We start from the raw sequence: 56171 nt of genomic DNA, 5'->3' as shown, positions 1-56171 counted from the left end.
AGCAACAAGCACGCGACGCGTTGAGTGAAGCTGAACGGCAGGAAACCCTGTTGGCCGCCGCCAAAACCACCCTGGCCGCACAGGAAGAACTGGCGTCAGAGGCGCAGAAACAACAGGCCCTGCTGAACCAGCAGTTGGCCGCCCTGCGCACCCAACTGTCCAGCCTGCAGGCAATCATTGATGATTACAAAGCCCGCGACGCCGCTGCCAAGGTGCAACTGGAAACGCTGGGCGCGGATCTGAACGCTGCCCTGGCCCGCGCCGCCGCCGAGGAACGCAAGCGCCGCCAGCTGGAAGAGGCTGAGCGCTTGCGTCTGGAGGAAGAGAAACGCCAGCTGGAAGCCGAAAAACAGGATCTGGAAAAATACCGTTCTGACTTCTTTGGCCGTCTGCGTGACCTCCTAGGCAATCAGGAAGGTGTGCGGATCGTCGGTGACCGTTTTGTCTTCTCCTCCGAGGTGCTCTTTGCCTCGGGCAGTGCCGATCTGTCGCTGGAAGGCGCGCAGGAAATTGCAAAAGTCGCCTCAATCCTGCGCGGCGTGATCGGTGACATCCCGGCCGAGATTGACTGGATCATCCGTGTTGATGGCCATACCGACAATCAGCCGCTTGGGGTTGGTGGCGTCTTTGCTGACAACTGGGAACTGAGCCAAGCCCGGGCGCTGTCGGTGGTGCGTTTCCTGGTGGAGCGTTTGGGCATCCCGCCAAACCGCGTCAGCGCAAATGGCTTTGGGGAATTCCAGCCAGTGAACCCGGCCAATACCGCTGAGGCGCGCGCCCAGAACCGTCGGATTGAGCTGAAACTGACTGAGCGTTAACGCAGCTTCACCCAGACCTGCCTTTCGGCCAAAACCGCGCTGTTGCGGATCAGTTTTGCAGTGGCCTGATAGCGCCCTGGTGCCCAACCGGTTGCGGGACGTTTTCGGCCAATGGCGCGGAAAAACAGCGGTTGGGCTTTGTCGAGTAAGATCCGTTTCTCCAGCACACGTGGGCCGGGGGCATCGCCGTCAGACGGGCCAAACAGGCTGAGGTGCAAGATATCGCCGGGTTGACTGCCGTAGGCATAGGCCCAGGTCACCAGCGCCGGCGCACTTTGATCCAGTTGATGGGTGTGTGCGCGGCCTGCCTTGATCTCAGAATACTCGGGCACTTTCAGTGCAAAGCCCAGATCGATCAGCCCGCCGGGCAGATAGGCGGGCACGTCGCGCCACAGCGCTGCGTCCAGACCGGCGTTGCAGCTGGTGGCATAGGGGGCGAAGGGATCCACGACCTGATCTTGTTGGCGCACCGAAATATGCAGATGCGGGAATTGCGTTTTGCCTGACAATCCAACCTGACCCAGCACAGCATTGGCCGCCACGCGCTGCCCGGTTTTCACCTGAAGTGATCCCTTTTTCATGTGGCAATATTGGGTGACCCAGCCGCCCCCGTGGTCAATCGCAACGCCATTGCCGCATTCCCGGCCAGCAATCGCCCCGGCGGTTTCCTTGCTGTAAAGCTGATCCGCCATGCCATCACGCGTGCCCCGCACAACACCCGGCGCGGCCGAGAGGACATCAACCCCTTGCGCCATCTGATCCAATGAGATCAGCGCGAAATCGGTGCCCTTGTGCCCATTGTAGCTGAGGGCGCCGCAGCCAAAATCCTGCACCCCGTCGCTGGCGTCGCGGTCCACGTAATACTGGATGTAACAGTCCTCACCCAAGGTGCAGTCGATTGGTTGCACCATGACCGGATCCGCCAGCATCATTGAGGGCAGGCAGGTCAGAAAGGCAGCGGTCAGACAGGCAGTGGTCAAACAGGCGGCGGTCATGCGGCGGCGCATAAGGGTCTCCGGTGGTGTGGGGCATAAAGTGGCAGCATGGTTTAATGGGGTCCAGTCATTGCGGTCTGCTGGATCACTCAAGTTGCAACTGAACCCGGTCAGACCGGCCCTTGGCGTCAATCACGGTAAGCGTGACAAAGCCCGGCCCGGGTGTGGGCAGTGCCACCTCCCGCAGCCGCGCGCCGGTCAGAACCGGGGTGCCATTGGCAAGGAAGGTGAAAGGCGGCGCGCCATCACGCAGCTTGGTGACCAGCCCAAAATCCCCCGACGCCAACCGGGCCCCATCCGGGGGGAAGGCGATCTTGGGCGCGTCAGCCTCCGCCTGAAAAACCGCTTTGCGGCCGCGGAACCGTTGCAGCGCCTGCGGCAGGTCTGCGGTGGTCAGGATCAGTGTTTCGGGGGGCGGTGGCGGCAGGGGGGTCGCCTTGGGTTTCAGCCGCTGAAACGCCTGAAACAGCACCGGTGCTGCCAGATCGCCGCCAAAGGCCCCGGGCACCGGTGTGCCATCGGGGCGGCCAATCCAAACGCCAATCACATGATCGCCGTCATAGCCGATGGCCCAGGCATCACGGTGGCCGTAGGACGTGCCAGTCTTATAGGCGATCCGCCAGGGCGCGGCGCCTGCGGGCGGCGGCAGATCGGCGAGGATATGGCCCACCTGCCAGGCGGCGGCGCGGCTGGTCAGGGACTGTGGCGCAGCCGGATCATTGAGGGCCTGTTGATGCAGCTGTATCGATTGACCACCATTGGCCAGACCGGCGTAAAGCTGCACCAGATCCCACAGGCTGATGCCAACGCCCCCCAGAGCCAATGCCAGACCGGGCTTGCCGCCGGGTAGTTTCGGCGCGGCGCCTGAGGCCCGCAGCCGCGCCATCAACCGGGTCGGCCCCAGCTCATGAGTGAGCAGAACCACCGGGATGTTCAGCGATTGGCGCAGCGCCTCACGGACCGGGATCTCGCCCCGGAAGGCACCGTCAAAGTTTTGCGGCGCATAGCCGTCAAAGGCCACGGGACGGTCATCGATCAGGGTTTCGGGATGTGCTAGACCTTGATCAAAGGCCATGGCGTAAACAAGCGGTTTCAGCGTGGATCCGGGGGAGCGAAGCGCGCGGGTCATATCCACATAGCCCTGCCCGCGACCGTCCCTGTAGCCCGCCGACCCGACAGAGGCCAGAACGGCACCGCTGTGGTGATCGGCCGCCAACACGGCGATGGACAGGCTGTCTTGCCTACCCCGCAGCGCCTGAGCGGCAAGCCGGGCGATTTCTGCCTGTAGCCCCGCGTCCAGGGTCAGGTCATGGCGTTGCCTGTCAGGTGCAGCGGTGCGTGCCAGATCGGCCGCATGAGGTGCCAGCACCGGGAAGGCATGGCGGATGGTCGGCACCGGATCAAATCGCGCCACCGCCAGATCTTCGTCGCTTAGCTGGTCAAAGGTTTTGCCCCGCTCCAACACCCGGTCACGGGCGGCCTCTGCCCGGATGGGATGGCGGTCAGGCCGGCGGCGTTCCGGCGATTGCGGCAGGGCGACCAGCAGCGCGGCCTCCGCCGGGGTGAGGCGCAGCGGCTCCTTGCCAAAATAGGCCAGCGTTGCGGCGCGGATCCCCTCCAGATTGCCACCATAGGGGGCGAGGTTCAGGTAGAGCGTCAGGATCTCAGCCTTGCTGAGCCGTTGTTCCAGCGCCAGTGCCAGCCGGATCTGCCGGATCTTGCCAGACCAGCGCCCGGTGGGGCCGCCCTCCAGCAGGCGGGCCACCTGCATTGTCAGGGTTGAGGCGCCTGACACCACCCGGCCATGTCTCAGCCCCTGCCACGCCGCCCGCAGCATGGCGCGCGGATCGATGCCCTGATGCTGCCAGAACCGGCGATCCTCATAGGTGGTGAGCAGGGTGACAAAGCTGGGGTCCACATCCGACAGTGTGACGGGCAGACGCCAACGGCCATCAGCAACTGTATAGGCGCGCAGCAAGGCGCCGTTGCGATCACGCACCTCGACTGACTGTTCCAGCGCCAGTGGCGGCACCACAGTTGCTGCGATCCAGTCCGCCCCGATATCGCGTAGAGCCGCGCCCCCCCAGAGGAGCGCGACCAGCACAAAAGGGGCGGTGCGGCGCATCACTGCGCGATGACCAAACGGCCAGAGGCCGTGTTGGCGCGATATTCTGGCCGGTACATATCCTCAACCACTGCTGCTGGATGGTGGAACTCACCCGGTGAGATCGCCCGCACGATATAGGCCAGATCAAAGGGTTGGTCCGACCGCCAGTTCACCGCGGTCAGGAAGCGATCGGCACGGAACTCACTATGTTCGCCCTCCACCGGGTCCAGCCATTCCATGCCGCGAATATCGCCCTGTCGCAGCAGGTTGGGATTGTCGATCTCAAATCCGGCTGGCAAGGGATCATTGACCATCAGCCGTGCCCCGCCTTTTTCGGCCGGGTAGATCGACAGCACCGTGACCAGCCGGTCGCCGGTTTTCACCGATGACAGATCAACCTTTTCACCCTCCACCGTGTAGTAGCTGCGCTTCATCCGGTAGCCATAACCGCGCGCCTCGGTCGCGCCTGCGGGCACGCCCTCGGTCGTGAGGGTGATCTGCGTGGGTTGGCTGCTGGTGTTGGTCACGGTCAGCGGCTGCAGGTCCAGACCATCCTCAACCATGCGCACAAATGGTCCTTCGACCGTGGCGCCGTTCAAAGTCAGCCCGCTGAGGCTGGGCTGCTGCACCAAGGCCTGCGCCGCCATCAGGGACCAGACGGTTTCCTGTGTCGACATTTCGGGCCCGGCAGCACCTAGGCGTTGCATCAGCCGGGGCTGATCCACGGCGGTGCTCCCTGCCTCAACCGCCAGCGACAAAACCGCGGCGCTGTCGCGCAGTCGGGTGCCATAGTCGGCACGCCAGATGTTGCGCTCGGGCCCGGCTTCGGCGCGGATCTGGGCCGCGGCCAAGGCAAACATCGCGTCAGAACGGGTCTGATCGCCATATTGCGCCAGCGCCGCCCCCAGCTGTGCCGCCCCCATTGGGGTGGTGAAGGCCTGACCTTTCACATCTGCATAGTAGCGCAGATCCCCCATCGAGGCAGCGCCTTCGCGGGCCAGGACCATCAGCGCATAGGCCAATGCCTCGCCGCCTTCGTCGAAATCAGCGGCGTAGTTCACTCGGTTGCGCAGATTGTCCATCGCCATGCGGAAGGCCAGATCAGGCACCTGATATCCGGCAGCCCTTGCCCGGCTGAGGAAATCGCTGACATAGGCGTCCAGCCACAGATCACCACTGTCCGGTCGCCACAGGCCAAAGGCGCCATTGCGGCTTTGCCGGGTGAGCACCTTCTCAATCGCTTGATCGATGCGCAGCTGGATCCGGTCCTGACCGCCCAAGCCCAAGGCTTCGTTCACGGAGCTGAGGTAAAGGAGCGGCATCGCCTGACTGGTGACCTGTTCGGTGCAGCCATAGGGGTAGCGATCCAGACGCGCCAGCAGGGCCGGGGCATTCAGTTTGGCCAGCGGGCCGGCGGACAGAACTGCCGCGCCACTGCCGCGCCGCAGATTGGCAAAGACGTTCTGATCCAGCGTGAAGCTTTGCCCGGCGGCCAGATCAAACCGTCGGGTGGTGGCGGTGACCGGATCATTGTTGCGCACGCCAAGGGTCAAGTCCTTGATCAGCTGTTTGCCATCGGGTGTGGTCAGGGCAACCCGCAGGCTGTGATCGCCCACATCTGCCGCGATGACGGGCACCTCAAACACCGCCTTGCCCTGAGCGGCCAGCGACACGGTCTGCGGCACGCCGCTGGTGTCAAGTTGCAGCCCGCTAGCGGATAGATCCAGCCGCATCTCACCTGCAGGGCCGGTGGCATGCACCACTTCCAACAACAGGCGGGACCGATCCCCGGGGGCCAGGAATCGCGGCAGGCTGGCGGTCACCACAACGGGATCACGCACCAGCACATCGGCCTCGGCCTGACCGACACCGGTTTTGGACCAGGCTATTGCCATCAGCCGCACCGTGCCGTTGAAGGCCGGCAGGTCAAACTGCACCTCTGCCCGTCCGTCAGCGCCAACAGTCACCGGACCGGTGAAATAGGCCACCAGCTCCTCGGTCGGGGGTGGGGACTGGAAGGCGTTGCTGCTGCTGGCATCCCCGCCCGAGCGGATCTGCCCCATCGCCCCATCCATGCCGTTGATCAACCGGCCATAAAGATCGCGGATCTCAACCCCCAGACGGCGTTGACCGAAATAGTGGGTGGAGGGATCGGGGCTGTCAAAACCGGTGATGTTCAGAATACCCAGATCCACCGCAGCTACCGTCACATAGGCGGTTTCACCGGGGGGCACGCCAGCCACCTTGATGGCTGCGTTCAATGGTCCACGTGGGCTGGCCTCGGCGGGGGTGTCGATGCTGACGCGCAGCTGTTTGTCGCCGGGATCCACCCGCGCGTAGGACAGGCCAAGGGCGCGGGCCGGGTTGTGCCCGGCGGCCACATCCATCGGGCGGATCACCTGCGCGGTCACATAGGCCCCGGCGCCCCAGTCATCGGTGACAGGCACCGGGATCAGGTTTTCACCGGCCTCAACCTCCACCGCCTGCATGGCGATGACGCGGTTGGACATGACGGTGACCAGGGCCTTGCCCGCATAGCGCGGCACCAGTCGCAACTGCGCTGTATCGCCGGGGCGATAGGCGGGTTTGTCCAGCGACAGCTCCAGCGTATCTGGCGTTTTGGAGGTATCAGCCGGTGCGTACCAACCGGCGTAGAAACTGCTGGAGGCGGAGATCGGATCGCCTTCGGTGCTTTCCACCACCAATTCGTAATTGCCCCAATCAACCGGTACGGTGACCGTCAGGGGCTGTGCCCCCAGCGTTGCGATACCTGATGTCACCGGCTTGCGGGTGGTGATCGGTTCCCATTCCCAGCTGCCCCATTGCTGATACCACTGGTAACGGGTGGTAACGCGGTTGAGCGTCCAGCGCACGGGCATGTTCACCGGCTCCATCTGCGGGCCAAGCGCAATGACCTGCAGGTCGGCGGTTGTGCCCTCTGGAACCACATCTTCAAACATCTGTTTGATGCCGATGATCGGGCCCGCGGGCGCCAGATCACGGCTGAGCCTACGTTCCACGGGGCGGCCAGACCCTTCGGCCAATGTAACGATCACCTCAGCCTGCAGGGGGCGATCGGCATTGCTGGATTCGGGCAGGGCAACGGGCACGGTGGAGCGTCCATCCGCGTCGGTGTCAGCACCGCCAAAAAACTCGGTCCGGGGGGCAAAGCGGACATCCTGACGGCCAAAGCGGTAGCCGGGATAGTCCTGCACCTCACCCGCGTCGCGCAGAATGACCGTGCCTTGCGGCGTCAATCCGGCAGCGGGGGCCCCGAAGAGATAGCGTGCCTCCACCGTCATCAGCGGGCTGTCCCCCGGGCGGATGGTACCCTTGGGCAGGCTCAGGTCGAAATCGATCCGTTCCGGCAGGAAATCCTCCACCAGAACATTGGCGTTGGCCAAGGCAGGGGCGTCGACATCGGCTTTCACCTCCAGCCGCCAACTGCCGCGCGGCACGGTGGGGCTGAGCGGTAGGGCAAAGACATGACCGCCCGCCACTGCACCCTGTGACAGGTGGCGGCTGTGTTCCACGCCGTCCGGACGGGTCAGGATGGCGGTGATCGGCAGATCCTCCAGCGCCTCGGCCAGGTTGCTGCGGGTCAGAACGGTGGCATGGATGGTTTCACCGGCGCGGTAGGCGCCGCGATCCGTGCTGACAAAAACATCAATTGCCGGGCTGGGCGCGCGGCCTTCAACGCCACGGTCCGACAGATCGAAAGCAGCATCTTTCAACGACAGAAAGGTCACATCCGCATCGCCGTTTTCCACCACCAACAGGGCAGGTGCGGCAGATCCCTGGCCCATGGTCAGACCGGGGGAAAACAGCCCATGACCTGCGTCATCCAAGGTCACTTTGCCCAGCACCCGGTTGGAGCGTGAGATCAGCGTCGCCTCCACCCCGGCCAGCGCCTCCGCGGAGCTGAGCGCGCGGGCAAAAACATGCAGGCCATCGGTGCCCGCGAATGTGGTGACGCCCAGATCGGACAGCACGAACCATTGCATCGCGTCCGGTTCATCATAGGGGTCAGCACCGGGCACCTGCGCCTGCAGCACATAGATGCCAGCGGGCAGATCGGCGATCACCTCACCCATCGGCAGGCGGGTGGTCATTTCGCGGTTCAGTTCATTTTGAACCTCCCCTTCGCCTTCCCAGACGGTTTCCGCGATATTGGCGCTGAAATCCTGTGTCTCCCAGTAGGAAAGCGGACGACCGAAATACTGTTCCTGAACAGCCCGCAGCAGGTTGCGGTCGCTGACCCGGCTGAGTTTCAGGTCCAGCCGGTCCAGATTAAGGGTTTCAATCGGCAGGCCAGCATCGGGCGATTTGGGCAGCACATAGGCGCGGCTGGGGAAGCGGGCGCTGGGCGAGCGGTCACGGATATACTGGGCCAATGTCACATCTTTGGCTGTCACCTCGCCATTGTCGGCAGGCAGACCGGCGCGGTAGGTAATCTGCACCCGTTCGCCATGGGTGAATCCCTCCACACACAGGCGTTTGCCGCTGGCACTGACCGCCAGATCCTCACTGGGCAGTTTCAGATAGGGGGTGTAGTCAAAGCCTGCGGTTTTCAGCTTCTCCGAAAACTCGGCGCAGACCCGGGGCGAGGCATTGTCACTTTCAGCGTCGTGTTCCGTGATGCGGAAGCCATATTTGCCGATCGCATCGTCCAGACGTTCGTCAATCTCTTGCCAGCCGGGTTCCAGATCCTTGGCCAACCGCAGTGCTGGCACCATATCGCGGCCGCGATCGCGGATTTGGAAGGCATCGGCCAGAACCATCAGCGCATCCGCGGCGGTGGCGGTGTTGGTTGCGCGCAGGTAGCCGTTCATCGCCGCCCAGAGGCCCCGGCGTTCATAGCGGCTGCGGGTGTCATTGCTGACATTCGCAGCGCGCAAGGACAGGCGGGCGTATTCCACCCATTGATCGGCAGCATCCGTGTGCGACAGCGCGGCGCCGGCCCAACGCATTGCGTTGACCCAATCGCCCGCCTGGCGGCGCGAGGCGGCGCTGCTCAGCAGTGTTTCAACCGGGTAATGCCCGCCGGGATGGGTCCAGCCCAGTTTCTGAGCCTGCGCGCGGGCCTGGCTGATATCATTGGGGCCAAGGAAGGCGGTTGCGGCGGCCGCACGCGCTGCGGCGATGGCTTTCAGTGCGGGTAGGGTGGCCAGAAATTCCCCGGACCAGGCACCTTCATAGGGTTGGCGATCGGTGATCTGGGATTTTGGGAAACAGGCATTGGATTTCTGGTTGAAGGTAAAGGCCTTGCAGCTGGGATCGTTCAGGCACAGCCGTTCACAAGCGCCATATTCCGTATCAAACAGCGCCTGCAGGTCTGAGCCATAGAAATCCGTATCACGCGACAGCAGCAGGCGGCGTTCTGGCAGTTCCCCCTCGGCAAGGGTCGGGCTGGGAATGGATAAGGTGAGTGAAAGCGCACTCAAAAGTGCCGCAATGACCGGTTTCATGAAGATCCTCCTCAAATCCAATGCCCTGAATATGAAGAGAATGCTGCCAGCCACAGGCCGAATCAGCAAGGTGGGGTTTCCACCGGTCGATGCCGGGGCGCGGAATCCGGCTCAGACCCCCGCTGATATTTTCGATTAATCTGTCCGGGGATCAGGCGGCTTTGGCCTGAGCGGCCTCATCCCGCAGGAAGACCCAGTTGTTGCCCTCGGTCAGATCCGGCTGGAACTGGTAACCGCCAAGGTCAAAATCCTTGATCGCCTGCGGATCGACCAGACGGTTCTGGATGATGAACCGCGCCATCGACCCACGCGCCCGTTTGGCGTAGAAGCTGACGATTTTCGGCACGCCGGCCTTCTCTTCCATGAACACAGGCGTGATCACCTGCGGTTTCAGCGCTTTCAGATCCACTGCGCCAAAGTATTCCTGGCTGGCACAGTTGATCAGCGTGTCGGTGTCAATCACCTCAGCCTGCGCGTTCAGCGCCTCGGCGATATCGCTGCCCCAATATTCATAGAGGTTCTTGCCGCGCGGGTTCTCCAGGCGGCTGCCCATTTCCAGACGGTAGGGCTCAATCGCGTCCAGCGGGCGCAGCAGACCGTAAAGACCGGACAGAATGCAGAAATGGTCCTGTGCCCAAGCCAGTTCTTCGGCCTCAAGCGAGGAGGCTTCAAGTCCCTGATAGGTGTCGCCGGCAAAAGCCAGTGCCGCTGCCTTCGTTTCCTGCGCGCCATAGTTGGCAAAGCGTTCGGCGTTCAGCTTGCCCAGAGCTTCAGAAATTTTCATCAGCTTCATCAGGTCCGCGACGGATAGATCGCGCGCCACTTCTGCCAGCTCTGCCGCCCGTTCAGGAAACCGCATTTTGGTGGTCTTGATGCCCTCAACCGGGGTCATGTCCATCTTTTTGGCGGGCGAAACGGTGATCAGCATGGCAGCGTTGGATCCTTGCGGTTTGGTCTGGTCTGTCTCTAACTTAGAATCGTTCTAACCGGCTTCAAGCACAACGTCCAGAAAAGCCGCAGCAAATCTTTCGGCGCGTTTGTCCCCCAGCAATCGTTCCATCGCAGAAGGGTCCTGCGGTTTCATCTGCGCGACCTTCGCCAGCAGCGACGCGGAACAGCTGAGCGGCTTATCCAGCCCTTCCGGTCCGCGGCTCAGATCGGCCTGCACTTCCAGCAGACGATCATAAAGCGACCCGGCCTCACGGCCCGCCAGTTTGCGCCGTTGCGGGTGCACGTCCTCAACCGTGCCGGTGATGATGGCCAGGAAATCGGCGCCATAGCGTTCCAGCTTCTTGGCGCCCACCCCGTTGATCCGTGCCATGCCGTCCAGATTGGTCGGACGCGTCTCGGCCATTTCGATCAGGGTGCGGTCGTTGAAGATCACATAGGGTGGCACGTTGCCGGCCTCGGCCAGCGCCCGACGTTTGGCCTTCAGCGCCGAGAGCAGCGGCGCGTCTTCTTCGCTGACCAGCGCCTTCACGGCGGGACGGCGTTTGGCTGAGGTGATGCTGTCCTTGCGCAGGGTGATCTTTTCCTGATCGCGCAGGATCGGCAGCGCGGTGTCTGTCATGCGCAGGGCACCGTGGCGTTCGGGATCAGGGCGGATCAGGTCATGCCCCATCATCTGCCTGAAAATCGCCTGCCATTGCGGTCGGGTATAGGCCTTGCCCACCCCAAAGGTCGGCAGGTCGTCATGCCCACGGGCGCGGATGCGGTCGTTGGTGTTGCCCAGCAGGATCTCAATCAGGTGACCGGAACCATACCATTCCTCCGTGCGCAGGATCGCTGACAGCGCCATACGCACCGGTTGGGTGCCGTCAAACAGCTCCGGCGGAGTATCACAGAGGTCGCATTTACCGCAGGTCACTTCGGTCTCACCAAAATACCCCAGCAGATTATTGCGCCGACATTCCAAGGCCTCGGCCAGACCCAGCAATGCGTTCAGCCGTGCGTGATCGGCCATGCGGCGTTCGGGTGGAGCAAGGCCTTCGTCAATCTGGTTGCGGCGCAGGCGGATGTCATCGGGGCCGAACAGCGTCAGTGTTTCCGCTGGTCCACCATCGCGGCCTGCGCGACCGATTTCCTGATAATAGGCTTCGATGGATTTCGGCAGATCCGCGTGGGCGACCCAGCGGATATCGGGCTTATCCACCCCCATACCAAAGGCCACGGTGGCCACCACGATCAGCCCATCCTCTTTCTGGAACCGCGCTTCGGTGATGCGGCGATCCTCGGCCTCCATCCCGCCGTGATAATGCGCGGCGGCATGGCCGTTTTCGCGCAGGGCGGCGGCCAGCTTTTCGGTTTTCGAACGGGTGCCACAATAAACAATGCCGGACTGGCCTTTGCGGGCGGCGGCAAAGTTCAAAATCTGGGTGCGCGGGTTGTTCTTGGCAGCAAAGGCCAGATGGATGTTGGGCCGGTCAAAGCCGCGTAGGAAGGTGGCGGGCTGTTCGCCATCAAACAGGCGATTGACGATCTCAGCCTGGGTTTCGGCATCTGCGGTGGCGGTGAAGGCCGCCAGAGGCACGCCAAGCGTACGGCGCAATTCGCCAATGCGCAGATAGTCGGGGCGGAAATCATGCCCCCATTGGCTGACACAATGTGCCTCATCCACGGCGATTAGATTGACGTTGATCCGCCGCAGCATTCCCAGGGCCGACCCGGCGCTCAGCCGTTCCGGCGCGATATAGAGCAGCTTCAACCGCTCTTCTTCCAGCGCCTGCCAGACCTGATCGGTTTCTTCCTGCGTGTTGCCAGAGGTCAGCGCGCCAGCTTCAATCCCGGCTTCGCGCAGGCCCCGCACCTGATCGCGCATCAAAGCAATCAGCGGGGAGATCACAACAGTGACGCCGTCGCGCATCAGGGCAGGCAATTGGAAACACAGGGATTTGCCCCCACCCGTGGGCATAATGGCCAGGGTGTTCTGGCCATTGGCAACAGCTTCAACAACCTCTTCCTGCCCGGGGCGGAAGGCGTCAAAGCCAAAATAATCGCTCAGAAGCGTGGCAGCGCTTGGCATGGTTTCCTGCAAGATTGTCTATATCTGCTCTTGCAGCAGTTTTCCCATACCAAGGCTAGGGGGACAAGCCCGGAAGACCGGACCTGTCAAATTCATCCGTCACGTGTTGGCGCAGATGCCCGTCGCGCGTCGGCTTAATAGAAGGCCGAGATGTTGTTCATCAGGATGATGCGGATGGCGTAGATGCCGACCAGAACCACCAGCGGCGCCAGATCGATGCCGCTCATCGGGGGCAGAATGCGGCGCACGGGGGTGTAGATGGGTTCCAGAATGCGGTTCAACATGTACCAGATCTGGCCCACCAGCTGCTGCCGGACGTTGAGAACCTGAAAGTTGATCAGCCAGGACATGATCACATGGGCGATCAGGAAGAACCAAAGAATATCAAGCACCAGCAGAAGGATCTGGATCAGGGACAGCATAGGCAGGACCTCAAATTGAACGTTCCGACAAGAGGTAAGCGCCAGAAGCCTCTGGCGCAAGTCTGCAGCGCATGTTGACGCGGGGTTTTGGTTGACCTTGGTGGGGTAAAATTAAACTGAGCGGTTCAGAAAACCTCCTCTCGTCGTAACAGGACCTGCCGCATGTACCCCTTTCTGCGCCTGCTCAAAGAATTCGTGAAATTCCGCAACGCCGCCCCGCTGGACTTCAACGATACCCATATCTCGCACCACCGGGTCTGGCCCTGGGACATCGATCAGTTCATGGAGCTGAACAATGGCCGCACCCTGATGCTTTATGATCTGGGTCGTTTCACCATGGGGATGCGCGCGGGTTTGATGAAGTCGCTGCGCCGCAATGGTTGGGGCTTGGCCGTGGCCGGTGTATGTGTGCGCTATCGCCGCCGGTTGCGCCCGTTTGAACGGTTTGAGATGCGCACCAAGGGGCTGGGCTGGGATGATCGGTTTTTCTACATCGATCAGCAGATCTGGAAGGCAAATGGCGAATGCGCCAACCACGCGGTCTTTCGCACGGCGGTTACCGATCGCAATGGCATGATCTCCCCCGAGGTGGTGCGGCTGGATGTCGGATCTGAGGCCGCCAATCAGGAACTGCCGGGTTGGGTCAAACAGTGGCTTGCCGCCGAAGACAACCGCCCCTGGCCGCCGCAATAAGGCTGCTGGCACCGCCCGCCCCCTTCCCCTAAGGGCAGGGCGGTTCAGTCCAAGATAGACTTGCCAGCGTTACATTTCGCCTGCCATAACCCCACTGGGGAAGAGAGAATTTTTGAGGGGCGAGACATGCGCAAGCGCATCTGGGGATGGTTTTTCTTTGACTGGGCGTCACAGCCTTACAACACACTTCTGATTACTTTCATTTTTGCACCATACGTTCAGGAATTGATCGGTGATGGGGCAGAGGCACAGGCGGCCTGGGCCTTTGGCATTGCCGCCGCCGGTTTTGTCATTGCACTGCTGGCACCGATCCTTGGGGCCCTTGCGGATGCGGGGGGCAACCGCCTGCGCTGGATCTGGGGCTTTTCGCTGATGTATGTGATCGGCTCCTTCGGGCTGTGGTTCGCCGCGCCGGACAGTTTTGATCTGACCACAACCCTGTTCCTGTTTGCCATTGGCATGATCGGGATGGAATTCGCGACGATTTTCACCAACTCCATGCTGCCGGATCTGGGCAGCAAAGAAGAGATCGGCAAAATCTCGGGCAACGGCTGGGCCTTTGGCTATCTGGGTGGCTTGGTTGCGCTGGTGGTGATGCTGGTGTTCTTTGCCGAAAGCGCAGCAACTGGCAAAACCTTTGTCGGCCTGTCCCCCGCGCTGGGACTGGACGCCGAAGCGCGTGAAGGCACGCGTTTTGTCGGGCCGCTGACCGCGATCTGGTACATCGTCTTTATGGTCCCCTTCTTCCTTTGGGTGCGCGATCCTAAACCAGCCAAAGCGGCAAAAGGGGCCGTCAAAGGCGCGCTGACCAGCCTGGCCGGAACGCTGAAAGGCCTGCCACAGACGCCATCGCTTTTTGCTTATCTGGGCAGTTCGATGTTCTACCGCGATGCGCTGAACGGCATGTACACCTTCGGCGGCATCTACGCGGCCGGTGTGCTGAAGTGGAGCGTCGTGGACACCGGTATCTTCGGCATTCTGGCGATCATCTCGGGCGCGATTTTTGCCTGGGTTGGGGGGCGTGCTGACGCGCGCTTTGGTCCCAAGCCAGTGATCACGCTCTGTATTCTGGTGCTGAGCTTCGTTGCGATCTCAATCGTTTTTGTGTCTCGCGACAGCGTCTATGGCGTCCCGGTTGCGGAGGGCTCAAAACTGCCTGACATCGCCTTTTATGTTCTGGGCGCGCTGATCGGTGCCGCGGGTGGCGTGATCCAATCGGCCAGCCGGACCATGATGGTGCGTCAGGCCAATCCCGAAAAGATGGCGGAAAGCTTCGGCCTCTATGCTTTGGCGGGCAAAGCGACCTCGTTCCTGGCACCTGCGCTCATTGGTGTGGCAACGGCAGCGACGGGCAGCCAGCAACTTGGCGTTTCTCCGCTTATCGCGCTTTTCCTTTTGGGTCTGATCTTGCTACGCTGGGTGAAACCAGAAGGGGACCAACCCGCATGGCAAGACCAGTCAGAAAACGCGCCGGGCTGATCACGGGGCTGATCGCACTGACCGCAGTGCTCACCGCCTGTATGGGCGGCGAGGACCGCCAGGTGACCCTTGCCAGCCAGCAGGAAATCCCCGCCGAAATGCGAAAAGTGCCCGCCAAACAGCTGTTTGGGGCAAAGGCACAAGGATCGCAGCAGGCGCCAAAGCCCCATGGCAGCTACGCCAATGGCTGTATCGCCGGGGCAGAGGAACTGCCGGAAACTGGGCCCACTTGGCAGGCAATGCGGCTCAGCCGCAACCGCAATTGGGGCCATCCTGACACCATCGATTTTCTGAAAGACCTTTCGGCCAAGGCCGCCACCCTGCCGGGGTGGGAGGGGCTTTATATCGGTGACATCAGCCAACCGCGTGGTGGTCCGATGCTCAGCGGGCATCGCAGTCACCAATTGGGGCTGGATGCTGATATCTGGATGCTGCCGCCCACCCGTCTGGACCTGACAGAGGCGGAGCGGGAAAACATCTCATCCATCTCGCTGCGCCGGGCCAAGGGCGCCTATGTGAACGGTTTCTGGACTGCGCAACATCAAGAGGTGCTGAAAGCCGCGGCCTCTGATCCGCGGGTTGCCCGGATCTTTGTCTTCCCGGGGGCCAAGGTGCAGATGTGCAAAGACGCCAAAGGCGATCGCAGTTGGCTGCGCAAAATCCGGCCCTGGTGGGGACATCACTATCATTTCCACGTGCGCCTCTCCTGCCCGAAGGGTGTGAAAGGCTGTAAAGATCAGGCGCCCATTCCTGCGGGCGACGGCTGTGAAGCGGCAGAAAGCTGGGTGCAGGACATTTTGAACCCGCCGCCACCGCCGCCGGTTGATCCCAACGCGCCGAAACCCAAACCCAGAAAAGAACTCACAATGGCGAGCTTGCCTGCCCAATGCGTAAACGTTTTGCAATCGCGCTAGCGGCGCTGATCGGGCTGGCCTTCACGTTTGCGGGTAGCGCACAGACCTTTTCCAAGCTGCAGTTCGAATCGCGTGTTGTCTGGAAAGAACAGTTTGCTGGTTTCGGCGGGCTGTCCGCGCTGGAACTGGCAGATAACGGTCGTGATTTTCTTGCGCTGACCGATCGGATGATCCTGTTGCAGGGACGTCTGAGCCGCGAAAATGGCCGGATCTCTGGTGTGGAACTGCTGCGCCATGAGCCGTTGAAACTGCCCAAGGGCATGACCCTGAAAGCGCGACATAGGGATTCCGAAGGCCTGGCGCTGCGCCCGGACGGGACGTTATTTGTCAGCACCGAACGATTGAACCAAGTCTGGCGATATGATCGCGCCTTTGGGGCCGCAAAACAGCTGCCGCAGCATCCCGATTTTCGCACGTTTTATGGCAATGCCGGGATGGAGGCACTGGCGATTGATCGGCGCGGTCAGATCTACACCGTGCCTGAATCCAGCCCGAAGAACCGCGATGGCCTGCCGCTTTACCGTTTGACGTCAAAGGGATGGCAGATCCTTTTTTTCATCGCGCCGGTGGATGGCTTCGACCCTGTCGCGGCGGACTTTGGCCCGGATGGCAAGTTTTACCTGCTGGAGCGTAAGTTCAGCGGCATCGGCTTTCGCAGCCAGTTGCGCCGATTTGATCTTGGCGCCTTTGACCCGGTGGGTGAGCGCCTGCTGACCACGGCGGTGGGGCGGCATGACAACCTCGAAGGCCTGTCCGTCTGGCGCGATGACACCGGGCAAATCCGTCTGACGATGGTGGCTGATGATAACTTCAAGTTCTTTCAGACCAGCGAAATCGTCGAATATGTCCTGACGGAACCCAAGGCCCAAAGCGCCGTCAAACCCCTTGCCAAGATGGTTGCGAGCCTTTAAACGCCGCCCGTCCCTTTATGAAAAAGGGGCCAAGTCGCCGCTACCTTGTCAAAACGGAAAACTGACATGAACAAATATCTCCCTGGCATTCTTGCCATGGCGGCCGTTGTTGTCGCCTCAAACATCCTGGTGCAATTCCTGTACGGCCAATGGCTGACCTGGGGCGCCTTTACCTATCCGATCGCATTCCTCGTCACTGACGTGATGAACCGCGTCTATGGCGTGGGCCCGGCCCGTCGCGTTGTTGTCGCCGGTTTCATCGTTGGTGTGATCTGCTCGCTCATCGGCACGCAGATTATGCTGCAGGGCGATGGCTACACCTATCCGGCGGTCACGCTGCGTATCGCTATTGGATCTGGCACCGCCTTCCTGGTGGCGCAACTGACCGACGTTGCGGTCTTCAACCGCCTGCGTGAAGGCGCATGGTGGCGGGCGCCTCTGGCCTCGACCTTGATTGGGTCGTCGCTCGACACCGCGATCTTCTTCACCATTGCATTCTCGGGCGCGCTGACCTTCATCGAGCCGGGCAATGATGTGTCCTGGGCCGGTGAAATGCTGCCGCTGCTGGGCGCAGGTCCGGTTGCACCGCTCTGGGTGTCGCTGGGTTTCGCGGACTGGTTGGTGAAACTGTCGCTGGCTTTGTTGGCACTTGTGCCATTTCGCATCATCGTGGGGTCGCTTACTGCACGCACCACATGATTTTGTTTTGACATTGAGCAAATCTGTGTCACGCTGAGGTTATCCAAAACTTCAGAAAGGAGGTGCTCTAGTGTCTAATGGGATCATGGAGAACGGTATCGGGACAATTCTGGAGGATCGGAGCTGAGGCAACCCTTGGCTCATGAGCCGCTGGAGTTGGTAGGAACCTAACCGGACCACCTCCTTCAACCCTTGGGGTCGGGCCTGTCATCAGGTGCGGCCCTTTTCTTTTGCCTCCCTTTCTTTTTGCGGCTGGATCGACGATTTAGGGCTCATGTTACGTGTCACCGACGAAATCAGCATCGCCGACTGGGAGTTGAGCGAACAGTTCATCCGGGCCTCGGGCCCCGGTGGACAGAACGTCAATAAGGTCTCCACCGCGGTCGAATTGCGCTTTGAGGCTGAGCGGTCGCCCAATCTGCCCGGTCCTGTGAAGGCACGTCTGAAGCGACTGGCCGGGCGGCGCTGGACCAAAGACGGTGCGGTGATCCTGTTTTGTGATGAAACCCGCAGTCAGGCCCGCAATCGCGATCTGGTGCGGGAACGGCTGGTGGAGCTGATCGAAAAAGCCACCCATCGCCCGAAACGCCGCATTCCCACCAAACCCACCAAGGGCAGCCAACGCCGCCGGATTGAGGCCAAGAAACAACGCGGTGAGGTTAAAGCCCTGCGCGGCAAGGTGTCTGGCAGCGATTGATCACGGCTTGGGCCGCAGCCCGTAGGTAAATCTACGGTCTGTTCCTGTTGTCGTCACAGGCGCATAGTGCCGGGATGCAAACATCCGTACTCGACAGTCGTTATTCCTGGGGGCGTTTGGCCCTGTCCCTGCTGATCGGTTTGATTGGCAATGTGGGGATGTGGGTGGTCATCATGGTGATGCCCGACATTCAGGCTGAGTTTGATCTGGAACGCGCCGAAGCATCCTACCCCTATGTCTGGACCATGGTCGGGTTTGCCCTTGGCAATTACCTGATTGGTCTGTTGGTGGATCGATACGGGATCGTACGGGTCCTTTCGGGGATGAGCCTTGTGATGGCCGCGGGCTTTGCCCTTGCCGCCGTGACCCCAACTTTTTTCATCGTCTCGGTGCTGCATTTGTTGATCGGCTTGGGCACGGCGGCCAGCTTTGGCCCGTTGATCGCAGATATCTCACTTTGGTTTGAGCGTCGGCGCGGCATTGCGATCGCGATCATCGCCAGTGCCAACTACCTGTCGGGTGCCTTCTGGCCGGTGGTGCTGTCGGGGCATTTGGCCAGTGACGGCTGGCGTGGTGTCTATATGGTGCTGGCGCTGATCATCGCCGTCTCCGTCCCGCCGCTGACGCTGCTGTTGCGCCGCCGTCTACCCCTGTCAGAAATGTCTGCCGCTGTGGCCCAAGGTGCCGCTGCCGGCGGGATCGGTGGCCTGAGCCCGCGCCAAATCGCGCTGATCCTTGGCGTTGCCGGGATTGCCTGTTGCGTCGCGATGGCGATGCCTCAGGTGCATATCGTGGCGCTTTGTGTGGATCTCGGGTTTGGACCGGCGGTCGGGGCAGAAATGCTGTCTCTGATGTTGCTGGGTGGCGTGGCCTCGCGATTGATTTCGGGCCTGTTGGCGGACCAGCTGGGGGGGATCCCCACCTTGCTGATCGGTTCGGCGCTGCAAATGCTGGCGCTGTTTCTCTACCTGCCGTTTGACGGGTTGGTGTCCCTTTACGTGGTGTCGACGATCTTTGGCCTGGCGCAGGGCGGCATTGTGCCCTCCTACGCCGTGATCGTGCGGGAGTTGATGCCCGCGAAAGAGGCCGGGCGCTGGGTGGGCTTTGTGATGATGTCGACCATCGTTGGTATGGCCTTCGGCGGTTGGCTGTCCGGGGTGATCTATGACATCAGCGGCAGTTACCAACTGGCGTTCTGGAACGGCATTGTCTGGAACCTCGGCAACATCTTCATCATCACCTACATCTTCCTCTCGGCACGCCGGGAACGCCAAACCGCGCAGGCGTGATCTGATCAGACCCGCGCAAAAGAAAACCGGCCCGCGAATGGGCCGGTTTCCAATTGTCTATGATGTGCGGATCAGTCGGCGGTCAGCAGCGGTGGCTTGTCGCCCGCGATCTGCGCCTTTTTCGGCCCTTCGATCCGCAGATCCAGCTCGCCATCTTTGATGCCGACCTTGACGACGCCGCCTTTGGTCAGCTTGCCAAACAGCAGCTCCTCGGCCAGCGGCTTCTTCAGGTGTTCCTGAATGACACGGCCCAGCGGGCGGGCGCCCATTTTATCGTCATACCCTTTGTCCCCCAGCCATTCGGCGGCGGGACGGGTCAGTTCGATCTGCACGTTGCGGTCCATCAGCTGGGCCTCAAGCTGTAGCACAAACTTCTCAACGATCTGCAGGATCACCTCTTTCGGCAGCGCGCCGAAGCTGACAACTGCATCCAGACGGTTGCGGAATTCCGGGGTGAAGGTCCGTTCAATCGCGGCGGTATCCTCACCCTCACGGCGGTCACGACCAAAGCCGATGGCCGCTTTTGACATTTCCGCAGCACCCGCGTTGGAGGTCATGATCAGGATCACATTGCGGAAGTCCACAGTGCGGCCGTTGTGATCGGTCAGCTTGCCGTGGTCCATCACCTGCAACAGGATGTTGTAGACATCCGGGTGGGCTTTTTCGATTTCATCGAGCAGCAGCACACAATGCGGATGCTGGTCCACACCGTCGGTCAGCATGCCGCCCTGATCAAAGCCAACATAGCCCGGAGGGGCACCGATCAGGCGCGATACCGCGTGTTTCTCCATGTACTCGGACATGTCAAAGCGCAGCAGTTCCACACCCAGCTGATCGGCCAGCTGTTTCGCCACCTCGGTTTTACCCACACCGGTCGGACCGGCGAAGAGGTAGTTGCCGATGGGTTTTTCAGGCTCACGCAGACCGGCACGGGCCAGTTTGATGGCGCTCGACAGCGCTTCGATGGCCGGATCCTGACCGAAGACAACGCGTTTCAGCGATTTCTCCAGATCTTTCAGCACCTCAGCATCGTCCTTGGAGACGTTCTTTGGTGGGATACGGGCGATCTTGGCCACAACGCCTTCGATCTCTTTCACGCCGATGGTTTTGCGGCGCTTGCTTTCCGCCACCAGATGCTGGGCGGCGCCCGCTTCGTCAATGACGTCAATCGCCTTATCCGGCAGTTTGCGGTCATTGATATAGCGCGAGGACAGTTCGACAGCGCTTTTGATCGCATCATTGGTGAATTTGATGCCGTGGTGATCCTCAAAGTAAGGCTTTAGGCCCTTCAGGATCTTGATCGAATCCTCGACCGACGGCTCATTCACGTCGATTTTCTGGAAACGACGGCTGAGCGCGCGGTCTTTTTCAAAGTGCTGACGGAACTCTTTATAGGTGGTGGAGCCCATGCAGCGCAGCTTGCCGCCTTGCAGCGCAGGCTTCAGCAGGTTCGAGGCATCCATTGCCCCACCCGAGGTGGCGCCAGCCCCAATCACGGTATGAATTTCGTCAATGAACAGCACGGCGTCGGGATGCTCTTCCAGTTCCGTCATCACGGCCTTCAGGCGTTCCTCAAAGTCACCGCGATAGCGGGTGCCGGCCAACAAGGCGCCCATGTCGAGCGAATAGATGGTGGTGTTTGACAGAACCTCAGGGGTTTCGCCGGCCACAACCTTGCGCGCCAGACCTTCTGCGATGGCGGTTTTGCCAACACCGGGATCGCCCACCAGCAGCGGATTGTTCTTACGGCGGCGGCACAGCACCTGAATGCAGCGTTCCACCTCATGGGTGCGGCCGATCAGCGGATCGATGTCACCCTTCTGCGACTTCTCATTGAGGTTCACACAGTATTTGCCAAGCGCGGATTCTTTCGGATCCACGGTTTCCGCGCTGCCCATATCGCCATGCAGGCTTTCCTCAGTGCTTTCTTCGGCACCGCTGACTGGGCGTGCTTCACCGTAAGAGGGATCTTTGGCAACGCCATGGGCGATGAAGTTCACCGCATCATAGCGTGTCATGTCCTGTTCCTGCAGGAAGTAGGCGGCGTTGGATTCACGTTCGGCAAAGATCGCAACCAGCACATTGGCGCCGGTCACTTCGGTGCGGCCCGAGCTTTGGACGTGGATCGCGGCGCGCTGGATCACCCGCTGGAAGGCGGCGGTCGGCACAGCCTCAGACCCTTCGACGTCGGTGACCAGGTTGCTGAGATCATCGTCAATGAATTCGACCAGCGTGCTGCGCAGGTCTTCGGTGTCTACCGAGCAAGCTTTGAGAACACGCATCGCGTCCGGCTCATCGATCAACGCTAACAGCAGATGCTCCAGCGTTGCGAATTCGTGTTTGCGCGCGTTGGCCAGGGCCAGGGCTGCGTGAATCGCCTGTTCCAGCGTGTTCGAGAATGAAGGCACAGTTAGCGCTCCTTCCTGATTTGGGTCGAAAGACCGTGAAGTGCGGTGTCCTCTACTCTAACGACCATAACTCTATACTGTTAAAGTTTGGTCGATATGGCTGGGGCTTCAAGTCTTTTCTACCGGTAAACCTTAGTTATTCGTCTTTTGCCGATCCGCAGGGCAGGAATTCAGAAGGTGTCTTTACGTTTTCTGATCTCCGCAAATACTGCACTAGGCTCTGCATCGATCATGCCAACCGAAGCCCGAACTGCCGGATCATTGCAGCGCAGGAAAGGGTTTGTTGACAATTCTTCTGACAACAGGCTGGGAACGGTTGGTTCACCCTTCGCACGGGCCTGTTCAACTTGCTCTAAACGAGAGATAAGGGCTGGATTGTCAGGGTCAATGGTTGCCGCGAATTTGCCGTTGGATTGCGTGTACTCATGGCCTGAACAAACCACCGTATCGCCCGGCAGATCGGCCAGCTTTGACAGGCTATCATACATCTGATCCGGCGTGCCCTCAAACAGGCGGCCACATCCCAGCGCCATCAGGCTGTCAGCGGTGAAGACCAGCTTGGAGCCTGCAAAATAAAAGGCCAGATGGCCAATCGTGTGCCCCGAGACATCCATCACCTGCATCTCTTCACCGCACAGCACCATCCGGTCCCCTTCGGCGACGGAGACATCCAGTTTGGGCAGGCGATGGCTGTCAGCTTCGGCGCCGATCACTTTTGCGGGATGATCGCACAACAAGGGCTCCAGCCCGTCGACATGATCCCAGTGGTGATGGGTCAGCAACACATGTGACAGGTGCCAGCCCCGTTCTTTCAGCGCCGCATCGATCGGTCCCGGCTCGGGCACATCCACCAGCGCGGTCTCACCGCTTTCCGCATCATGGATGAGGTAGGCATAGTTGTCGGCAAGGCAGGGGATGGTCACAAGCTCAAGAGGCATGGCGTTTCCTTCGGTGATCGCTATGGTGAGACCAGAGTGGCGGATCAGAGGGCCGGCTGCAATGCATCTTGATGTACAGGATCTGCGCAATTTCTATTACCGCAGCACGCTGGGCCGTGCGGCGCAGAAAGCGGTGCGTGATCAATTGGTCCGTCTTTGGCCTGAAGCCAAAGGGCAGACTGTGGTCGGCTTTGGCTTCGCCGTTCCGCTGCTCAGGCCTTATATCGCTGAGGCGCGCCGGGTCACGGGGTTGATGCCGGGGCCGCAGGGGGTGATGCCCTGGCCAACGGGCATGCCGAATATGGCGGTGCTATGTGAAGAGGTGAACTGGCCGGTGGACACAGGCCATGTTGACAAGCTGGTGGTGATGCACGGGTTGGAAACCAGTGAACAACCCTCCAGTCTGCTCGAAGAATGTTTCCGTGTGCTGGGGCCGGGCGGCAAGGCGATGTTCATCGTCCCGAATCGCGGTGGCATGTGGTCGCGCAGCGATCGCACCCCCTTTGGTTATGGCCGTCCTTACACGCTCAGCCAGCTGGAGGCACAGCTGAAGTATCACCAGTTCAGCATTGAACGGCATGAATTCGGCCTCTACCAGCCGCCGTCACAACGCCGGTTCTGGCGCAAAACCGGCCAGATGCTGGAACAGTTGGGGCATTCGGTCTCCATGATCGCTGCGGGCGGCGTGATCATGGTGGAGGTGTCCAAACGCACACCCGCGCCAATGGGCCCGGGCCTGAAAGAGGCCGTCAGCCGCCCCTTGCGCATCCTGACGCCGAACCCATCTAAAGAGGTAAAGCCGATCTGAGACCAATCGGATTGGCTGGGCCCGCAGCAATTGTTGCACCCGTGCCACGGTTTTATGTCTGTGCCGATTGGGTTTCAGCCTGTCGATTTCCGCTGGGGAATCGAAAAACATGCGGAGAAGTGGTCGCTTTTTGTGACCGATTTGCGCCGCAAAGCGTCGCACCATGGGTAACCGCATGAAAACATGTGGTATTCTTTTGCATGCAGAGTTTTCACAACAGGTTGATAGGATGCGGTTGCTCTGCTACACCCACGCCGATTTCGATACTTAGGCGGGAGTCTAAGGTCTAAACGCCCCCGTGTCGGTTCCGTATGCGCCGGAGCGGGGCCATAAATGTCGGAAGGGTGGACGTGTCCGAACCAGCTTCGATCTCCTCAGGCATCGCCGCGCGCTATGCCACCGCGATCTTTGAGATTGCCAAAGAGAGCAACGCTCTTGGTAATCTCGATTCCAATGTCACCGAACTTGCTGCTGCCCTTGAGGCAAGCGAAGACCTGTCGGCGCTGATCAGTTCGCCGCTGGTGTCGCGTGACGACCAAGAAAAAGCAATCGCCTCCGTCGCACAGAAAATGGGTCTTGAGGCCGCTCTGTCCAACGGTCTGGCTCTGATGGCGCAGAAGCGCCGTCTGTTCGTGCTGCCGCAGCTGCTGGCTCAGCTGGCTGCCCTGATCTCGGAAGAGAAGGGTGAAGTGACCGCAGAGGTGGCTTCGGCGAAAGCACTGACCAAGACCCAGTCTGAGAAACTGTCAAAAACTCTGGCTGCGCGTGTTGGCAAAACCGTGAAAATCAATGCGACCGTTGATGAAGAACTCATCGGCGGTCTTGTCGTTAAAGTGGGCTCGAAGATGATCGACACCTCGATCCGCTCCAAGCTCAACTCCCTCCAGAATGCAATGAAAGAGGTCGGATAAATGGGTATCCAAGCTGCAGAGATTTCTGCGATCCTGAAGGACCAGATCAAAAACTTCGGTCAGGAAGCCGAAGTTGCTGAGGTTGGTCGCGTGCTCTCCGTCGGTGACGGTATTGCCCGCGTCTATGGCCTCGACAACATCCAGGCTGGTGAAATGGTTGAATTCCCCGGTGGTATCCGCGGGATGGCGCTGAACCTGGAAGCCGACAACGTTGGTGTCGTTATCTTCGGTACCGACCGTGACATTAAAGAAGGCGACACCGTTAAGCGCACCAACTCGATCGTTGACGTGCCTGCCGGTGAAGGTCTGCTGGGCCGCGTTGTTGACGGTCTGGGCAACCCGCTGGACGGCAAAGGTCCGATCGAAGCGGTTGAGCGTCGCATCGCCGACCAGAAAGCCCCGGGCATCATCCCGCGTAAATCGGTTCACGAGCCGATGGCAACCGGCCTGAAATCGGTTGACGCGATGATCCCGATTGGCCGTGGCCAGCGTGAGCTGATCATTGGTGACCGTCAGACCGGTAAAACTGCCGTTGCTCTGGACGCGATCCTGAACCAGAAATCCTACAACGACGCCGCCGGCGACGATGAGAGCAAGAAACTGTACTGCGTTTACGTTGCAGTTGGTCAGAAACGCTCGACCGTTGCTCAGCTGGTGAAGAAGCTGGAAGAAACCGGTGCGATTGAATACTCGATCGTTGTTGCTGCAACCGCTTCGGACCCTGCGCCGATGCAGTTCCTGGCACCCTATGCCGCAACCGCGATGGCCGAATACTTCCGTGACAACGGCAAGCACGCGCTGATCATCTATGATGACCTGTCCAAACAGGCTGTGTCCTATCGTCAGATGTCGCTGCTGCTGCGTCGTCCGCCGGGCCGTGAAGCGTACCCGGGTGACGTTTTCTACCTCCACTCGCGTCTGCTGGAGCGTTCGGCAAAGCTGAACGAAGATCACGGCGCAGGCTCACTGACCGCGCTGCCGATCATTGAAACCCAGGGCGGCGACGTTTCGGCGTTTATTCCGACCAACGTGATCTCGATCACAGACGGTCAGATCTTCCTGGAAACCGAACTGTTCTACCAGGGTATCCGTCCTGCAGTGAACACCGGTCTGTCGGTATCGCGTGTGGGCTCCTCGGCTCAGACCAAAGCGATGTCGTCGGTTGCCGGTCCGGTTAAACTGTCGCTGGCTCAGTACCGCGAAATGGCGGCCTTTGCTCAGTTTGGTTCCGACCTGGATGCCTCGACCCAGCAGCTGCTGGCCCGTGGTGCCCGTCTGACCGAGCTGATGAAACAGCCGCAGTACTCGCCGCTGACCAACGCCGAGATTGTTTGCATGATCTTCGCAGGCACCAACGGCTACCTGGACAAAATCGAAGTAAGCGACGTTGCACGCTACGAAGCGGGCCTGCTGGCGCATCTGCGCGGCAAGCACGCCGACCTGCTGGCCGACATCACCGACAACGACCGTAAGGTTAAGGGTGAGCTGGCCGACAAAGTCAAAGCCGCGCTGGACGAATTCGCAGCTGACTTCGCTTAAGGGGAGATAAGGCAATGCCGAGTCTCAAGGACCTAAAAATTCGGATCGAGAGTGTGAAGAACACTCGTAAGATCACCAAGGCCATGCAGATGGTTGCCGCGGCGAAACTTCGCCGCGCGCAGGATGCTGCAGAAGCCGCGCGTCCCTACGCAGAACGGTTCAACGCCGTTCTGGGTGGGCTGGCAGCTTCGGTTGGCACCTCCGGCAGCGCTCCTAAGCTGCTGGCGGGCACCGGTTCCGACCAGGTGCAGCTCTTGGTGGTCATGACAGCAGAGCGTGGTCTCTGCGGTGGCTTCAACAGCTCGATCGCCAAACTGGCACGCGCCAAAGCCGATGAGCTGATCGCTCAGGGCAAGACGGTCAAGATCCTGACCGTTGGTAAAAAAGGCCGTGAGCAGATGAAACGTGACCTGGGCGACTATTTCATCGGCCATGTCGATCTGTCCGAGGTGAAACACATCGGTTACGTCAACGCACAGGATATCGCACGCGATCTGCTGACGCGCTTTGATGCCGGTGAGTTTGACGTGGCGACCATCTTCTACAACCGCTTCCAGTCGGTGATCTCTCAGATCCCGACCGCGCAGCAAGTCATCCCGGCCTCGTTTGAGGATCAGGAAGATGCTGGTGAAGGTAGCCTGTATGACTACGAGCCGGACGAAGAGGCCATCCTGGCTGACCTTCTGCCGCGCGGCGTAGCCACGCAGATCTTCTCGGCGCTGCTTGAAAACGGTGCATCCGAACAGGGCGCGCGGATGTCTGCAATGGACAACGCAACCCGGAACGCGGGTGAGATGATCGACAAGCTGACCATCGAGTATAACCGCTCGCGTCAGGCCGTCATCACCAGCGAACTTATCGAAATTATCTCGGGCGCTGAGGCGCTCTAAGAGAACGGAGACGAAATAATGGCAAACGCAAAAGGCAAAATCACTCAGGTGATCGGCGCCGTTGTGGACGTACAGTTCGAAGACGAACTGCCGCCGATCCTTAACGCACTGAACACCGACAACAACGGTAAGAACCTGGTTCTGGAAGTAGCCCAGCACCTGGGTGAGAACACCGTTCGTACCATCGCTATGGACGCGACCGAAGGTCTGGTTCGTGGTCAGGAAGTTGTCGACACCAACGGCCCGATCTCGGTGCCGGTTGGTAACGCGACCCTGGGCCGCATCCTGAACGTTGTGGGTGAGCCCGTTGACGAGCAGGGCCCGGTAAACGCGGACGAAACCCGCGCCATCCACCAGCCTGCCCCGGAATTCGCAGAACAGTCGACCGAGTCGGAAGTTCTGGTGACCGGTATTAAGGTTATCGACCTGCTGGCCCCCTACGCTAAGGGTGGTAAAATTGGTCTGTTCGGCGGCGCCGGTGTTGGCAAAACCGTTCTGATCATGGAACTGATCAACAACATCGCAAAAGTGCACTCGGGTTTCTCGGTGTTCGCAGGTGTTGGTGAGCGTACCCGTGAAGGGAACGACCTCTACCACGAGATGATCGAATCCAACGTTATTAAGCCTGACAACCTGGAAGAATCGCAGGTTGCGTTGGTGTACGGCCAGATGAACGAACCTCCGGGTGCACGTGCACGTGTTGCTCTGACCGGTCTGACCCTGGCAGAACAGTTCCGTGACCAGTCCGGTACCGACGTTCTGTTCTTCGTGGACAACATCTTCCGCTTTACCCAGGCAGGTTCTGAGGTTTCGGCGCTTCTGGGCCGTATTCCTTCGGCGGTGGGCTACCAGCCGACCCTGGCAACCGACATGGGTGCGATGCAGGAACGCATCACCTCGACCAAGAACGGCTCGATCACCTCGATCCAGGCGGTTTACGTACCTGCGGACGACCTTACCGACCCCGCACCGGCAACCACCTTTGCTCACTTGGACGCAACCACCGTTCTGAACCGTGCAATCTCCGAGCTGGGCATCTACCCGGCGGTTGACCCGCTCGACTCCTCGTCGCGTCTGATGGACCCGGCAGTTGTTGGTGAAGAGCACTACAAGGTGGCCTTCGAGGTTCAGGGTATCCTCCAGCGCTACAAGTCGCTGCAGGACATCATCGCGATCCTCGGCATGGACGAACTGTCGGAAGAAGACAAACTGACCGTTGCCCGTGCCCGTAAGATCCAGCGTTTCCTGTCGCAGCCGTTCGACGTTGCGAAGGTGTTCACCGGCTCGGACGGTGTTCAGGTTTCCCTGGAAGACACCATCGCGTCGTTCAAAGCTGTTGTGGCTGGCGAATACGACCACCTGCCCGAAGCGGCCTTCTACATGGTTGGCGGCATCGACGAAGTGATCGCAAAAGCCGAGAAAATGGCCGCGGAAGCAGCTTAATCGTAACCCGGAAGGAGGCCATTCATGGCTGATACAGTCCAATTCGATCTCGTCTCTCCTGAGCGCAAACTTGCGTCTCTGGTTGCGGAGCAGGTGCAGATCCCGGGTGCAAGTGGTGACCTAACAGCGATGGCCGGCCATGAGCCGACCATCCTTACCCTGCGTCCCGGTCTGGTGACCGCGACTGGCGCATCGGGTGAGGAAGTCTATTTCGTCACCGGCGGTTTCGCAGAGCTGTCGTCGGAGTCGATTTCGGTCCTGGCCGAAATGGCTGTTCCGAAGGCAGAGGTGACACAGGAAATCGTGTCGGATCTTCTGGGCAAGGCTCAGGCGGCGCATGACGCGGCTGAGGTCGATAACCATCACGAAACCCACAAGCTTGTGGCGGACCTGATGCACATCGCCGAAGATCTCGGGTTCCACACCAACCTGTAAACGCGCAGGATGAGACACATTCAAAAGGCCCTGTTCTCCGGAACGGGGCCTTTTTTCGTGTTTTGGTTGACCTGAGGGGAGGGGGCTGCGCTATCAAAGGGGCATGAAAAAGATTAACAGCAACGTCATCGGCATCGATCAGGGGGAGGAAACGCTTTTCTCCGACTTTGAAAATGGCGGTGATATGTGGACCGGGGAAGGCAGCCGCGAACGTCGCGCCACCGTCCGGTTTTCAGAACGGTTTCGCGAACCACCCAATGTGATGGTCTCTGTCTCACTGTGGGACGTGGATTATTCCACCAACATTCGTGCGGATGTTGAGGCCGAAAGCATTTCAAAAGGCCAGTTTGACATTGTTTTCCGCACCTGGGGCAACACCCGCATGGCCCGCGCCCGCGTCAGCTGGATGGCCATAGGTGCTGTGGATGACGACGATCACTGGGACATCCCCTAAGCTACCCTTGTGGCCGCTGCGGAAATGAAAAGGGCGCCTGAGGGGCGCCCTTCGTTGTGTCAAACTGTTCACCCGATCAGTCTGGGAACTGACCTTCGTAGATCGGCTCCAGCGTTTCGGTCTCAAACAGCGAGGAGACCGAGGTGCCGCTCCAGATGTTGAGGATCGACTGCGCAAACATCGGCGCGGTCGGCAGGATGCGGATGTTGGGGCAGGCTTTCACAGCTTCGGTCGGCTGGATCGAGTCGGTGATCACCAGCGATTTCATGACCGAGTTGGTCACGCGCTCAACCGCAGGGCCGGACATCACACCGTGTGAGATATAGGCGTGGACTTCGGTTGCGCCGTGCTCCAGCAGAACCTCAGCCGCTTTGCACAGGGTGCCGGCGGTGTCGCACATATCGTCGACGATGATACATTTCTTGCCGGTCACATCACCGATGACTGTCATCTCAGCAACTTCACCGGGTTTCTCGCGGCGTTTGTCGACGATCGACAGCGGCGCGTTGATTCGTTTGGCCAGTTCGCGTGCACGGGCCACGCCACCCACATCGGGGGATACGACCATCACGTCGCTCAGGCTGCCTGCGAACTTCTCTTTGATGTCCAGCGCAAAGATCGGCGAGGCATAGAGGTTGTCCACGGGGATATCGAAGAAGCCCTGGATCTGCGCGGCGTGCAGGTCCAGCGTCAGGATCCGTTCGATGCCAGCTTCGACCAGCATGTTGGCGACCAGCTTGGCCGAGATCGGCGTACGCGCCTTGGTGCGGCGGTCCTGACGGGCATAGCCGAAGTAAGGGATCACAGCGGTGATCCGGCTGGCCGAGGAGCGGCGCAGCGCATCGGCCATGATCAGCAGCTCCATCAGGTTGTCGTTGGCCGGGTTTGACGTTGGCTGGATGATGAACATGTCTTCACCGCGGACATTTTCGAACACTTCGACGAAGATTTCGCCGTCGTTGAAGCGCTCTACCCGGGCGTCTACCAGACCCAAGTTGGTGCCGCGGTGCATTGACATACGGCGTGCGATGGATTTGGCCAGCGGCAGGTTTGCGTTGCCAGAAATCAGTTTCGGTTCGGTGATGGAGGGCATATCGACAGTTCCCCAAGATTTGGTCGAGATGACAGATTCGTAACGTTGACACCGCTTAGCACTTCGATACGCTCAATCAAAGCTATGCCGACGAAAGGGCGCACAGATGCCGCACATTGATTACTATTTCACAACCGTTTCACCGTATGCGTACCTTGTGGGCCCCCGTCTGGAAGAGATCGCGCAGCGCCGCGGCGCCACCGTGACCTATAAACCCGTCGATCTGATCTCCACCTTTGGCCGCACCGGCGGTGTGCCGTTGCCGGAACGCCACCCAGCGCGCGTAGAATACCGCGCGCAGGAGCTGCCCCGGCAGGCGCGTCGATTGAACATGCCTTTCAATCTGAAGCCCGCCCATTGGCCGGTCAACCCTGCGCCGTCGGCCTACGCCATTATCGCCGCACAAAAGGCAGGTGGCGGCAACCTGCCGCTGCTGGTGCACCGCCTGCTGGCCAGCTGCTGGGCTGAGGAAAAGGACGTCTCGCAGGATGATGTGATCAAGGCCTGTCTGGCTGAGGCAGATTTTGATCCGGGTCTTGCGGACAGTGGCCTCTTGACCGGGGCCGAGATCTACGCCGCCAATCTGGAAGAGGCGGTTGCGGCTGGCGTCTTTGGTTCCCCCTTCTTTATCTGCGACAGCGGACAGAAATTCTGGGGCCAGGACCGTCTTGATGATCTGGACGCCCATCTTGGGGGCGACATCTAAGTGACCTCTACAGTTTTGCGGGGCGGGTTCCCCACCTTCGCGCGCCATTTTGGTTTGTCAGAACCGGGCGCGCGTCAGGCGTTGATGATTCATTGTTCGATGGCGCATTCTGGCGCAATGGCCGGTCTGGCGGCCGGGCTGGCGGACATGCTGTCGATGACGGCCTTTGACCTGCCCGGGCATGGGCGCAGCGGAGATTGGGACGGCAGCGTTCCCTTGCAGCGCCAGACGGTCGATATGGCGCTGGATTTCTTGGACGGGCCGACGGATCTGATCGGTCATTCCTTTGGCGGTACTGTGGCCCTGCGACTGGCCTGTGAGCGGCCGGATCTTGTGCGCTCGCTCACCTTGATTGAGCCGGTGTTCTTTGCGGCCGCCTATGCCGATCATCCCGGCCTTCTGGAGCAGCATGGCGCCGAGATGGGCGCGGTGGCCGATGCCATTGAAGCGGGGGATCGCGAAACCGCCGCGCGGTTGTTCCTGCGCGAATGGGGCAACGGTATGCGATGGGCCGATCTGCCTGAACAGATGCGCCAGAAAGCGATGGAGCAGATCCATCTGATCACTGCGGCCCATGATGAGATTGGGCTGGATAGCGCTGGTGTGCTGTCCTCTGGCGCGGTGGACCGGTTGAAGGTGCCAACCCTGATGATCGCCGGCGCAAACTCACCGCATTATGTGGAGAAGATCAACACAGCGCTGGCCCGCCGTATTGACGGGGCGATAAGCGAAGTAATCGATGGGGCTGGCCATATGGTGGCCATTTCCCACGCGCCGCAAGTGGCAGCGGTGATGCGGCCGTTTCTGGCAGCACAGGGCTAGGTGCAGCATTTGGTGGGCCATGCGGCCCACCAGCTTGGCTTAGGCGTTGTATGCGGCTAGCAGGGCATCCACGCCCTCGGCACCGATGGACCAATCGGCCACAAAGCGGGCCAGCAGCATCTCCTCAGGGTCGTCGCCTTCCAGCTCGCCGGACATGATGTAGTAGTAGGCGCCGGCCTCAAACGCCTTCTTGTGCAGGCGGCGCGGCAGTTCGGCGAAGAACAGGTTGGCCTCTGGCGTGGTGGTGAAATTCACGCCGTCAATCGCCCGCATCCCTTCGGCCAGACGGGCGCAGCTGTCATTGGCCTGCCGTGCGGTTTCCAGCCACAGATCGCCCTCCAGATAGCCCAGCATCTGGGCCGACAGATAACGGTGTTTGGAAAACAGATGCGCGCCCCGTTTGCGGCGCAGTTCGAATTCCCAGGCCAGCGACGGGTCAAAGAAGACCACAGCTTCAACACCCATGCAGCCGTTTTTGGTGCCGCCAAAGCTGACGGCATCAATGCCTGCTTTCCAGGTCATTTCAGCGGCCGAGCAGCCCAGCGTGATCATCGCGTTGGTGAAACGGGCCCCGTCCAGATGACTGGACATGCCGTATTCCTTGGCAACTGCGGTCAGCGCCTTGATTTCGTCCAGTGTGTAGACATGGCCCAGTTCTGTCACCTGAGTGATCGACAGGGGGCCGCGCTGCGGGCCATGCACGCCGCGGTTTTCTTCCAGCAGGATGGAGGTGCGCAGCGCCTCAGGCGTCATCTTGTCCCCTTTGCCCACCAGCGTCAGCTTGGCACCGCCGGAATAGAACTCTGGCGCGTTGCATTCATCCTCATGGATATGCGCGCGGGTCGAGCAAAAAATCGTCTCCCAGGGTTTGCACATGGTCGCCAGCGCCAGCGAATTGGCGGCCGTGCCCGTGGACACCAGATAAACGGCGGCCTCAGGCGCTTCAAAGATCTCGCGCACCATGTCGCGCACGCGATCCATCTCAGCGTCAGCACCATAGCCGACGCGGTAGCCTTCGTTCGCAGCTGCCAGGGCCTGCATGATCTGCGGGTGGACCGGTCCCCCGTTATCGGACGCAAAAAACATCAGATTGGTTCCTCAATTATGTGGTCTTCCCACTCGTCATCATCGACCTCGAACTCTGGCACCGTTCGCCCCCGCATGGAAACCCCTGCTTTGTGCACACTCTCAGGGTCACCGGTTTTCAGCGGGTGCCAATCGGGCAACGGCTGGCCGTTCCACATCAGCTTGTAGGCGCAGGTTTCCGGCATCCAGTAGAGGTTCTGCTCCATGTTGTCGGGGCTGAGAACGATGCATTCCGGCACGAAGTTATGGCGGATCGGGTATTGGCTGCACTGGCAGGTCTGATCGTCCAGCAGGCGACAGGCCACATTGGTCAGCGCCACCTGTCCGGTGTCCTCATCCTCCAGTTTGTTCAGGCAGCATTTGCCACAGCCATCACACAGCGCCTCCCACTCGGGGCGGCTCATCTTGGTGAGGGGGACTTTCTCCCAGAAGTTTTTGCGCAGGTTCAGCGGCATCACAGCGCCGCCAGAATGTCGCGTGCTTTGGCGCAGTCCGCGTCCATTTGCGCAATCAGCGCCTCAAGACTATCGAACTTTTCCTCGGGGCGCAGGTAGTCGACCAGACCGACCGAGATCTGCGCGCCGTAAAGGTCGCCGGAGAAATCGAAGATGAAAGTTTCAAGGTTGGGTTTGTTCTCGCCAAACATCGGCCGCACGCCCAGCGACGCGGCACCGTGGTAGCTGCCGGCGTGTGGGCCATCCAACACGTCGATCAGCACGGCATAGACCCCCAGTTTGGGCCGGTGAAGCCCGTCGATCGACATGTTTGCGGTGGGGTAGCCCAGCTCGCGGCCGCGTTGATCGCCGCCGATCACCTCACCGTCCATCCGGTGCCAGTGACCCAGCATGGCCTGCGCATCACGCGGCCGCCCGTCGGTCAGGGCGTCGCGGATCGCAGTGGAGGAGACTTCGCCCTTATGGCCATGCAACAGTTCGGCCACGGTGACGCCAAAGCCCATGTCCGCGCCAAAGCGTTTCAGATCTTCGACGGACCCGGCGCGACCTTTGCCAAAACAGAAATCCGCGCCCACCACCACGTGAGTCAGGCCCAGACCATCCACGATGACCTTGCTGGCAAACTCCTCAGGTGTCAGGGCTGAAAGCGTGGCGTTGAACGGCAGTTCATAGAGGCGCTCCACCCCCAGCTTGTCCAACCGATGGGCGCGCGCTTCGGGGCTCATCAGGCGGAAGGCGGGGGCCTTCGGGGCAAAGAACTGGCGCGGGTGTGGTTCAAAACTCATCACCCCCAGCGGCACACCGCTGTCCGCAGCAATGGCGCGGGTGAGGTCAATCACCGACTGGTGGCCCAGATGGACCCCGTCGAAATTCCCAATGGCCGCAGCAGCGCCGCGGTCCTCTTCGGTGACAAAGCTGTAGTCTCGGATGATACGCATGGGGCATGGGGTATCTGCCCTCTGCGCCGGGATCAAGCGTGATGTTTTGTGCAGGATCGCACTGTCGGGCACCTAGGTGCCCGATGCCTTAATCCAGTTTCTTGGAGGGGGCCAGAACGGTCGCGTGGCCCTTCAGCACCGGCTTGCCACCCACAAGGCAGCGACAGTCCAATTCGACCCGGCGTTTTTTCAGGTCAATTTCGGTGACTTCCACCTCGGCCAGCACCATATCATTGGGGCGCACCGGGGCCATGAACTTCAGCGATTGGCCCATGTAGATGGTGCCATGACCGGGCAGTTGTTCGCCAATCACGGCCGAGATCAGCCCCGCAGTCAGCATGCCATGGGCGATGCGGCCGCCAAAGATGGTGTCTTTGGCATAGGCCTCATCCATATGAACCGGATTATGGTCGGTCGAGACTTGGGCGAACATCTCAATATCTTCATCGGTGACGACCTTGCGCAGTGAACGGCTCATGCCCACTTCCAGATCTTCGATGTAGATGGTGCCGCGTGGCATGTTATCCAACATTTGACCCTCCATAAGAATCGAGTGCGTAATTTTCGGACCTCAGGGTGCGAAAAGTTGCAACTTTATTACTTCGCAGCTGCAGAAAATCAAGCCCTAATGTAACGAAAACTTACCGCAGCTGACCGATGCTGTAGGTCGGCGCCACCGCTTCGCGGGCAATATAGTCTGACAACGCCTGAGGATCAGGTTGGTCGGTGGTCTTGGTTTCTGCACGTGCCAAACCGCCGGTGATGAACAGGGTGTCGATGCCTTCACCCATACCGCCCGAGATATCAGTGTGCGGACCGTCACCAATGGCCAGAATCTGGCTGTCTTCGATGTCCTTGTCGATCGCGTTCAGGCGGCGCCGCGCCAGATCATAGATCGGCGGATGCGGCTTACCGAAGTAGAGGCTTTCGCCGCCCATTTCGGTGTAAAGCTTGGCCAGCGCCCCGGCGCACCATTCGCGCACCTCACCCCGGTCCACCACAATGTCAGGGTTGGCACACAGCAGCTTCAGGCCCTTTTGTTTGGCCAAAAGGAAATCGGCACGGTTCACATCCGGGTCGGCCATGGTGTCAAACGGGCCGCAGCAGACGATGCCCTCGGCCTCCGCCAGGGGCACGCGGGTGATCTCAACCGGGTTGTCCAGCAGCTTCAGCGGTTCAAAGAAGCCGGCGTCCCGCTGCCATTCGCCCATGAAATAGACCTTTTCGCCCACCGCACCACAGAACATAGCGGACCGTGCGCTGTCACCGCTGGTGGCGATGGTGTCATAGGCATCATCTGGCACACCAAATTGCGATAGCTGGTCCGCAACGCCCGCACGTGGTTTGGGGGAATTGGTGACCAGAACCACAATCCCACCCTTGCGGCGGTAGTCCTGCAGGGCGGCCACGGCCTCAGGGTAGGCGGTGACGCCGTTGTGAACACAGCCCCAGAGATCGACGAACAGGGCGTCATATTGGCTGGAAACCTCGGACAGGGCGGTGATGATCTGGGTCATGGGTGCGTCTCTTTGCAAAAAGCGTTGGGGCTTGCATGCCACAGCTGTGGGGAAATGGCTATCCCATGCCAAAGCGCAGGGTGGCAACAGGGCGATTAACGGTAGCTGTCGAGGGTGCCCATGCCGCGTTTGCGCATCAGGCGGCGCAGTGCGGTGGCATCGCCGTAGCCAACCCGATGTGCAATTTCCTCCTGTGGCAGGCGGGTGCTGCGGGCCAGCCGGATCGCTTCGCTGATCCGCAGACTTTGCAGCAGCTCTGTCGGCGTCAGCGCCGCGTGTTTCTGCAGGCGCCGGGCAAAGCTGCGTTGGCCCAGACCTGCAGCCGCTGCCATATCGGCAACGGTGATTGGCTGGGCGAGGTTCTGGCGCAGGTAAAGCTCGGCCTGTTGCAGGGCCGGATCCCCCGCCACCAGCGTTGCGACTGAAACATAAGGCTGCTGGCTGGGCCGACTGTCCGCCATGAGGAATCGCCGGCAATCCTCGGCAATTGCGGCACCGGCATAGCGGGTGATCAGGTGCAGCATCAGATCGATTTGGCCAAAGGCAGCCCCGGCGGTGGTGATCCGCCCGTCCTCAACAATCAGGTCGCCCTGGCGCAGTTTGGCGCGGGGAAACAGATGCGCAAGATGCGGCATCAGCCACCAGGGGCCCGTTGTGTGCTGCCCGTCCAGCAACCCGGCAGCGCCAAGGGCAAATGTGGCGGAACAGGCAGCGGCGATGGGCGTCTCATTTGGGATCTGCCGCAATGCGGTGATCAGTGCCTCAAACCCCGGCTGCACCATGGTGCGCCGTAACTCACCCACGGTGGCCAGCCCAAGCCCTGGCACCAGCACCAGCTGAGTGCCCTGTGGGACCTCGGGCGGGGCCGTGATGGTCAGTTTGAAGCGATCAAATTGCCCATGCATCCGGGCGACACGGTTTGCCGTTTCAACCATCTCAACACAGATCGCAAAGCTGGACGCCTGATGTGGATCAGGGCGCAGGAGGGTCACGTTCAGGGGGGCGGTCATGTCAAAGCCAGGATATTTGTCACATACGGTCAGGATAATGTCATATGTGACGCTATCGTTTTGCCTGCCGCCCGTCCAGCCTGCCGCTGAATCCAAAGACAGGAGGCAGAAATGCAAGGTGGATGTTATTGCGGCGCGCTGCGCTATGAGGTTTCGGGCAAACCGGTTTTTAAGGCACAATGCCATTGCCGGGCCTGTACACATTATGCCGGGGGCGCACCAAACCTGTTCATGGCTGTGCCCGAGGCTGGGTTTCGCTACACAGCTGGCACACCCGCCCAGTTCACCCGCGATGTGGATGCTAAGGCCACGCGGGATTTCTGCGCCACCTGTGGCACCCAGTTGGTCAGCCGCCGCAAGGGGATGGCGCTGGTGATGATCAAGGTGGGCACATTGGACGCGCCTGAGGATTTCAAAGCGCCCCGCGCGGCAATCTTTGTGGGGGAGAAACAACCGTTTCACCAAATCCCCGAAGATCTGCCGCAATTTGAGGGGCTGCCGCCGCTGGGTTGACGGTGGCGCAAAGAAAAAGGGCGCCGATCCGGCGCCCTTGGTGTGTTGCGGTGGCGGTTGTTAGCTGCCCACGGTGTTCAGGTAGTCGACCACCCGTGCCAGTGCTTCCTGATGGCCGGCTTCGCTGTAGTCAAAGCCCAGCATGCCCAGATCGCCGTCAGCGGCATACATCGGGTTGTCAAAGAAATGCGTTGCGCCGGGGTAGACTTCCAGCTGGGCCGGGTGATTTTGCGACTGGCTGTTTTCCACATGGGCGGTACAACTGGAGAGGGAAATCATCTGATCCGCGTCACCGGCCACAATCAGCAGCGGCCATTTGTTGACGCCATCGGGCGGGCAGATCGGGTAAAGCGAGACGGCTGCATAGGGGGTGAAGCTGTCCGGGATGCGCGCCGTGGCCTCATTGGTGACAGACATCACCTGCGCCCCACCGGTGGAGAAGCCAAGCACGGCGATCCGGCTGGCGTCTACATCATCGCGGTTGCTGAGGTAACGGTAGCCGCTGACGGCATCGTCGTTGTAGTCGACGCCTGCGGTGTCCATCGCGTTGAACCCGCCGCGGGACCCAAAGCTATCAACCACCAGCGCCGCGTAGCCCTGTTCGGCCAGATGCGCGGCCCAATTCAGATGCGAGTCCTGCAGCCCGTCACCGCTTACCAAGATCACCACCGCCGGGGATTTTCCACCCGCGGAGGAGGCAAAAAACTGGCCCGACAGTTCGATCCCGGGGGTGGCCTTCAGTTCAATCCCTGTTGCCTTGGCGCGCTTCACTTTGAAGGCAGTGGGCTCAATGGGCGAGGCTTGGAAAGTGACGGTTTCCTGGGTGTGACCGAAGGTGGCGATCGAGGAGATGGCCAATGCGAGGAGGACAGATTTGGGGGTCATAATCATCACCGATGCTGTTGGACGTTCTTTCGTTCGCTAACGGCAGCAGGGCGCAGAACTATAGAAATAAGCTGTGTAAGCGATTACATGTCCGCGCAGTGATGTGATTTATCCAGCTGAAAACAAAAGAAAAAGGCGCCCCGAAGGGCGCCCGTATTTTTACTGTATCTCTGCTGAGGCAGGTGATCAGACCTTGAGGTTCGGGATGATCTGCTTTTTGCGGCTCATGATGCCGGGCAGGACAACCAGATCGCCCTCCACGGTGGCGCCGAAGCTCTTCTCGGCAACACCTTTGACCAGATCGTTCGGCACCAGAAGGGTGGCTTCTTCTTTCAGGATATCGACAACAAACAGAAGAACCTCATCCACGCCATCTTCGGCCTGAACGGTTTTGTAGGTCTCCATCAGGCTGTCTTTGCGGCCCAGCGGGATTTCCGGTGCGGTGGTTTCCAGAACCGAGACGCGGAACTTGGTGCCGTCAACTTCGTATTCTTTCGAGTCCATGCGGATCAGCTCGGCATCCGAGAAGGCCGAAACATCGGACTTAGCGGCGAACATCTCAGCCGCGTAGGCCGGAACGTCCACGCCCAGATCTGCGGCCAGTGCGGCAACAACTTCGCGGTCCCGGTCGGTGGTGGTGGGCGAACGGAATTCCAGCGTGTCCGACAGGATGCATGTCAGGGCTGCGCCTTTGACGGCTTCGGGCATCTTGGCGGCATCTTCGCCCATCAGATCGTACATGATGGTTGCGGTGCAAGCCAGCGGGCGGATGGTGATATCGATCGGGCCTTTGGTTTCCAGACCGCCCACCAGCTTGTGGTGGTCGATGATCGCGGTGATGTCCGCGTCATTGATGCCCTCGGGCAGTTCAGCGGGGTTGTTGGTGTCCACGATGACAACCGGGGCGCCAGCTTCAACACCGTCGATGATTTCCGGTTTGTCGAGGTTCCAGCGGTCCAGCATGAACAGCGCTTCGGTGTTGGGTTCGCCCAGCAGTTTCGGGGCGGCAGCAACGCCTTTGACTTCGTTCAGATACCAGGCCCAAACGATGGGCGAGCCGGTGGAGTCAGTGTCGGGGGATTTGTGGCCAAAAACCTGGGTGGTCATAGGAGGATCCTTGAGAATCTAAATATCAGAGGCTTGGCCGGGCTTATAGGCGCGACCATTAGGTTTGTCACCAATCCAAAATGCCGCTCCATTGGGGCTGTGGCATTAGCGCTGATCCATCGACAGCGCGGTCACCGAGAACCCCTCTTGATGCAACAGGTTCAACAGCCCCTGTTCCCCCGGCAGGTGCAGCGCGCCGACGGCCACGAAGCTGCGGGTCTGGTTGAGCGTTGGCAACAGCTGCTCCATCCATTGCTGATTGCGACCTGATATCAGGTCGTCCAGCATTTCGGATACCAGCGCCGTCAGCCTGTCCTGATCCGCTTGGGCAAGGTCCGCGGTCACGCGCTCAACCTCATAAAGGCTATAGTGCCAAGCCAGCTGCGTTTCCTCGGCGAAATAGAAATTGCTCAGCCCTGCGCTGCCGGGATCCATCGGCAGATCCAGCATCAGGCTCCAACGCAGTTCCTCAACCTGCTGATCCAGCGGATCTTTGGCAAAATAGGCGATCAGCGCCGCCACATCATCAAGGCCGCCCACCGGCCTCCCGATTGCGACCGCTTCAGCCTCAATCGCCTTATCGATGCCAAAACGTCCCGCCTGCAGATCCTCCATCGCGCATTTCGGCAGCATCATGGAAAAGCCCAGGAACCAGGGCTGGAACTTCGCCGCCATAAAGGGCGGGATACCGCGGCCATCCAGCTGTACGGTCAGCTTGTCCCAGGCTTCCGGGCCCAGACGGTCCATCAAACTGTCGCCTTCGGTGATCAGGTAGCGGTTGGGATCGCCGATCAGTTCTTTCTGCAGCTCCGCTTCCCCCGCTTTGGTGATCTCAACCAATACGGTGTCTGAGGCCGCGATCAGCGGTTTCAACCGCGCCATCGAGCCCGCGTGGCGGGGATCATGAAGGTGCATGGTGCCAAAGAGGTATGAGGTGATGCCGTCCTTTTCGACCTGCCACAGGTTGCCCTGATGGAACGGATGCTGCGCCGCTTCTGCGCGCAACCGTTGCAATACATCTGCCGGCAGGGTGGCCTCTTCGTTGCAGAGTGCATGGGCCAGATTGGCAAAGCAGACCAACAGGGTGGAGAGGAAAATGCGGATCACGACACACCTTTAGGTTAACTAATTGTGGTCACGATAGCCGATCCAATCGCGCGTGCAAGCAGGGGTTGGTCACCGCGTCAAACCGATCTAGAAATCCACATGAGCAAAATCTCCGAGACCGACCTGTACCCGCCCGTCAAAGCGTTTTTTGAGGCGTTGGGCTATAAGGTTAAGGCTGAGATTGGCGCGGCGGATGTGGTTGCCCTGCGCGGCGATGAACCCCCAGTGATTGTTGAACTGAAAACAGGGTTTTCGCTGACCTTGCTGCAGCAAGGCGTTGCCCGGCAGCGGGTGACGGATCAGGTCTATCTGGCGGTGCCGCGCTGGAAGGGGCGGCCCGGCTATAAGGCGTTCAAGGGCAATCTGGGGCTTTGCAAACGTCTGGGGCTTGGGGTGATCAGCATCTCACCCGAGGGCGCAGTGCAGGTGCATCACGATCCAGCCCCGTTTCAGCCGCGCAAAGTGAAACGGCGTAAAACTACGCTGATGGCGGAATTTGAGCGCCGCGAAGGGGACCCAAACCAAGGCGGTGCTACCCGAGCTGGCCTTGTGACCTCCTACCGGCAAGAGGCGCTGCGTTGCGCCGCCTATCTGGCCGAACACGGCCCGACCAAAGGCGCGCTGGTTGCCAAAGGCGCCGAGGTGACCCGCGCCACCCGGATCATGGCCGATAATCACTACGGCTGGTTCGAACGGGTGGAAAAAGGCATCTATGCGTTGACAGAGGCGGGGCGGGAAGTTGTGGGGTAGTTCAGGGCAGCTCCGGCCAATCATCACCGGCTAGCCTGCACGTCAGATCAAAGGCATAGCCGCTGTATGGGCTTTCTGCTAGCGGAGCGCCATCTATGGACAGAGCAACCTTTCCCGATTCAATCTGATCTTCCAAAAATACGGCGAGGTCATGTGCCGCAGATTGGCGAGATTGTTCGATCAACGCGGTTAGAATTCGGCGTTGCGCAGGTGTGAGCGATAAAAAGAGATCGCGCAGTGCTGTTTCACCCTCAGAGAGGGGTAAGCCTTCGGGATCTGCATTCCGCACCGGATGGCCATTTCTTTGGATGCGGCGAGATAGAACTGAGTTTCTCGCGACTGCGGCAAGCTCATCGATGAACCATCGGTAGCTGTGGGCTTGGCCCGGAGTGAAGGGGAGGTCGTCTCGCTGAGACAAAGTTCTAACTTTCACCAAAGACAAACTGTCAACGCAAATGCGGCTTGGTTTTAAGTAAACCATTCGCCTCAGCCCTGTCAAAAAAATCGCCTCACAAACTGTTGACTCCCCTTGGACCCATTCCTAACTATGCCTCCGTTAGCACTCGACACTGGTGAGTGCTAACGGTCCTGCTTCATGAGAAGGGGACCGGGACAAACTTTGAGCTGAGGAGCCTCAGAGATGGCATTTAAACCGCTTCATGACCGCGTGCTGGTTCGCCGCGTAGAGAGCGATGAGAAAACCGCAGGTGGGCTGATCATCCCCGACAGCGCCAAGGAAAAGCCGGCGGAAGGCCTGGTTGTTGCAGTTGGCGCAGGCGCCAAGGACGATGCGGGCAACCGCGTTGCCATGGACGTTGCAGAAGGCGACAAAATCCTGTTCGGCAAATGGTCCGGCACCGAAGTCACCGTCGACGGTGAAGAGCTGCTGATCATGAAAGAATCCGACATCATGGGCATCATTGCCTGATTGTCGACGACAGAATTTAAGTAACAGGAGCAAGCACAATGGCTGCTAAGGACGTCAAGTTTGACACCGATGCCCGCAACGCAATGCTGCGCGGCGTAAACATTCTGGCTGACGCCGTGAAAGTGACCCTGGGCCCGAAAGGCCGCAACGTGGTCCTCGACAAATCCTTCGGCGCACCGCGCATCACCAAAGACGGTGTATCGGTTGCTAAGGAAATCGAACTGGAAGACAAGTTCGAGAACATGGGCGCCCAGATGGTGAAGGAAGTTGCTTCCCGCACCAACGACGAAGCAGGCGACGGCACCACCACCGCAACCGTTCTGGCACAGGCAATCGTTCGCGAAGGCCTGAAGCAGGTTGCAGCTGGTCTGAACCCGATGGACCTGAAACGCGGCATCGACCTGGCAACCGCCAAGGTTGTTGAAGGCATCGTTGCCTCGGCCCGTGAAGTTAAAGACTCCGACGAAGTTGCCCAGGTTGGCACCATCTCGGCAAACGGCGAAGCCGAAATCGGCCAGCAGATCGCAGACGCGATGCAGAAAGTTGGCAACGAAGGCGTTATCACCGTTGAAGAAAACAAAGGTCTGGAAACCGAGACCGATGTTGTTGAAGGCATGCAGTTCGACCGCGGTTACCTGTCGCCTTACTTCGTCACCAACCCTGACAAGATGATCGCAGATCTGGAAGACTGCATGATCCTGCTGCACGAGAAGAAACTCTCGTCGCTGCAGCCGATGGTTCCGCTGCTGGAATCGGTGATCCAGTCGCAGAAACCGCTGCTGATCATTGCCGAAGATGTTGAAGGCGAAGCCCTGGCAACTCTGGTTGTGAACAAACTGCGTGGCGGCCTGAAAATTGCTGCTGTTAAGGCTCCGGGCTTCGGCGATCGCCGTAAGGCCATGCTGCAGGACATCGCGATCCTGACCGGTGGTCAGGTCATCTCGGAAGACCTGGGCATGAAGCTTGAGTCGGTCACCATGGACATGCTGGGCACCGCCAAGAAAGTCACCATCACCAAAGACGAAACCACTGTTGTGGACGGCGCTGGTGAGAAGGCTGAGATCGAAGCCCGCGTTGGCCAGATCCGCACCCAGATCGAAGAGACCTCCTCGGACTACGACCGTGAGAAGCTGCAAGAGCGCGTTGCCAAACTGGCCGGCGGTGTGGCTGTGATCAAGGTTGGCGGTATGACCGAAGTGGAAGTGAAAGAGCGTAAAGATCGTGTTGACGATGCTCTGAACGCGACCCGCGCTGCTGTTCAGGAAGGCGTCATCGTTGGTGGTGGTGTTGCACTGGTTCAGGCTGGCAAAGCACTGGAAGGTCTGGAAGGCGACAACGCTGACCAGAACGCAGGCATCAACATCGTTCGCAAAGCCATCGAAGCGCCGCTGCGCCAGATCGCTGAGAACGCCGGTGTTGACGGTGCCGTTGTTGCGGGCAAAGTCCGTGAATCGGACGACACCGCATTTGGCTTCAACGCTCAGACCGAAGAATATGGTGACATGTTCTCCTTCGGCGTGATCGACCCGGCCAAAGTAACCCGTACCGCTCTGGAAGATGCGGCCTCGGTTGCTGGTCTGCTGATCACCACCGAAGCAATGGTTGCTGACAAACCGTCCAAAGACGGTGGCGCAGCTGCCGGCGGCATGCCGGACATGGGCGGCATGGGCGGCATGGGCGGCATGATGTAAGTCACGCCTTCCATCCGGAAGAATTGGGGTCGCCTTTGGGCGGCCCCTTTTCGTTTGGAATGACAGATTGGTGAATTGCCCTCACCGGATGTTCTGTTAATGTTCCGTCATTGTTTGACGGAGAGACAGATGAGCCGATTGATCGAAGGTCCCGATGGGCGCCATCGCTGTGCCTGGGCAGGCACGGTGGAGGCGTTCTTGCCCTACCATGACACCGAATGGGGCTATCCGGTGGGCGATGATATTCGGCTGTTTGAAAAGCTTTGTCTGGAAAGCTTTCAGTCAGGCCTCAGCTGGCGCACCATTTTGGACAAGCGCGAAAACTTCCGCGCGGCGTTTGATGGGTTTGATTTCAACAAGATGGCCCGATATGGCCCGCAGGATGTGGAGCGTCTGTTGGGCAATGCTGGCATCGTACGCCATCGTGGCAAAATCGAAGCGGTGATCAACAACGCGGCCCGGGCGCAGGAGCTGGTGGCCGAGGCCGGATCCATCGCCGCCTTTGTCTGGAGCTTTGAGCCCGCCCCCGAAGAGCTGGGCGAACCGCAGACGCAATCCACTTCACCGGCCTCGGTTGCTTTATCCAAAGCGTTGAAAAAACGCGGTTGGAAATTCGTTGGCCCAACCACGGTTTTTGCCTTCATGCAGGCGATGGGGCTGATCAATGACCATGCCGAAGGCTGCGCGATGCGCGAAAAAGCTGCCGAGGCGCGGCGCAAGTTTGTGAAACCCGTCTGATGCGGCTGTTCCTGCTTGTCGCCCTGACAATGGCAGCCTTTGCGGCCAATTCATTGCTGAACCGGGCAGGCATTGTGCAGGCGGGTGCGGATGCTCTGGGCTTTGCCGTTGTGCGTCTGCTTTCTGGGGCCGGGATGCTTGGCCTGTTGGTGCTGCTGCGGCCGCGTACGGTGCAATGGCTGCAGCCGTCCCGTGCCTTTGGGGTGGCGAGCCTGCTGCTCTACCTTTTTGGGTTTTCACTGGCTTATCAGGCACTGGATGCCGGGGCCGGGGCGCTGGTGTTGTTTGGGATGGTGCAGGTCACGATGTTCCTTGGTGCACTGGTCCTGCGTGAGGTAATCCCGGTCACCCGTTGGCTGGGCGTGGGCGTTGCGATGACCGGGCTCTGTTGGCTGCTGTGGCCGGGGGAGGGGGCGCAACTGTCCAGCGGTGCCGCTGGCATGATGGCCCTCGCGGGGGTTGGCTGGGGGGTGTATTCGCTGATCGGCCGGGGCGCGAAGGATCCTCTGGGTGATACGGCGGCAAACTTCGTGCTGGCGGTGCCCTTTGGCATGGTGGCGCTGATCTGGGCGGATTGGCATATGTCCACGCCCGCGCTTGTCTTGGCGATCACCTCGGGCGCGGTGACATCGGGGCTGGGCTATGCGCTGTGGTATGCGCTACTGCCGCAACTGGGGGCAGGACGCGCGGCCGTGGCACAGTTGAGCGTGCCCGTTTTGGCCATTCTAGGCGGCGCGCTATTGCTGGCGGAGTGGCCGGATTTCGAATTCCTGCTGGCCACCGGCATTGTGCTGCTGGGCGTGGCCCTGGCGGCCAAACGCGGCTAGCGGCCCGATTGGAAAGACCCGGGAGGACCTGCCAATACGGGCCGCCCTTAAGCTGGATTAGAGGTTTGCCGGGTTAAACACCCGATCGCCAGCGGTAACGGTGCCAGCAGGGTTTGTGGTGGGGATGGACACGGTCCCGACGATATTGTCGCGGGAGATACCGGTTGAGCTGGATGACGTGCCAGTCGACCCCGTCGTCCCGGTGCCGGACCCGGCAGATGTCAGCAGTTCCTGTTCCGAAATGACCCGTGGCTGCGCGCCGGTTGCCTGAGCATTCGGCGGCGTTGCCCCGACAATGGTCACCCCGTTTGAGTGGCCCTGCGGTCGGCTATCGGCCCCTTCGGTGGTCATACATCCTGCGACCAGAAAAAGGGCAGGGGCGGCGATCAATACAGCTTTCATTCGAATTCTCCTCACACTTAAATCATGTACTCAGGAACGGCAGAGCGCGCCTTGAGTGTAGCGCAAATAGGCAGTGGGCTGCGGCGTTACAGCGCATATCACTGGCATGTGAGGGAAATTCGCCATCACGTGAAGTGTTGAAACAAAACGCCCCGCATGAGGATGCGGGGCGTTTCGGGATCTATTCCGTTCCGGCATCAGGCCAGAACGTTCGCAAGTCGTGCGACTTAACCGAGTTTCTCGGTCAGTTCAGGCACAGCCGCGAAGAGGTCGGCGACCAGACCAAAGTCAGCAACCTGGAAGATCGGTGCTTCTTCATCTTTGTTGATCGCAACGATGATCTTGGAGTCTTTCATACCTGCCAGGTGCTGGATCGCGCCCGAGATACCCACAGCGATATAGAGATCCGGTGCCACCACCTTGCCGGTCTGGCCCACCTGCCAGTCGTTCGGGGCATAGCCCGAGTCGACTGCGGCACGCGATGCGCCAACAGCGGCGCCCAGCTTGTCAGCCAGTTTCTCGATCAGGGCGAAGTCCTCTTCGGAACCAACGCCACGACCACCGGAAACAACCACACCGGCCGAGGTCAACTCGGGACGGTCGCTTTCGGCAACCTTGTCTTCAACCCATTCGGACAGGCCGGGGTTGCCAGCTGCAGCGATGGATTCGACAGCAGCCGAACCACCTTCGCCAGCGGCATCAAAGGTCGAGGTCCGCACGGTCAGAACCTTGGTCGCATCCGAGGATTTGACGGTCTGGATCGCGTTGCCAGCGTAGATCGGGCGCTCAAACGTGTCCGCGTCCACAACGGCGGTGACGTCCGACAGGACCATCACGTCCAGCAGGGCAGCCACGCGCGGCAGCAGGTTTTTCGCAGCCGCGGTCGAGGGCGCAACGATGTGGCTATAATCGCCAGCCAGCGACACAACCAGATCACCAATCGGTTCGGCCAGACCGTTGCCATAGGCCGCGTCATCGGCGCAAAGCACTTTGGAAACGCCATCCAGCTTGGCGGCGGCTTCGGCGGCGCCGTTGCAGCCTGCGCCAGCGCACAGAACGGTTACGTCACCCAGGGCCTTGGCGGCGGTCAGGGCTTTGGCGGTCGCATCAACGGCCAGTGCACCGTTTGCAACTTCAGCAATCAGAAGAACAGCCATTATACAGCCCCCGCTTCTTTCAGTTTCGCAACCAGCTCATCAACCGAGCCAACCATGATGCCTGCGGCACGTTCTGCCGGCTCACCGGTTTTCACGACCTCAAGACGCGGGGTGGTGTCGACGCCGTAGTCGGCGGCGGTTTTCTCATCCAGCGGCTTTTTCTTGGCTTTCATGATGTTCGGCAGCGAGGCGTAGCGCGGCTCGTTCAGGCGCAGGTCGGCGGTGATGATCGCCGGCAGGTTCACCTTGATGGTCTGCAGACCGCCGTCCACTTCGCGGGTCACGGTGGCAGCATCGCCATCCACGTCCACTTCGGACGCAAAGGTCGCCTGACCCCAACCCAACAGCGCCGCCAGCATCTGGCCGGTCGCGTTCATGTCGTTGTCGATCGCCTGTTTACCGGCGATGACCAGCTGCGGCTGCTCTTCGTCGACAACGGCTTTCAGGATCTTGGCAACGGCCAGCGGTTCGATGTCCTGATGTACATCGTCAGCCGCGTTCACCAGGATGGCGCGGTCGGCGCCCATGGCCAGTGCAGTGCGCAGGGTTTCCTGGCTTTGCTTCACACCGATCGAGACCACAACGACCTCATCGGCTTTGCCTGCTTCTTTCAGGCGAATGGCCTCTTCGACGGCGATCTCGTCGAATGGGTTCATTGACATCTTGACGTTGGCGAGATCGACGCCGCTGCCGTCCGCTTTCACGCGAACTTTCACGTTATAGTCGATCACACGTTTGACAGGTACGAGTACCTTCATTTCGTGGTCTCCCTTCAGTGCTTGGCGCCACAATTGCTGCAGTGCCGAAATGCTATGTGCCTTTGTTATATTCTTGCGCGATGGCAAAACAGGGCAAAATCGTCACGTTAGCGCCAAAGGACGCCGCGTTCCGCATTTTTTGCGACAGAAAAGTTGCTGAAATTTTGCAGCTTCCCCTGGGGAAGGGTGAAACTGAGTGTCGCGGCTGTATATCAGCGCGAATCCGTGTTCTGGCCGTAGGCTCCTCGCGCGCGTTGAGCGCCACAAAAGGAATCACCCGGTCATTGCGGAGGGGCTGTCAGCCTTGACCTCGATCAGGGTATGTCGTGCGGGCGGCTGCTATCCTATTGGGGAAAGGAGTGACCGCCATGTTAGCTGTGACCAAGATTGCCCCGAACCGAGTAGACTTGACCCTGAGCGGGAAGGTCGACGCTGAAGAAATGCGCAAAGGACTGGATGACCTGATTAGCCTTTCCGAAGGCATTACCGGCGGCGTCATGCTTTACCGGATCCCAGACTTTGCGATGCCCAGCTTCGCAGCCATCGGGGTGGAGATGACGCGCTTGCCTGCGCTTTTTGGTCTGCTCAGCTGCTACGATCGCTGTGCCGTTCTAACCGATGCCAGCTGGCTGCAATCTGCCGCCGAGATGAAAGGCAGCCTGTTCGGTGGCATCGACATCAAAGCCTTCGATCTGGATCAGGAAAAGGCCGCTGAAGCCTGGCTGGCAGAGGCGCCTGCAAGCGCCCCTGCCTAGGCCTGCTAAGCCGATTACCGGTTCGCGCCCGGCACCCAGAGCACATCGTCGGCGCCATTTTCGTTGGCGACGCGGGCGCCGACAAAGAACCAATCGCTCAGACGGTTCAGGTATTTGATCGCTGCCGGGTTCACCAGCTCATCCGCCGCCAGTTCCACCGCCAGACGTTCGGCGCGGCGCGCCACGGTGCGGCAGACATGCAAATGGGCGGACAGGGCGGTGCCACCGGGCAGGATGAAACTGCGCAGCGGGCTCAGGTCCTTGTTCATCGCATCGATCTCGGCTTCCAGCCGTTCGACCTGTGCGTCGGAGACACGCAGCGGCGGGTATTCGGCCTCGGCGTCTTTGTCCATGTCGGGGCGGCACATGTCGGCGCCCAGATCGAACAGATCGTTCTGCATCCGCCCCAGCGCTGCGTCCATCTCACCCTCGGCCTGCAGCCGCGCCACACCCAGCGTCGCGTTCAACTCATCCACGGTGCCATAGGCGTTCACCCGCGCCGAATGTTTCGCCACACGGGTGCCGTTGCCAAGTGCTGTGTCACCCTTGTCGCCGGTGCGGGTGTAGATCTTGTTCAGGACCACCATATCAGAAACCCCCGCGCAGCCAGACAAACCCAAGGATCAGCACAACAGCGATGAACTGGGCCGCGATGCGCCAGCGCATCAGCTTGTTGGCGTATTTCTTGTTAAACTCGCCCCCTTTGGCAAAGCCGCCGATCCCAAACATCAGGATCACCAGCACGCCCAGACAGGCAAAGGCCACAACGTAAAACAGCGGATCGTCAGCCATTATCCCCAATTCCCTTTTTTCGGTTTTCCCTGATGTAGAGGTGCGGGCGCATCGTGCAAGCCCCTAATTCGTCGCGGGCTGCTGCGCGGAGGGGCAGGTCAGCCTTTGGCCAGCAGCCAATCCAGCGCCCGTGTCGGCAGGAGGCGGCGCAATGTGCCCATGATATAGGTCGGCGTGGTGACATAATAACGGGGCCGCGGATTGGCGCTGTTCAATGCGCGCAGCAGCTTGGCGGTCACAGCAGAGGGCGGCAGCTCAAAGGTGTCTTTCTTGTCGCTGTCCTTATACAGCCGCTTGTTCAGCGTCGCCCGGTATTGATCCGCCCGCGGTGAGTTTTCCCAATCGATCCATTTTTCAAAATGCGGAATGGCGTTTTTGCGAATGTTGGAGGTGACCGGGCCGGGTTCGATCAACACCACCTTGATACCGGTGTCGCGCATTTCGATGCGCAGCGTATCGGTCAGCGCCTCCAGTGCAAATTTGCTGCTGTTATAGGCCGATCGCCAGGGCGCAACCACCAGCCCGAGTACAGATGAGCAGTTGACGATATGGCCATGCCCCTGCGCCCGCATCACCGGGATCACCTGCCGGGTCAGATCGTGCCAGCCAAAGACATTGGCCTCAAAAACCTCCCGCAGGGCGCCGCGCGGCAGATCCTCGTTGGCGCCGGGGCAGGCATAGGCCCCGTTGTTAAACAGCGCATCCAGCGTGCCACCGGTCTGGTCCAGCACATGGGTGAGGGCTGCGGTGATCGAAGCCTCATCGCTGTAATCCAGCTGCACGGTTTCCAGACCTTCCGCCGCAAGCCGGTCACAGTCTTTCTGTTGACGGCAGGCGGCAAAGACGCGCCAGCCCTCGGCCTTTAGCCCATGCGCGGCGTCATAGCCGATGCCTGAAGAGCAGCCGGTGATCAAAATGGTTTTTTGTGCCATGGCCGTGATGCGCCTCTTCCCTGTTTGCACTGCTGGCAAAAGGGCTAGGGCATTCAGTTGGCTGACGCAATCTCTGCACTGTCAGCGGGGGGGCGCGGTTTCCGGCGGCGTGACCTTGGCGCTGAGCAACTTGGCGGAGATCCAGCCGATGCGTCCTGCTTCTGCCACCCCATCACGCACCTGCAGCTTCAGCCAGCCGGTGCTGGGATCTTGCAGAACCTTCACGGCGGTGCCGCGGGGCAGGCTGAGCAGGACATTGTACCGGGTGCCGGGGCCGTTGCGCATATTGGCGCGGCTGACGATGACTTGGCGCAGGTCGACCTCTGGCACGGCGTCAATCACCTGCGTGCGCTGGGGATCAAATCCCGCCTGACGCTCAGCCACAACCTCGGCTGCAATCGCTGCGACGATGTCGGCGCTGGTGGCATCATCGGTCAGGGTGGCGGGTCCTGCGGATGGCTGCGGGTTGGCGACGGAAACCTGCACGGGCACATCTGTGGCCCGCACCAGCGGCAGGCGCGCGACCTCAAACCGGGGCAGCGGCATCTGCGCGAAACGCTCCCGCTGTGGCACGGGTTTTGGGGCGGGCGCGGCCCGGTCCGTTGCTGGAATGCTCAGGCTGATGTCGACGGCCTGACGGGCCACTTCGGGCGTGGGCTGGCCGGCGGTTGGTGGTGCGGAGTCCGCGCCACGTGCGGCCTGACGCAACGCGCCCTCAGCCTCGGGGTCAAAACTATCGCCGCCGCTCAACTCATAAAAAGCCAGCGCCATAAAGATCAAAGATAGAAAAACGAAGCGCGACATGCCGCACCTCCTTCGGGGGGAGTAAAAGGAAATGATATCAATGCAAGTATCTTACCATATCAGTGCCCCTCATGGGGACTCTGCTGATAAACTTCCCCCCTAGGTGGTGGGGTGCTGCGAATCTGGCACGGCGGCGTGTGCAAGCAGCAAATTCAACGGCGCAAGGCTTGTCGGGGTCAGCCTGCGCGGCTACACAGCATCTATGACTGACGTGACCGACGACCCCAATATGGACCAGCTGGAAGTGGCCGAGCCTCTGCGCCGGGCCATTGGCGAACGCTATCTCACCTATGCACTCAGCACGATTATGCACCGGGCGCTTCCGGATGCGCGTGACGGGCTGAAGCCGGTGCATCGGCGAATCCTTTACGCCATGCGTGAGCTGAAACTCTCGGCAAGTGGGGGTTTCCGGAAGTCTGCCAAAATCTCGGGCGACGTGATGGGCAACTATCACCCGCACGGGGACGCCGCGATCTATGACGCCATGGCGCGTCTGGCGCAGGACTTCAACGTACGCTACCCGCTGGTCGACGGTCAGGGCAACTTCGGCAACATTGACGGTGATAACCCCGCGGCCTCGCGCTATACTGAGGCGCGGATGACCGCCGCGGCTGAGGCGCTGCTGGAAGGCCTCAATGAAAACGCCGTTGATTTCCGCGAAAACTACGATGGCACGCTCAACGAACCTGTGGTTCTGCCCGCCGCCTTCCCGAACCTTCTGGCCAATGGCGCCGCAGGGATCGCCGTGGGCATGGCGACGAATATTCCGCCCCATAACATCGAAGAGCTGATTGGCGCCTGCCTGCATCTGATCAAGACACCCGATGCCCGGGATGAGACCCTGCTGAACTATGTGCCGGGGCCGGATTTCCCAACTGGCGGCGTGATCGTGGAGCCGCGCGAAAACATCGCCAAAGCCTATGCCACCGGGCGCGGTAGCTTCCGCCTGCGCTGTAAGTGGGAGGTTGAGGATCTGGGCCGTGGCACCTGGCAGATCGTGATCACCGAGATCCCCTATCAGGTGCAGAAGTCCAAGCTGATCGAAAAGATCGCTGAGCTGATCCAGACCAAGAAGATCCCGATTCTGGCCGATGTACGTGACGAATCCGCCGATGACATCCGCCTGATTCTGGAACCCAAGTCCAAGAACGTAGATCCGGCGGTTCTGATGAACCTGATGTTCCGCAACTCGGATCTGGAAATCAAATTCTCGCTCAACATGAACGTGTTGATTGATGGCGTGACACCCAAAGTGTGTTCGCTGAAAGAGGTGCTGCGCGCCTTCCTGGATCATCGTCGGGATGTGCTGCAACGCCGGTCCAGACATCGGTTGGATAAGATCGATCACCGTCTTGAGGTGCTGGAAGGCCTGATCATTGCCTTCCTCAACCTCGACCGGGTGATTGACATCATCCGCTATGACGATGCGCCGAAACAGGCGCTGATGGCGGAAAACTGGGCCGACAAGAAACCGCGCGCCACGGATGAGAGCGATTACCGCTCCCCATTGCCTGCGGGCGAAGGTGTGGGCGAACTGACCGAGGTTCAGGCCGAGGCGATCCTCAACATGCGCCTGCGCTCCCTGCGCCGCCTGGAAGAGATCGAGCTGACCCGCGAACGCGACGCCCTGCTGGAAGAACGCGCCGGCCTGCTGGAACTCTTGGGCAGTGAAGACCTGCAATGGATCCGTATCAGCGAAGAGCTGAAAGAGACCCGCAAACAGTTTGGCCGCAGTTCCGAAGGGGGCAAACGCCGGTCCGATTTCGCCGAAGCCGTGGAAGCCGAAGAGGTGCCGCTGGAGGCGATGATCGACCGCGAACCGATCACCATCGTCTGCTCGCAGATGGGCTGGATCCGCGCCATGACCGGCCATATCGATCTGAAGCGTGAGCTGAAGTTCAAAGACGGCGACGGCGCGCGTTTCATCTTCCACGCCGAAACCACCGATCGCCTGCTGGTCTTTGCCAGCAACGGGCGTTTCTATACCCTGCAATCGTCGAACCTGCCGGGTGGCCGTGGCATGGGGGAACCGCTGCGCCTGATGGTGGATATCCCGAATGAGGCGGAGATCATTGATCTCTTCATTCACCGCCCCGGTCAGAAACTGCTGGTCGCCTCCACCGAAGGCAACGGTTTCATGGTGCCCGAGGATGAGATCCTGGCCCAGACCCGGACCGGCAAACAGGTGCTGAACGTCAAAGACGATGTGAAGGCCCAGTTGGTTCGCCCCATCGCGGGCGATCACGTCGCCATTGTCAGCCAGAACGGAAAATTCCTGGTCTTCCCGGTGGAAGAACTGCCAGAGATGACTCGCGGCAAAGGGGTGCGCCTGCAGAAATACAACATGGCGCGCGGCCGGCAGGGCACGTTGGAGCTGGACGGCGGCCTGTCGGACATCACCACCTTCACCTGGGAACAGGGGCTCAGCTGGGAAATGGGCGGCGGCAAAACCCGCCATGAGCCGGATATGTCCGAATGGCTGGGCAAACGCGCCGGCGTTGGCAAGAAGCCCCCGTATGGCTTCCCCCGTGATATGAAATTTACCTAATTCAAATGTGGGTCCCTCGCGGGGCCCGCTCTATTTTTGGCGCCTTCGGCGGGCTGCCAAATCGCTTTCAACGTTTCCCAAATACTCTGGGGGAATTGGCCGCAGGCCAAGGGGGCAACGCCCCATATACCTCCGCGATCTAAACCGCCTCTGCCTGCAGCCAGACGCCGCCTTCGGGGCGCAGGGTCAGGATCATCACGGGTTTCGGTGTATGGCCGGGCACCGGGGTAAACCGGTAGCGCGCCAGCAAGGTGGCGAGGATGATCACCGCCTCTTGCAGCGCGAAAGAGGCGCCGATGCAGATCCGTGGCCCGTCGCCAAAGGGCAGGTAGGCATAACGCTGGATCGCTTTGCGGTTCTCAAACCGCTCGGGGCGAAACTGATCCGGGTCCTGCCACAGCAGCTGATTGCGATGCAGCGCATAGATCGGGATCATCACTGTGTCACCCGGGTAGACGTCACGCCCACCGAGCGTATCCTCCTTCTGCGCAGTTCGCGACAGGATCGCCGCCGGCGGGTATAGCCGCAGGGTTTCCTCCACGATCTGGCGCAGGAACGGCAGTTGTTCCAGATGCGCCGCGGTGGCGGTCCCCTTGCCAAAGGCTGCCTGCGCCTCCGCCCGCGCCCTGTCTTGGGCGGCCTGATCAAACCCCATCAGGTAAAGCGCCCAGCCCAATGTCAGCGCAGTGGTTTCATGCCCCGCCACGATGAAGGTCAACAGGTTGTCGCGCAATTCGCCGGTGTTCATCTGTCGATTGGTTTCCGGGTCTTCACCGGCCAGCAGCAGGTCCAGCAGATCCGGCACCTTCCGTGCTCCACCCTGTCGCCGCCCCTCGATGGAGGCATCGGCGACCCGCTTCATCTCTTTAAGCGCTTGGCCTGAGACCATCCGTCCCGGCCGCGGCACCCAATCGGGCAGGCCCAGCATATCAAAGAGCGAAATCTTCCCAGCCTCAGCGATATACGCGTCAATCGCGCGGTGAATGGCGGCGCGGTCAAAGCCTTCATCGCCGGAAAAGGTCACATCGCTGATCACATCAAAGGTGGCGCGCACCATTTCATCCGCCAAGTTGATGGCCCTTGGGCCGGCGGCCTCGACCCGGGCGCAGGCCGCCTCGGCTGCGGCGCTCATCACCGGGGTGAGGTTGGTGACGTTGCGGTGCGAAAACACCGGCGCGGCGGCCCGGCGCTGCCAGCGCCAATGGGCGCCTTCGGCAATGAACAACGATTCGCCAATGGCCGGCCGCAGCAGGTTCTTGGTGACCAGGGATTTGGGATAGTCCTCTACCCGTTCCAGCAGCACCCGGCGGATGGCATCGGGATCCATCACCATATGCCAGCGCCGGCCGGTTTTGCCGCTGACCATCGGTTGGCGGGTCGCCACTTCAGGGATGATCGACAGCAGGTTCTGCCGCGCCGCACGCAGGGATTTCAACATGCCCCAGGGTTCGCGCACCAATGGCACATGGGCGGGTAGGGCAACATGGCTGGGGGCACCGGTGATCTCTGGGATATAGGGCATCCTCACTCCTCCTCTATCAGGATATATGTGCAACGTTTGCCACGGCAATCCATCCGCGCCGCGTGAGGCAATTTGCCTGCGCGCAGTGGCTGCGGTATGGCAGGGAAAGCCTTCGACAAAGAGGGCACTGCAGGATCAAGGGAGAGGTTTGGGATGCTGATGCGAATTCTGGCGGGGCTGGCGCTTTTTGGATTGGTGGCCTGTTCGTCCACCGGTGATCTGGAAGAAAAACCAGAACCGCTGGGGGACTTCGCCTTTGGTCACAACATCGTGGTGGCCAACAACATGGTCAAAGGCCCAGTGTCACGAGACGCTGAACAGGAAGAATGGGTCACCGCCTTGAAACAGGCCATTGGCACCCGATTCGACCGCTATGAAGGCGATCGCCTCTATCACTTTGGCGTTTCAGTACAGGGGTTTGTGCTGGCCCAGCCCGGTCTGCCCGTTGTGGCCTCCCCGAAATCAGTGTTGATCCTCAACCTCGATGTCTGGGATGACGCCAAGGGTGTCAAAATGAACGCAGAGCCCAAGCAGATCACCGTTTTGGAACGGATGTCGGGGGAAACCTTCATCGGATCTGGCCTCACCCAATCCAAAGAGGTGCAGATCAAGAATCTCAGCGAAAATGCGGCTCGGCTGATCAAGAACTACCTTGAGCGTCAACATGCCGAAGAAGGCTGGTTTGTGCCTGAAGGTGACGCTGCGGATGCGGCGACAGCAGATGCTGCTGTGGAGGGCGAAGCCCCTGAACAAGAGGCAGAAAATGCCACCGAGGCGGCAGCTGCGGAAGAAACCGCGACCGAAACGTCGCAACAGGGGGCCGATGAGGCCACTGAGGATGCAACAGACGCTTGATTTTCCTCTCCGAACCCAATAAACGGCCCGCGATGATCAATCGGGGCGAGGGCCCCCTAAACACGAGGCGCCTTTAGAATGGCAAAGGAAAAGTTTGAGCGTTCCAAACCGCACGTTAACATCGGCACCATCG

At 60.3% G+C, this 56171-nt stretch carries 53 protein-coding genes (1 of these 53 running past the window's edge); 26 read left to right on the top strand and 27 right to left on the bottom strand.

Going from position 1 to position 56171, the window contains the following annotated elements:
- Positions 1 to 818: the final stretch of a peptidoglycan -binding protein gene (locus TL5118_RS16115; RefSeq protein ID WP_058245346.1), read on the top strand. 1459 nt of this gene lie to the left of the window's left edge; 818 of the gene's 2277 nt are visible here — the last part of the coding sequence; the start codon falls outside the window, past its left edge; its stop codon occupies positions 816 to 818.
- Here TL5118_RS16115 and TL5118_RS16110 read toward each other — a convergent pair.
- The 6 genes from TL5118_RS16110 to TL5118_RS16085 form a co-directional block, all read right to left on the bottom strand.
- Positions 815 to 1825, bottom strand: coding sequence for a M23 family metallopeptidase (locus TL5118_RS16110; RefSeq protein WP_242601802.1), 1011 nt, complete (start codon positions 1823 to 1825; stop codon positions 815 to 817). The two genes, TL5118_RS16115 and TL5118_RS16110, sit on opposite strands and share 4 nt — an antisense overlap.
- Positions 1826 to 1898: 73 nt before the next feature.
- A complete protein-coding gene (pbpC, locus tag TL5118_RS16105; RefSeq protein WP_370701687.1) occupies positions 1899 to 3941 on the bottom strand; it encodes a penicillin-binding protein 1C in 2043 nt (680 codons plus the stop codon).
- Entirely contained in the window at positions 3938 to 9388 is a 5451-nt protein-coding gene (locus TL5118_RS16100; RefSeq protein WP_058245344.1) for an alpha-2-macroglobulin family protein, read from the bottom strand. The genes pbpC and TL5118_RS16100 overlap by 4 nt, the downstream gene beginning before the upstream one ends.
- 151 nt (positions 9389 to 9539) lie before the next feature.
- Positions 9540 to 10316 (bottom strand): peroxide stress protein YaaA, encoded by a 777-nt coding sequence (gene yaaA / locus TL5118_RS16095; RefSeq protein ID WP_058245343.1) that lies wholly within the window; start codon positions 10314 to 10316, stop codon positions 9540 to 9542.
- Positions 10317 to 10370: 54 nt separating this feature from the next.
- Entirely contained in the window at positions 10371 to 12410 is a 2040-nt protein-coding gene (gene recQ / locus TL5118_RS16090) for a DNA helicase RecQ (protein ID WP_058245342.1), read from the bottom strand.
- Between the two features lie 134 nt (positions 12411 to 12544).
- Entirely contained in the window at positions 12545 to 12832 is a 288-nt protein-coding gene (locus TL5118_RS16085) for a YggT family protein (RefSeq protein WP_058245341.1), read from the bottom strand.
- 162 nt (positions 12833 to 12994) lie between these two features.
- Here TL5118_RS16085 and TL5118_RS16080 point away from each other — a divergent pair, with 162 nt between their 5' ends.
- From TL5118_RS16080 to TL5118_RS16050, 7 genes are all read left to right on the top strand, one after another.
- On the top strand, positions 12995 to 13525 hold the full coding sequence (locus tag TL5118_RS16080; RefSeq protein ID WP_058245340.1) for an acyl-CoA thioesterase: 531 nt from the start codon (positions 12995 to 12997) through the stop codon (positions 13523 to 13525).
- A gap of 126 nt (positions 13526 to 13651) precedes the next feature.
- A complete protein-coding gene (locus tag TL5118_RS16075; RefSeq protein WP_058245339.1) occupies positions 13652 to 15004 on the top strand; it encodes an MFS transporter in 1353 nt (450 codons plus the stop codon).
- A 98-nt stretch (positions 15005 to 15102) separates the two neighbouring features.
- Positions 15103 to 15918, top strand: a complete 816-nt coding sequence (gene mepA, locus TL5118_RS16070; RefSeq protein WP_242601804.1) for a penicillin-insensitive murein endopeptidase — start codon at positions 15103 to 15105, stop codon at positions 15916 to 15918.
- Positions 15891 to 16829: an esterase-like activity of phytase family protein gene (locus TL5118_RS16065; RefSeq protein WP_058245337.1), complete on the top strand. Its 939-nt coding sequence runs from the start codon at positions 15891 to 15893 to the stop codon at positions 16827 to 16829. Before mepA ends, TL5118_RS16065 begins: the two co-directional genes overlap by 28 nt.
- Positions 16830 to 16895: 66 nt before the next feature.
- Entirely contained in the window at positions 16896 to 17528 is a 633-nt protein-coding gene (locus TL5118_RS16060) for a queuosine precursor transporter (RefSeq protein ID WP_058245336.1), read from the top strand.
- A gap of 274 nt (positions 17529 to 17802) precedes the next feature.
- A complete protein-coding gene (arfB, locus tag TL5118_RS16055) occupies positions 17803 to 18225 on the top strand; it encodes an alternative ribosome rescue aminoacyl-tRNA hydrolase ArfB (protein ID WP_058245335.1) in 423 nt (140 codons plus the stop codon).
- Between the two features lie 74 nt (positions 18226 to 18299).
- Positions 18300 to 19514, top strand: coding sequence for an MFS transporter (locus TL5118_RS16050; protein WP_058245334.1), 1215 nt, complete (start codon positions 18300 to 18302; stop codon positions 19512 to 19514).
- A gap of 71 nt (positions 19515 to 19585) precedes the next feature.
- On the opposite strand, the gene clpA is transcribed toward TL5118_RS16050, so the two are convergent.
- Together clpA and gloB are read right to left on the bottom strand one after the other, a co-directional pair.
- The gene (gene clpA, locus TL5118_RS16045) at positions 19586 to 21922 is read right to left on the bottom strand and encodes an ATP-dependent Clp protease ATP-binding subunit ClpA (RefSeq protein ID WP_058245333.1); all 2337 of its coding nucleotides are present in this window, start codon (positions 21920 to 21922) and stop codon (positions 19586 to 19588) included.
- A gap of 170 nt (positions 21923 to 22092) precedes the next feature.
- Complete coding sequence (gloB, locus tag TL5118_RS16040) at positions 22093 to 22860, bottom strand: hydroxyacylglutathione hydrolase (protein ID WP_058245332.1); 768 nt, start codon at positions 22858 to 22860, stop codon at positions 22093 to 22095.
- Positions 22861 to 22921: 61 nt separating this feature from the next.
- On the opposite strand from gloB, the gene TL5118_RS16035 reads away from it, so the two are divergent.
- From TL5118_RS16035 to TL5118_RS16005, 7 genes are all read left to right on the top strand, one after another.
- The gene (locus tag TL5118_RS16035) at positions 22922 to 23668 is read left to right on the top strand and encodes a methyltransferase domain-containing protein (protein ID WP_058260808.1); all 747 of its coding nucleotides are present in this window, start codon (positions 22922 to 22924) and stop codon (positions 23666 to 23668) included.
- Positions 23669 to 24018: 350 nt separating this feature from the next.
- Entirely contained in the window at positions 24019 to 24579 is a 561-nt protein-coding gene (locus TL5118_RS16030) for a F0F1 ATP synthase subunit delta (protein ID WP_058245331.1), read from the top strand.
- Complete coding sequence (gene atpA / locus TL5118_RS16025) at positions 24580 to 26118, top strand: F0F1 ATP synthase subunit alpha (RefSeq protein WP_058245330.1); 1539 nt, start codon at positions 24580 to 24582, stop codon at positions 26116 to 26118.
- 14 nt (positions 26119 to 26132) lie between these two features.
- Positions 26133 to 27008, top strand: coding sequence for a F0F1 ATP synthase subunit gamma (locus tag TL5118_RS16020; RefSeq protein WP_058245329.1), 876 nt, complete (start codon positions 26133 to 26135; stop codon positions 27006 to 27008).
- An 18-nt stretch (positions 27009 to 27026) separates the two neighbouring features.
- Positions 27027 to 28451 (top strand): F0F1 ATP synthase subunit beta, encoded by a 1425-nt coding sequence (atpD, locus tag TL5118_RS16015; protein ID WP_058245328.1) that lies wholly within the window; start codon positions 27027 to 27029, stop codon positions 28449 to 28451.
- A gap of 24 nt (positions 28452 to 28475) precedes the next feature.
- Positions 28476 to 28886, top strand: a complete 411-nt coding sequence (locus TL5118_RS16010; protein ID WP_058245327.1) for a F0F1 ATP synthase subunit epsilon — start codon at positions 28476 to 28478, stop codon at positions 28884 to 28886.
- Positions 28887 to 28989: 103 nt separating this feature from the next.
- A complete protein-coding gene (locus tag TL5118_RS16005) occupies positions 28990 to 29340 on the top strand; it encodes an H-type lectin domain-containing protein (RefSeq protein ID WP_058245326.1) in 351 nt (116 codons plus the stop codon).
- Positions 29341 to 29416: 76 nt separating this feature from the next.
- Here the strand turns inward: TL5118_RS16005 and TL5118_RS16000 are convergent, their stop codons facing one another.
- Positions 29417 to 30433 carry a ribose-phosphate pyrophosphokinase gene (locus TL5118_RS16000; RefSeq protein ID WP_058245325.1) on the bottom strand — a complete coding sequence of 339 codons (1017 nt, stop codon included), beginning with the start codon at positions 30431 to 30433 and terminating at the stop codon, positions 29417 to 29419.
- A gap of 106 nt (positions 30434 to 30539) precedes the next feature.
- Here TL5118_RS16000 and TL5118_RS15995 point away from each other — a divergent pair, with 106 nt between their 5' ends.
- Both TL5118_RS15995 and TL5118_RS15990 read left to right on the top strand, forming a co-directional pair.
- Positions 30540 to 31139, top strand: a complete 600-nt coding sequence (locus tag TL5118_RS15995) for a 2-hydroxychromene-2-carboxylate isomerase (RefSeq protein WP_058245324.1) — start codon at positions 30540 to 30542, stop codon at positions 31137 to 31139.
- Between the two features lie 84 nt (positions 31140 to 31223).
- A complete protein-coding gene (locus TL5118_RS15990) occupies positions 31224 to 31961 on the top strand; it encodes an alpha/beta fold hydrolase (RefSeq protein WP_058245450.1) in 738 nt (245 codons plus the stop codon).
- Between the two features lie 39 nt (positions 31962 to 32000).
- Here the strand turns inward: TL5118_RS15990 and TL5118_RS15985 are convergent, their stop codons facing one another.
- The 6 genes from TL5118_RS15985 to TL5118_RS15960 all read right to left on the bottom strand — a co-directional run bounded on the left by TL5118_RS15985 (position 32001) and on the right by TL5118_RS15960 (position 36967).
- Positions 32001 to 33047 (bottom strand): threonine aldolase family protein, encoded by a 1047-nt coding sequence (locus TL5118_RS15985; RefSeq protein WP_058245323.1) that lies wholly within the window; start codon positions 33045 to 33047, stop codon positions 32001 to 32003.
- Positions 33047 to 33502: a YcgN family cysteine cluster protein gene (locus TL5118_RS15980; protein ID WP_058245322.1), complete on the bottom strand. Its 456-nt coding sequence runs from the start codon at positions 33500 to 33502 to the stop codon at positions 33047 to 33049. The genes TL5118_RS15985 and TL5118_RS15980 overlap by 1 nt, the downstream gene beginning before the upstream one ends.
- Positions 33502 to 34440 carry a bifunctional riboflavin kinase/FAD synthetase gene (locus tag TL5118_RS15975; RefSeq protein WP_058245321.1) on the bottom strand — a complete coding sequence of 313 codons (939 nt, stop codon included), beginning with the start codon at positions 34438 to 34440 and terminating at the stop codon, positions 33502 to 33504. Before TL5118_RS15975 ends, TL5118_RS15980 begins: the two co-directional genes overlap by 1 nt.
- An 88-nt stretch (positions 34441 to 34528) precedes the next feature.
- Entirely contained in the window at positions 34529 to 34972 is a 444-nt protein-coding gene (locus TL5118_RS15970) for a MaoC family dehydratase (protein WP_058245320.1), read from the bottom strand.
- Between the two features lie 109 nt (positions 34973 to 35081).
- Positions 35082 to 35957: a TIGR01459 family HAD-type hydrolase gene (locus tag TL5118_RS15965; RefSeq protein WP_058245319.1), complete on the bottom strand. Its 876-nt coding sequence runs from the start codon at positions 35955 to 35957 to the stop codon at positions 35082 to 35084.
- Positions 35958 to 36052: 95 nt separating this feature from the next.
- Positions 36053 to 36967, bottom strand: a complete 915-nt coding sequence (locus TL5118_RS15960; protein ID WP_165590058.1) for a GlxA family transcriptional regulator — start codon at positions 36965 to 36967, stop codon at positions 36053 to 36055.
- A gap of 111 nt (positions 36968 to 37078) precedes the next feature.
- On the opposite strand from TL5118_RS15960, the gene TL5118_RS15955 reads away from it, so the two are divergent.
- A complete protein-coding gene (locus tag TL5118_RS15955) occupies positions 37079 to 37480 on the top strand; it encodes a GFA family protein (RefSeq protein ID WP_058245317.1) in 402 nt (133 codons plus the stop codon).
- 60 nt (positions 37481 to 37540) lie between these two features.
- Here TL5118_RS15955 and TL5118_RS15950 read toward each other — a convergent pair whose 3' ends face one another.
- The 3 genes from TL5118_RS15950 to TL5118_RS15940 all read right to left on the bottom strand — a co-directional run bounded on the left by TL5118_RS15950 (position 37541) and on the right by TL5118_RS15940 (position 40579).
- Positions 37541 to 38365 (bottom strand): dienelactone hydrolase family protein, encoded by an 825-nt coding sequence (locus TL5118_RS15950; protein ID WP_165590057.1) that lies wholly within the window; start codon positions 38363 to 38365, stop codon positions 37541 to 37543.
- 186 nt (positions 38366 to 38551) lie between these two features.
- Entirely contained in the window at positions 38552 to 39472 is a 921-nt protein-coding gene (locus tag TL5118_RS15945; protein ID WP_058245315.1) for a manganese-dependent inorganic pyrophosphatase, read from the bottom strand.
- A gap of 105 nt (positions 39473 to 39577) precedes the next feature.
- Complete coding sequence (locus TL5118_RS15940; protein ID WP_058245314.1) at positions 39578 to 40579, bottom strand: TraB/GumN family protein; 1002 nt, start codon at positions 40577 to 40579, stop codon at positions 39578 to 39580.
- Positions 40580 to 40678: 99 nt separating this feature from the next.
- On the opposite strand from TL5118_RS15940, the gene TL5118_RS15935 reads away from it, so the two are divergent.
- On the top strand, positions 40679 to 41329 hold the full coding sequence (locus TL5118_RS15935) for a DUF2161 domain-containing phosphodiesterase (protein ID WP_058245313.1): 651 nt from the start codon (positions 40679 to 40681) through the stop codon (positions 41327 to 41329).
- 1 nt (position 41330) lies between these two features.
- On the opposite strand, the gene TL5118_RS21190 is transcribed toward TL5118_RS15935, so the two are convergent.
- Positions 41331 to 41810 (bottom strand): DUF6547 family protein, encoded by a 480-nt coding sequence (locus TL5118_RS21190; protein ID WP_131727453.1) that lies wholly within the window; start codon positions 41808 to 41810, stop codon positions 41331 to 41333.
- Positions 41811 to 41969: 159 nt separating this feature from the next.
- Here TL5118_RS21190 and TL5118_RS15930 point away from each other — a divergent pair, with 159 nt between their 5' ends.
- The 4 genes from TL5118_RS15930 to TL5118_RS15915 all read left to right on the top strand — a co-directional run bounded on the left by TL5118_RS15930 (position 41970) and on the right by TL5118_RS15915 (position 45513).
- Positions 41970 to 42257 carry a co-chaperone GroES gene (locus TL5118_RS15930; RefSeq protein WP_058245312.1) on the top strand — a complete coding sequence of 96 codons (288 nt, stop codon included), beginning with the start codon at positions 41970 to 41972 and terminating at the stop codon, positions 42255 to 42257.
- Positions 42258 to 42295: 38 nt separating this feature from the next.
- A complete protein-coding gene (gene groL / locus TL5118_RS15925; protein ID WP_058245311.1) occupies positions 42296 to 43948 on the top strand; it encodes a chaperonin GroEL in 1653 nt (550 codons plus the stop codon).
- A gap of 129 nt (positions 43949 to 44077) precedes the next feature.
- Entirely contained in the window at positions 44078 to 44686 is a 609-nt protein-coding gene (locus tag TL5118_RS15920; protein ID WP_058245310.1) for a DNA-3-methyladenine glycosylase I, read from the top strand.
- Positions 44686 to 45513 carry a DMT family transporter gene (locus TL5118_RS15915; RefSeq protein ID WP_058245309.1) on the top strand — a complete coding sequence of 276 codons (828 nt, stop codon included), beginning with the start codon at positions 44686 to 44688 and terminating at the stop codon, positions 45511 to 45513. Before TL5118_RS15920 ends, TL5118_RS15915 begins: the two co-directional genes overlap by 1 nt.
- Positions 45514 to 45570: 57 nt before the next feature.
- Here the strand turns inward: TL5118_RS15915 and TL5118_RS15910 are convergent, their stop codons facing one another.
- The 3 genes from TL5118_RS15910 to TL5118_RS15900 all read right to left on the bottom strand — a co-directional run bounded on the left by TL5118_RS15910 (position 45571) and on the right by TL5118_RS15900 (position 47830).
- Entirely contained in the window at positions 45571 to 45915 is a 345-nt protein-coding gene (locus tag TL5118_RS15910) for a hypothetical protein (protein WP_058245308.1), read from the bottom strand.
- A gap of 227 nt (positions 45916 to 46142) precedes the next feature.
- Complete coding sequence (locus tag TL5118_RS15905; protein WP_058245307.1) at positions 46143 to 47072, bottom strand: electron transfer flavoprotein subunit alpha/FixB family protein; 930 nt, start codon at positions 47070 to 47072, stop codon at positions 46143 to 46145.
- Positions 47072 to 47830, bottom strand: a complete 759-nt coding sequence (locus tag TL5118_RS15900; protein ID WP_058245306.1) for an electron transfer flavoprotein subunit beta/FixA family protein — start codon at positions 47828 to 47830, stop codon at positions 47072 to 47074. Before TL5118_RS15900 ends, TL5118_RS15905 begins: the two co-directional genes overlap by 1 nt.
- Positions 47831 to 48198: 368 nt before the next feature.
- Between TL5118_RS15900 and TL5118_RS15895 the strand changes: the two genes are divergently transcribed.
- On the top strand, positions 48199 to 48585 hold the full coding sequence (locus tag TL5118_RS15895; protein ID WP_058245305.1) for a SpoIIAA family protein: 387 nt from the start codon (positions 48199 to 48201) through the stop codon (positions 48583 to 48585).
- 14 nt (positions 48586 to 48599) lie between these two features.
- Here TL5118_RS15895 and TL5118_RS15890 read toward each other — a convergent pair whose 3' ends face one another.
- The 4 genes from TL5118_RS15890 to TL5118_RS15875 all read right to left on the bottom strand — a co-directional run bounded on the left by TL5118_RS15890 (position 48600) and on the right by TL5118_RS15875 (position 51113).
- Positions 48600 to 49172 carry a cob(I)yrinic acid a,c-diamide adenosyltransferase gene (locus TL5118_RS15890; RefSeq protein WP_058245304.1) on the bottom strand — a complete coding sequence of 191 codons (573 nt, stop codon included), beginning with the start codon at positions 49170 to 49172 and terminating at the stop codon, positions 48600 to 48602.
- 1 nt (position 49173) lies between these two features.
- Positions 49174 to 49377, bottom strand: coding sequence for a twin transmembrane helix small protein (locus TL5118_RS15885; RefSeq protein ID WP_058245303.1), 204 nt, complete (start codon positions 49375 to 49377; stop codon positions 49174 to 49176).
- 98 nt (positions 49378 to 49475) lie between these two features.
- Positions 49476 to 50309, bottom strand: coding sequence for an SDR family NAD(P)-dependent oxidoreductase (locus TL5118_RS15880; protein WP_058245302.1), 834 nt, complete (start codon positions 50307 to 50309; stop codon positions 49476 to 49478).
- An 81-nt stretch (positions 50310 to 50390) separates the two neighbouring features.
- Complete coding sequence (locus tag TL5118_RS15875; protein WP_058245301.1) at positions 50391 to 51113, bottom strand: SH3 domain-containing protein; 723 nt, start codon at positions 51111 to 51113, stop codon at positions 50391 to 50393.
- Positions 51114 to 51315: 202 nt separating this feature from the next.
- Between TL5118_RS15875 and TL5118_RS15870 the strand changes: the two genes are divergently transcribed.
- A complete protein-coding gene (locus TL5118_RS15870; protein ID WP_058245300.1) occupies positions 51316 to 53661 on the top strand; it encodes a DNA topoisomerase IV subunit A in 2346 nt (781 codons plus the stop codon).
- A 139-nt stretch (positions 53662 to 53800) separates the two neighbouring features.
- Here the strand turns inward: TL5118_RS15870 and TL5118_RS15865 are convergent, their stop codons facing one another.
- The gene (locus tag TL5118_RS15865; RefSeq protein WP_058245299.1) at positions 53801 to 55183 is read right to left on the bottom strand and encodes a cytochrome P450; all 1383 of its coding nucleotides are present in this window, start codon (positions 55181 to 55183) and stop codon (positions 53801 to 53803) included.
- A 153-nt stretch (positions 55184 to 55336) separates the two neighbouring features.
- Here TL5118_RS15865 and TL5118_RS15860 point away from each other — a divergent pair, with 153 nt between their 5' ends.
- The gene (locus TL5118_RS15860) at positions 55337 to 56038 is read left to right on the top strand and encodes a hypothetical protein (protein ID WP_058245298.1); all 702 of its coding nucleotides are present in this window, start codon (positions 55337 to 55339) and stop codon (positions 56036 to 56038) included.
- Positions 56039 to 56171 lie beyond the last annotated feature (133 nt).

Origin of the sequence: Thalassovita autumnalis (genome assembly GCF_001458255.1) — a bacterium.
Taxonomy (GTDB): Bacteria; Pseudomonadota; Alphaproteobacteria; order Rhodobacterales; family Rhodobacteraceae; genus Thalassobius; species Thalassobius autumnalis.
This window is presented reverse-complemented; position numbering and strand designations above follow the sequence as displayed.

Excerpts from the sequence above, each read along its gene's own strand:
- TL5118_RS16110 (WP_242601802.1), bottom strand. The coding sequence starts at position 1,825 with ATGCGCCGCCGCATGACCGCCGCCTGTTTGACCACTGCCTGTCTGACC.
- TL5118_RS16100 (WP_058245344.1), bottom strand. The coding sequence starts at position 9,388 with ATGAAACCGGTCATTGCGGCACTTTTGAGTGCGCTTTCACTCACCTTA.
- yaaA (WP_058245343.1), bottom strand. The coding sequence starts at position 10,316 with ATGCTGATCACCGTTTCGCCCGCCAAAAAGATGGACATGACCCCGGTT.
- recQ (WP_058245342.1), bottom strand. The coding sequence starts at position 12,410 with ATGCCAAGCGCTGCCACGCTTCTGAGCGATTATTTTGGCTTTGACGCC.
- TL5118_RS16085 (WP_058245341.1), bottom strand. The coding sequence starts at position 12,832 with ATGCTGTCCCTGATCCAGATCCTTCTGCTGGTGCTTGATATTCTTTGG.
- TL5118_RS16080 (WP_058245340.1), top strand. The coding sequence starts at position 12,995 with ATGTACCCCTTTCTGCGCCTGCTCAAAGAATTCGTGAAATTCCGCAAC.
- TL5118_RS16075 (WP_058245339.1), top strand. The coding sequence starts at position 13,652 with ATGCGCAAGCGCATCTGGGGATGGTTTTTCTTTGACTGGGCGTCACAG.
- mepA (WP_242601804.1), top strand. The coding sequence starts at position 15,103 with ATGCGAAAAGTGCCCGCCAAACAGCTGTTTGGGGCAAAGGCACAAGGA.
- TL5118_RS16065 (WP_058245337.1), top strand. The coding sequence starts at position 15,891 with ATGCGTAAACGTTTTGCAATCGCGCTAGCGGCGCTGATCGGGCTGGCC.
- TL5118_RS16060 (WP_058245336.1), top strand. The coding sequence starts at position 16,896 with ATGAACAAATATCTCCCTGGCATTCTTGCCATGGCGGCCGTTGTTGTC.
- arfB (WP_058245335.1), top strand. The coding sequence starts at position 17,803 with ATGTTACGTGTCACCGACGAAATCAGCATCGCCGACTGGGAGTTGAGC.
- TL5118_RS16050 (WP_058245334.1), top strand. The coding sequence starts at position 18,300 with ATGCAAACATCCGTACTCGACAGTCGTTATTCCTGGGGGCGTTTGGCC.
- gloB (WP_058245332.1), bottom strand. The coding sequence starts at position 22,860 with ATGCCTCTTGAGCTTGTGACCATCCCCTGCCTTGCCGACAACTATGCC.
- TL5118_RS16035 (WP_058260808.1), top strand. The coding sequence starts at position 22,922 with ATGCATCTTGATGTACAGGATCTGCGCAATTTCTATTACCGCAGCACG.
- atpA (WP_058245330.1), top strand. The coding sequence starts at position 24,580 with ATGGGTATCCAAGCTGCAGAGATTTCTGCGATCCTGAAGGACCAGATC.
- TL5118_RS16020 (WP_058245329.1), top strand. The coding sequence starts at position 26,133 with ATGCCGAGTCTCAAGGACCTAAAAATTCGGATCGAGAGTGTGAAGAAC.
- atpD (WP_058245328.1), top strand. The coding sequence starts at position 27,027 with ATGGCAAACGCAAAAGGCAAAATCACTCAGGTGATCGGCGCCGTTGTG.
- TL5118_RS16010 (WP_058245327.1), top strand. The coding sequence starts at position 28,476 with ATGGCTGATACAGTCCAATTCGATCTCGTCTCTCCTGAGCGCAAACTT.
- TL5118_RS16005 (WP_058245326.1), top strand. The coding sequence starts at position 28,990 with ATGAAAAAGATTAACAGCAACGTCATCGGCATCGATCAGGGGGAGGAA.
- TL5118_RS16000 (WP_058245325.1), bottom strand. The coding sequence starts at position 30,433 with ATGCCCTCCATCACCGAACCGAAACTGATTTCTGGCAACGCAAACCTG.
- TL5118_RS15995 (WP_058245324.1), top strand. The coding sequence starts at position 30,540 with ATGCCGCACATTGATTACTATTTCACAACCGTTTCACCGTATGCGTAC.
- TL5118_RS15990 (WP_058245450.1), top strand. The coding sequence starts at position 31,224 with ATGATTCATTGTTCGATGGCGCATTCTGGCGCAATGGCCGGTCTGGCG.
- TL5118_RS15985 (WP_058245323.1), bottom strand. The coding sequence starts at position 33,047 with ATGTTTTTTGCGTCCGATAACGGGGGACCGGTCCACCCGCAGATCATG.
- TL5118_RS15980 (WP_058245322.1), bottom strand. The coding sequence starts at position 33,502 with ATGCCGCTGAACCTGCGCAAAAACTTCTGGGAGAAAGTCCCCCTCACC.
- TL5118_RS15975 (WP_058245321.1), bottom strand. The coding sequence starts at position 34,440 with ATGCGTATCATCCGAGACTACAGCTTTGTCACCGAAGAGGACCGCGGC.
- TL5118_RS15970 (WP_058245320.1), bottom strand. The coding sequence starts at position 34,972 with ATGTTGGATAACATGCCACGCGGCACCATCTACATCGAAGATCTGGAA.
- TL5118_RS15965 (WP_058245319.1), bottom strand. The coding sequence starts at position 35,957 with ATGACCCAGATCATCACCGCCCTGTCCGAGGTTTCCAGCCAATATGAC.
- TL5118_RS15960 (WP_165590058.1), bottom strand. The coding sequence starts at position 36,967 with ATGACCGCCCCCCTGAACGTGACCCTCCTGCGCCCTGATCCACATCAG.
- TL5118_RS15955 (WP_058245317.1), top strand. The coding sequence starts at position 37,079 with ATGCAAGGTGGATGTTATTGCGGCGCGCTGCGCTATGAGGTTTCGGGC.
- TL5118_RS15950 (WP_165590057.1), bottom strand. The coding sequence starts at position 38,365 with ATGACCCCCAAATCTGTCCTCCTCGCATTGGCCATCTCCTCGATCGCC.
- TL5118_RS15945 (WP_058245315.1), bottom strand. The coding sequence starts at position 39,472 with ATGACCACCCAGGTTTTTGGCCACAAATCCCCCGACACTGACTCCACC.
- TL5118_RS15935 (WP_058245313.1), top strand. The coding sequence starts at position 40,679 with ATGAGCAAAATCTCCGAGACCGACCTGTACCCGCCCGTCAAAGCGTTT.
- TL5118_RS21190 (WP_131727453.1), bottom strand. The coding sequence starts at position 41,810 with ATGGTTTACTTAAAACCAAGCCGCATTTGCGTTGACAGTTTGTCTTTG.
- TL5118_RS15930 (WP_058245312.1), top strand. The coding sequence starts at position 41,970 with ATGGCATTTAAACCGCTTCATGACCGCGTGCTGGTTCGCCGCGTAGAG.
- groL (WP_058245311.1), top strand. The coding sequence starts at position 42,296 with ATGGCTGCTAAGGACGTCAAGTTTGACACCGATGCCCGCAACGCAATG.
- TL5118_RS15920 (WP_058245310.1), top strand. The coding sequence starts at position 44,078 with ATGAGCCGATTGATCGAAGGTCCCGATGGGCGCCATCGCTGTGCCTGG.
- TL5118_RS15915 (WP_058245309.1), top strand. The coding sequence starts at position 44,686 with ATGCGGCTGTTCCTGCTTGTCGCCCTGACAATGGCAGCCTTTGCGGCC.
- TL5118_RS15910 (WP_058245308.1), bottom strand. The coding sequence starts at position 45,915 with ATGAAAGCTGTATTGATCGCCGCCCCTGCCCTTTTTCTGGTCGCAGGA.
- TL5118_RS15905 (WP_058245307.1), bottom strand. The coding sequence starts at position 47,072 with ATGGCTGTTCTTCTGATTGCTGAAGTTGCAAACGGTGCACTGGCCGTT.
- TL5118_RS15900 (WP_058245306.1), bottom strand. The coding sequence starts at position 47,830 with ATGAAGGTACTCGTACCTGTCAAACGTGTGATCGACTATAACGTGAAA.
- TL5118_RS15895 (WP_058245305.1), top strand. The coding sequence starts at position 48,199 with ATGTTAGCTGTGACCAAGATTGCCCCGAACCGAGTAGACTTGACCCTG.
- TL5118_RS15890 (WP_058245304.1), bottom strand. The coding sequence starts at position 49,172 with ATGGTGGTCCTGAACAAGATCTACACCCGCACCGGCGACAAGGGTGAC.
- TL5118_RS15885 (WP_058245303.1), bottom strand. The coding sequence starts at position 49,377 with ATGGCTGACGATCCGCTGTTTTACGTTGTGGCCTTTGCCTGTCTGGGC.
- TL5118_RS15880 (WP_058245302.1), bottom strand. The coding sequence starts at position 50,309 with ATGGCACAAAAAACCATTTTGATCACCGGCTGCTCTTCAGGCATCGGC.
- TL5118_RS15875 (WP_058245301.1), bottom strand. The coding sequence starts at position 51,113 with ATGTCGCGCTTCGTTTTTCTATCTTTGATCTTTATGGCGCTGGCTTTT.
- TL5118_RS15870 (WP_058245300.1), top strand. The coding sequence starts at position 51,316 with ATGACTGACGTGACCGACGACCCCAATATGGACCAGCTGGAAGTGGCC.
- TL5118_RS15865 (WP_058245299.1), bottom strand. The coding sequence starts at position 55,183 with ATGCCCTATATCCCAGAGATCACCGGTGCCCCCAGCCATGTTGCCCTA.
- TL5118_RS15860 (WP_058245298.1), top strand. The coding sequence starts at position 55,337 with ATGCTGATGCGAATTCTGGCGGGGCTGGCGCTTTTTGGATTGGTGGCC.